At 69.9% G+C, this 56188-nt stretch carries 50 protein-coding genes and 2 tRNA genes (1 of these 52 cut by a window edge); 24 read left to right on the forward strand and 28 right to left on the reverse strand.

Annotation, left to right across the window (positions count from 1 at the left end; genetic code table 11):
- Positions 1-92: 92 nt before the first annotated feature.
- From rho to argS, 6 genes are all read right to left on the reverse strand, one after another.
- A complete protein-coding gene (gene rho / locus ABZ412_RS18275; RefSeq protein WP_357282057.1) occupies positions 93-2177 on the reverse strand; it encodes a transcription termination factor Rho in 2085 nt (694 codons plus the stop codon).
- A 300-nt stretch (positions 2178-2477) separates the two neighbouring features.
- Positions 2478-3431 (reverse strand): homoserine kinase, encoded by a 954-nt coding sequence (thrB, locus tag ABZ412_RS18280; protein ID WP_357282369.1) that lies wholly within the window; start codon positions 3429-3431, stop codon positions 2478-2480.
- A gap of 25 nt (positions 3432-3456) precedes the next feature.
- Positions 3457-4548 carry a threonine synthase gene (gene thrC, locus ABZ412_RS18285; RefSeq protein WP_357282059.1) on the reverse strand — a complete coding sequence of 364 codons (1092 nt, stop codon included), beginning with the start codon at positions 4546-4548 and terminating at the stop codon, positions 3457-3459.
- Positions 4545-5888 (reverse strand): homoserine dehydrogenase, encoded by a 1344-nt coding sequence (locus ABZ412_RS18290; protein ID WP_357282060.1) that lies wholly within the window; start codon positions 5886-5888, stop codon positions 4545-4547. Before ABZ412_RS18290 ends, thrC begins: the two co-directional genes overlap by 4 nt.
- Positions 5885-7306, reverse strand: coding sequence for a diaminopimelate decarboxylase (lysA, locus tag ABZ412_RS18295; protein WP_357097785.1), 1422 nt, complete (start codon positions 7304-7306; stop codon positions 5885-5887). Before lysA ends, ABZ412_RS18290 begins: the two co-directional genes overlap by 4 nt.
- Entirely contained in the window at positions 7307-8965 is a 1659-nt protein-coding gene (argS, locus tag ABZ412_RS18300) for an arginine--tRNA ligase (protein ID WP_357282062.1), read from the reverse strand. It lies immediately after the preceding gene.
- 122 nt (positions 8966-9087) lie between these two features.
- Between argS and ABZ412_RS18305 the strand changes: the two genes are divergently transcribed.
- The 4 genes from ABZ412_RS18305 (at position 9088) to ABZ412_RS18320 (ending at position 12585) form a co-directional block, all read left to right on the forward strand.
- Positions 9088-10047: a DUF3105 domain-containing protein gene (locus tag ABZ412_RS18305; protein WP_357282063.1), complete on the forward strand. Its 960-nt coding sequence runs from the start codon at positions 9088-9090 to the stop codon at positions 10045-10047.
- Positions 10048-10058: 11 nt separating this feature from the next.
- Entirely contained in the window at positions 10059-10772 is a 714-nt protein-coding gene (locus tag ABZ412_RS18310; RefSeq protein WP_357282065.1) for a DUF305 domain-containing protein, read from the forward strand.
- Positions 10773-10885: 113 nt separating this feature from the next.
- Positions 10886-10961 (forward strand) — tRNA-Arg (locus ABZ412_RS18315).
- A 346-nt stretch (positions 10962-11307) separates the two neighbouring features.
- On the forward strand, positions 11308-12585 hold the full coding sequence (locus ABZ412_RS18320) for a lipase family protein (protein WP_357282066.1): 1278 nt from the start codon (positions 11308-11310) through the stop codon (positions 12583-12585).
- A 2-nt stretch (positions 12586-12587) separates the two neighbouring features.
- Here ABZ412_RS18320 and ABZ412_RS18325 read toward each other — a convergent pair whose 3' ends face one another.
- The 6 genes from ABZ412_RS18325 to ABZ412_RS18350 all read right to left on the reverse strand — a co-directional run bounded on the left by ABZ412_RS18325 (position 12588) and on the right by ABZ412_RS18350 (position 18975).
- Entirely contained in the window at positions 12588-13187 is a 600-nt protein-coding gene (locus tag ABZ412_RS18325; RefSeq protein ID WP_357282068.1) for a TIGR03086 family metal-binding protein, read from the reverse strand.
- Positions 13188-13196: 9 nt separating this feature from the next.
- Complete coding sequence (locus ABZ412_RS18330) at positions 13197-14585, reverse strand: hypothetical protein (RefSeq protein WP_357282069.1); 1389 nt, start codon at positions 14583-14585, stop codon at positions 13197-13199.
- 176 nt (positions 14586-14761) lie between these two features.
- Positions 14762-15115 carry a hypothetical protein gene (locus ABZ412_RS18335; RefSeq protein ID WP_357282071.1) on the reverse strand — a complete coding sequence of 118 codons (354 nt, stop codon included), beginning with the start codon at positions 15113-15115 and terminating at the stop codon, positions 14762-14764.
- Positions 15116-15238: 123 nt separating this feature from the next.
- Positions 15239-16372, reverse strand: a complete 1134-nt coding sequence (locus tag ABZ412_RS18340; protein WP_357282072.1) for an ABC transporter ATP-binding protein — start codon at positions 16370-16372, stop codon at positions 15239-15241.
- Positions 16369-17847 carry an iron ABC transporter permease gene (locus ABZ412_RS18345; RefSeq protein ID WP_357282370.1) on the reverse strand — a complete coding sequence of 493 codons (1479 nt, stop codon included), beginning with the start codon at positions 17845-17847 and terminating at the stop codon, positions 16369-16371. Before ABZ412_RS18345 ends, ABZ412_RS18340 begins: the two co-directional genes overlap by 4 nt.
- 105 nt (positions 17848-17952) lie before the next feature.
- Positions 17953-18975: an iron ABC transporter substrate-binding protein gene (locus ABZ412_RS18350; protein ID WP_357282073.1), complete on the reverse strand. Its 1023-nt coding sequence runs from the start codon at positions 18973-18975 to the stop codon at positions 17953-17955.
- A 110-nt stretch (positions 18976-19085) separates the two neighbouring features.
- Between ABZ412_RS18350 and ABZ412_RS18355 the strand changes: the two genes are divergently transcribed.
- Together ABZ412_RS18355 and ABZ412_RS18360 are read left to right on the forward strand one after the other, a co-directional pair.
- A complete protein-coding gene (locus ABZ412_RS18355) occupies positions 19086-19529 on the forward strand; it encodes a hypothetical protein (RefSeq protein WP_357282075.1) in 444 nt (147 codons plus the stop codon).
- A gap of 7 nt (positions 19530-19536) precedes the next feature.
- Complete coding sequence (locus ABZ412_RS18360; RefSeq protein ID WP_357282077.1) at positions 19537-20931, forward strand: metallophosphoesterase; 1395 nt, start codon at positions 19537-19539, stop codon at positions 20929-20931.
- 65 nt (positions 20932-20996) lie between these two features.
- On the opposite strand, the gene ABZ412_RS18365 is transcribed toward ABZ412_RS18360, so the two are convergent.
- A tRNA-Cys gene (locus ABZ412_RS18365) sits at positions 20997-21070 on the reverse strand.
- A 107-nt stretch (positions 21071-21177) separates the two neighbouring features.
- On the opposite strand from ABZ412_RS18365, the gene ABZ412_RS18370 reads away from it, so the two are divergent.
- Together ABZ412_RS18370 and ABZ412_RS18375 are read left to right on the forward strand one after the other, a co-directional pair.
- Positions 21178-21720 (forward strand): MarR family transcriptional regulator, encoded by a 543-nt coding sequence (locus ABZ412_RS18370; protein ID WP_357097750.1) that lies wholly within the window; start codon positions 21178-21180, stop codon positions 21718-21720.
- A 76-nt stretch (positions 21721-21796) separates the two neighbouring features.
- Positions 21797-22849 carry a hypothetical protein gene (locus tag ABZ412_RS18375; RefSeq protein ID WP_357282078.1) on the forward strand — a complete coding sequence of 351 codons (1053 nt, stop codon included), beginning with the start codon at positions 21797-21799 and terminating at the stop codon, positions 22847-22849.
- Positions 22850-23108: 259 nt separating this feature from the next.
- Here the strand turns inward: ABZ412_RS18375 and ABZ412_RS18380 are convergent, their stop codons facing one another.
- The 5 genes from ABZ412_RS18380 to ABZ412_RS18400 are packed head-to-tail and all read right to left on the reverse strand — an operon-like array spanning position 23109 to position 28546.
- A complete protein-coding gene (locus tag ABZ412_RS18380; protein ID WP_357282080.1) occupies positions 23109-23885 on the reverse strand; it encodes an enoyl-CoA hydratase in 777 nt (258 codons plus the stop codon).
- Positions 23882-24787, reverse strand: a complete 906-nt coding sequence (gene mmsB / locus ABZ412_RS18385) for a 3-hydroxyisobutyrate dehydrogenase (RefSeq protein ID WP_357282081.1) — start codon at positions 24785-24787, stop codon at positions 23882-23884. Before mmsB ends, ABZ412_RS18380 begins: the two co-directional genes overlap by 4 nt.
- On the reverse strand, positions 24784-25881 hold the full coding sequence (locus ABZ412_RS18390) for an enoyl-CoA hydratase/isomerase family protein (RefSeq protein ID WP_357282082.1): 1098 nt from the start codon (positions 25879-25881) through the stop codon (positions 24784-24786). The genes mmsB and ABZ412_RS18390 overlap by 4 nt, the downstream gene beginning before the upstream one ends.
- On the reverse strand, positions 25878-27017 hold the full coding sequence (locus tag ABZ412_RS18395; protein ID WP_357282084.1) for an acyl-CoA dehydrogenase family protein: 1140 nt from the start codon (positions 27015-27017) through the stop codon (positions 25878-25880). The genes ABZ412_RS18390 and ABZ412_RS18395 overlap by 4 nt, the downstream gene beginning before the upstream one ends.
- Before the next feature lie 5 nt (positions 27018-27022).
- Complete coding sequence (locus ABZ412_RS18400) at positions 27023-28546, reverse strand: CoA-acylating methylmalonate-semialdehyde dehydrogenase (protein ID WP_357282085.1); 1524 nt, start codon at positions 28544-28546, stop codon at positions 27023-27025.
- 124 nt (positions 28547-28670) lie between these two features.
- Between ABZ412_RS18400 and icmF the strand changes: the two genes are divergently transcribed.
- From icmF to ABZ412_RS18420, 4 genes are all read left to right on the forward strand, one after another.
- Positions 28671-31880, forward strand: coding sequence for a fused isobutyryl-CoA mutase/GTPase IcmF (gene icmF / locus ABZ412_RS18405; RefSeq protein ID WP_357282086.1), 3210 nt, complete (start codon positions 28671-28673; stop codon positions 31878-31880).
- 192 nt (positions 31881-32072) lie between these two features.
- A complete protein-coding gene (locus tag ABZ412_RS18410; protein ID WP_357282087.1) occupies positions 32073-32450 on the forward strand; it encodes a hypothetical protein in 378 nt (125 codons plus the stop codon).
- 112 nt (positions 32451-32562) lie between these two features.
- A complete protein-coding gene (locus ABZ412_RS18415; protein ID WP_357282088.1) occupies positions 32563-33639 on the forward strand; it encodes an amidohydrolase family protein in 1077 nt (358 codons plus the stop codon).
- Between the two features lie 70 nt (positions 33640-33709).
- Positions 33710-34693 (forward strand): methyltransferase, encoded by a 984-nt coding sequence (locus ABZ412_RS18420; RefSeq protein WP_357282090.1) that lies wholly within the window; start codon positions 33710-33712, stop codon positions 34691-34693.
- An 18-nt stretch (positions 34694-34711) separates the two neighbouring features.
- On the opposite strand, the gene ABZ412_RS18425 is transcribed toward ABZ412_RS18420, so the two are convergent.
- Complete coding sequence (locus tag ABZ412_RS18425) at positions 34712-35380, reverse strand: TetR/AcrR family transcriptional regulator (protein WP_357282091.1); 669 nt, start codon at positions 35378-35380, stop codon at positions 34712-34714.
- 104 nt (positions 35381-35484) lie between these two features.
- On the opposite strand from ABZ412_RS18425, the gene ABZ412_RS18430 reads away from it, so the two are divergent.
- The 4 genes from ABZ412_RS18430 to ABZ412_RS18445 are packed head-to-tail and all read left to right on the forward strand — an operon-like array spanning position 35485 to position 39458.
- A complete protein-coding gene (locus tag ABZ412_RS18430) occupies positions 35485-36321 on the forward strand; it encodes an SDR family NAD(P)-dependent oxidoreductase (RefSeq protein ID WP_357282093.1) in 837 nt (278 codons plus the stop codon).
- 22 nt (positions 36322-36343) lie between these two features.
- Positions 36344-37270 (forward strand): ferritin-like domain-containing protein, encoded by a 927-nt coding sequence (locus ABZ412_RS18435; RefSeq protein WP_357282095.1) that lies wholly within the window; start codon positions 36344-36346, stop codon positions 37268-37270.
- Complete coding sequence (locus tag ABZ412_RS18440) at positions 37267-37926, forward strand: hypothetical protein (protein WP_357282096.1); 660 nt, start codon at positions 37267-37269, stop codon at positions 37924-37926. The genes ABZ412_RS18435 and ABZ412_RS18440 overlap by 4 nt, the downstream gene beginning before the upstream one ends.
- The gene (locus tag ABZ412_RS18445) at positions 37920-39458 is read left to right on the forward strand and encodes an NAD(P)/FAD-dependent oxidoreductase (protein WP_357282372.1); all 1539 of its coding nucleotides are present in this window, start codon (positions 37920-37922) and stop codon (positions 39456-39458) included. Before ABZ412_RS18440 ends, ABZ412_RS18445 begins: the two co-directional genes overlap by 7 nt.
- Positions 39459-39483: 25 nt before the next feature.
- Here the strand turns inward: ABZ412_RS18445 and ABZ412_RS18450 are convergent, their stop codons facing one another.
- The gene (locus ABZ412_RS18450) at positions 39484-40251 is read right to left on the reverse strand and encodes an SWIM zinc finger family protein (RefSeq protein WP_357282097.1); all 768 of its coding nucleotides are present in this window, start codon (positions 40249-40251) and stop codon (positions 39484-39486) included.
- Positions 40248-43082, reverse strand: coding sequence for a DEAD/DEAH box helicase (locus tag ABZ412_RS18455; protein WP_357282099.1), 2835 nt, complete (start codon positions 43080-43082; stop codon positions 40248-40250). Before ABZ412_RS18455 ends, ABZ412_RS18450 begins: the two co-directional genes overlap by 4 nt.
- Positions 43083-43280: 198 nt before the next feature.
- Between ABZ412_RS18455 and ABZ412_RS18460 the strand changes: the two genes are divergently transcribed.
- Both ABZ412_RS18460 and ABZ412_RS18465 read left to right on the forward strand, forming a co-directional pair.
- Entirely contained in the window at positions 43281-43643 is a 363-nt protein-coding gene (locus tag ABZ412_RS18460; protein WP_357282100.1) for a hypothetical protein, read from the forward strand.
- Positions 43644-43747: 104 nt separating this feature from the next.
- On the forward strand, positions 43748-44410 hold the full coding sequence (locus ABZ412_RS18465; protein WP_357282373.1) for an HNH endonuclease family protein: 663 nt from the start codon (positions 43748-43750) through the stop codon (positions 44408-44410).
- Here the strand turns inward: ABZ412_RS18465 and ABZ412_RS18470 are convergent.
- On the reverse strand, positions 44351-44986 hold the full coding sequence (locus ABZ412_RS18470) for a TetR/AcrR family transcriptional regulator (RefSeq protein WP_357282102.1): 636 nt from the start codon (positions 44984-44986) through the stop codon (positions 44351-44353). The genes ABZ412_RS18465 and ABZ412_RS18470 overlap by 60 nt on opposite strands.
- A 54-nt stretch (positions 44987-45040) precedes the next feature.
- On the opposite strand from ABZ412_RS18470, the gene ABZ412_RS18475 reads away from it, so the two are divergent.
- Entirely contained in the window at positions 45041-45781 is a 741-nt protein-coding gene (locus ABZ412_RS18475) for a class I SAM-dependent methyltransferase (RefSeq protein WP_357282103.1), read from the forward strand.
- A 120-nt stretch (positions 45782-45901) separates the two neighbouring features.
- On the opposite strand, the gene ABZ412_RS18480 is transcribed toward ABZ412_RS18475, so the two are convergent.
- From ABZ412_RS18480 to ABZ412_RS18490, 3 genes are all read right to left on the reverse strand, one after another.
- Entirely contained in the window at positions 45902-46723 is an 822-nt protein-coding gene (locus ABZ412_RS18480) for a sulfurtransferase (protein ID WP_357282375.1), read from the reverse strand.
- 125 nt (positions 46724-46848) lie between these two features.
- Positions 46849-48057: a benzoate/H(+) symporter BenE family transporter gene (locus tag ABZ412_RS18485; protein WP_357282104.1), complete on the reverse strand. Its 1209-nt coding sequence runs from the start codon at positions 48055-48057 to the stop codon at positions 46849-46851.
- 63 nt (positions 48058-48120) lie between these two features.
- Complete coding sequence (locus ABZ412_RS18490) at positions 48121-48621, reverse strand: Lrp/AsnC family transcriptional regulator (protein WP_357282105.1); 501 nt, start codon at positions 48619-48621, stop codon at positions 48121-48123.
- 179 nt (positions 48622-48800) lie between these two features.
- Between ABZ412_RS18490 and pdhA the strand changes: the two genes are divergently transcribed.
- From pdhA to ABZ412_RS18505, 3 genes are all read left to right on the forward strand, one after another.
- Complete coding sequence (gene pdhA, locus ABZ412_RS18495) at positions 48801-49880, forward strand: pyruvate dehydrogenase (acetyl-transferring) E1 component subunit alpha (protein WP_357282107.1); 1080 nt, start codon at positions 48801-48803, stop codon at positions 49878-49880.
- Positions 49877-50860, forward strand: coding sequence for an alpha-ketoacid dehydrogenase subunit beta (locus tag ABZ412_RS18500; RefSeq protein ID WP_357282108.1), 984 nt, complete (start codon positions 49877-49879; stop codon positions 50858-50860). Before pdhA ends, ABZ412_RS18500 begins: the two co-directional genes overlap by 4 nt.
- Before the next feature lie 62 nt (positions 50861-50922).
- On the forward strand, positions 50923-52314 hold the full coding sequence (locus tag ABZ412_RS18505; protein WP_357282376.1) for a dihydrolipoamide acetyltransferase family protein: 1392 nt from the start codon (positions 50923-50925) through the stop codon (positions 52312-52314).
- Here the strand turns inward: ABZ412_RS18505 and ABZ412_RS18510 are convergent.
- Both ABZ412_RS18510 and ABZ412_RS18515 read right to left on the reverse strand, forming a co-directional pair.
- Positions 52311-52745 carry a thioesterase family protein gene (locus tag ABZ412_RS18510; protein ID WP_357282109.1) on the reverse strand — a complete coding sequence of 145 codons (435 nt, stop codon included), beginning with the start codon at positions 52743-52745 and terminating at the stop codon, positions 52311-52313. The genes ABZ412_RS18505 and ABZ412_RS18510 overlap by 4 nt on opposite strands.
- A 192-nt stretch (positions 52746-52937) precedes the next feature.
- Entirely contained in the window at positions 52938-53894 is a 957-nt protein-coding gene (locus ABZ412_RS18515) for an AraC family transcriptional regulator (protein ID WP_357282110.1), read from the reverse strand.
- A gap of 74 nt (positions 53895-53968) precedes the next feature.
- Between ABZ412_RS18515 and ABZ412_RS18520 the strand changes: the two genes are divergently transcribed.
- The gene (locus tag ABZ412_RS18520; RefSeq protein WP_357282112.1) at positions 53969-54826 is read left to right on the forward strand and encodes an NAD(P)H-binding protein; all 858 of its coding nucleotides are present in this window, start codon (positions 53969-53971) and stop codon (positions 54824-54826) included.
- A gap of 2 nt (positions 54827-54828) precedes the next feature.
- Here the strand turns inward: ABZ412_RS18520 and ABZ412_RS18525 are convergent, their stop codons facing one another.
- Positions 54829-55101 (reverse strand): hypothetical protein, encoded by a 273-nt coding sequence (locus ABZ412_RS18525; protein WP_357282114.1) that lies wholly within the window; start codon positions 55099-55101, stop codon positions 54829-54831.
- A 219-nt stretch (positions 55102-55320) separates the two neighbouring features.
- Between ABZ412_RS18525 and ABZ412_RS18530 the strand changes: the two genes are divergently transcribed.
- Positions 55321-56188 carry the 5' portion of an MFS transporter gene (locus ABZ412_RS18530; protein WP_357282115.1) on the forward strand. It continues 380 nt past the right edge of the window, so only the first 868 of its 1248 coding nucleotides appear in the window; the start codon lies at positions 55321-55323; its stop codon lies beyond the right edge, outside the window.

The following is a 56188-nucleotide window of genomic DNA, read 5'->3' on the forward strand; positions in this document are numbered from 1 at the left end:
GTTGAAGAAGACCAAGTCCAACATCGAGTTCCTGATGACGGTCTCCAAGACCGCCCCGGGCGCGAGGCAATCGATTGCCTTGCGCCACAGGCTTATTCGTCGATCGCGCCCGGGGCGGTCTTGGAGACCGTCATCAGGAACTCGATGTTGGACTTGGTCTTCTTCAACCGGTCCACCATCAGGTCGATGGCCTGATGCGAGTCCAGGCCGGACAGCACGCGACGCAGCTTGTGCAGCACGGCCGCCTCGTCCGGGGACATCAGCAGGTCGTCGCGACGGGTGCTGGACAGGTTGACGTCGACCGCCGGGAACACGCGGCGCTCGGCGATCTTGCGATCGAGCTTGAGCTCGGCGTTACCCGTGCCCTTGAACTCCTCGAAGATGACCGTGTCACCGGTGGAACCGGTCTCCACCAGCGCGGTGGCGATGATGGTGAGCGAGCCGCCGTTCTCGATATTGCGGGCCGCGCCGAGGAACCGCTTGGGCGGGTACAGCGCGGTGGAATCCACACCACCGGAAAGGATTCGACCCGAAGCCGGGGACGAGTTGTTGTACGCGCGGCCGAGACGAGTGATCGAATCGAGCAGCACGACGACGTCCTGACCGGCCTCGACCAGCCGCTTGGCCCGCTCGATGGCGAGCTCGGCGACCGAGGTGTGGTCGCTCGGCGGGCGGTCGAAGGTGGAGGCGATGACCTCGCCGCGCACGGAGCGCTGCATATCGGTCACTTCCTCGGGACGCTCGTCCACCAGCACCACCATCAGGTAGCACTCGGGGTTGTTGGTCGCGATCGCGTTGGCGATGTCCTGGATGACCATCGTCTTACCCGCCTTGGGCGGGGACACGATCAGCGCACGCTGGCCCTTACCGATCGGCATGATCAGGTCGATGATGCGCGTGGTCAGCTTGTTCGCCTGGGTCTCCAGCCGCAGGCGCTGGTTCGGGTACAGCGGGGTGAGCTTGTTGAATTCCGGTCGGCGCCTGGCGCTTTCGACGTCGCCGCCGTTGACCGTGTCCAACCGCACCAGCGGATCGAACTTCTGACGCTGGTTGCTCTGGTCGCCGTCGCGCGGGGCGCGCACCGCACCGACGATGTGGTCACCGCGGCGCAGGCCGTTCTTGCGGACCAGGTTCATCGACACGTACACGTCGTTCGGGCCGGCCAGGTAGCCGGAGGTGCGGACGAACGCGTAGTTGTCGAGGACATCCAGGATGCCCGCGACCGGCTGCAGGATGTCGTCCTCGCGGATCTCCATCTCGCGGGCCTCGCCGCCGCCACCGGCACCGCCGTCGCGGTCCCGCCCACGGCGACGCTCACGGAAGCGGCGACCCCGACGGCCGCGGCCCTCTTCGTCGTCACCACCGCGGTCGTTGCGGTCATTGCGACCGGCACCGTTCTGCTGGCCGGCGTTCTGGTTGCGCTCGCCCTGGTCGCCGCGCTGACCGCGCTCGCCCTGGTTGCGCTCACCCTGGTCGCCGCGCTGGTTGCGCTCGCCCTGGTTGCGCTCGCGGCGACGCTCGCCACCGTCCTGCTCGCCCTTGTCGGCGGCGGGGGCCTCGGCATTGTCGGCCGCGCCGCGCTGCTCGCGGCCCCGGCGCTGGCGGCCGCGGCCACGCTGGCCGCCGTCGCGAGTGTCCTCGCCACCCTCGGCGCGGGCGGTCTCGCCCTCCTCGCGCTTGGCCTCACGGGACTCCGCGCCCTTGGATTCGCGCGTCTCCGAAGCGTTTTGGCGGGACTCGGCCTTCTCGGCGCGGTCGGTCTTCGCCTCGGTCTTCGCCTCGGCCGGCGCCGCATCGGCGGACCGGGCGGACTTCTTCACGGACTCGGTGTCGGCGGCCGACACGGACTCCCCGGCAATCGACGCGTCCTCGGCCTTCGCCTTGGCCTTCCCCGTGGTCTTGCCACCACTGGTCGCGGGCGCCTTGGTGGTGGCCCCGACCTGGTTCTCCTTGATAGCGGCGATGAGATCACCCTTACGCATCCCGGAAGTGCCTCGGATACCGAGCTCTCCCGCAAGCGCACGCAACTGCGGCAACAACATTCCAGTCAGCCCCGATCGTGCGACGTCAGTTTGTTCGCTCATCTTCGAAATCTGTCCGGAGTCACTTTCGCGGCTCCCCGAGGACGCTGGATCACTGTCCACCCCGGGTGTCGCGAGCAGGTCCGTATCTGTCACGGAAATCCTTTCCTTCCCTCGACCGCCGTGTGCCAGTTCGAGGGTTCCTCCTGCAGTCCGGACTCCTGCCGGACTCGGATGCCGTATCGCCTGTCCCGCCGGACCGGTGGGCTCGCCAAATGGTGGGAGAGATCATTCCAGTTGACTGGCTACCCCCAAGTTTCGAGCCTCAAGCCTCGAGCCCGAGCAAGGAGCCTCTGGAGCGATTTGCCCTGATGAAGCACCGGCGTCTGACGCGCACGATGTACGGACTCGCTCAGGATAGCTCCCACCTTTTGCATCGGCAAGGCAGGCGCGCTGTCAATCCACCAAGACGCCGTCGGCGATGCCGGGCTCGAGCACGCGCAGTCCGTCGGCGATCGCGAGTTCACGCAGTTCCTCGGGGAATTCGCTGGTCGCGAAGGCCAACACGGTCGGACCGGCGCCCGACACGGTCGCCGGGATGCCGGCCGCGCGCAGCCGTTCGATCCACTTCGTGGTGAGCGGCAGCGCCGAGGCGCGGTAGCCCTGATGTAGCCGGTCGGCCGTGGCGGGCATCAGCAGGTCAGGGCGCTGCGTCAAGGCGACTACCGCCAGCGCGGCCCGGCTGGCGTTGAACGCCGCGTCGGCGTGCGGCACCGTGTCCGGGAGCAGGCCGCGGGTGTGCGCGGTGGAGGAACGCTCCTCGGGGATGAGCACCACCGGGCGCAACGAGGCGTGCGGTTCCAGCCGCACCGCGCGGTAGGCGCGGCCATGAAGCTCGGCCGTGCCGTTTCCGTCTGCGGGACCGTCGGTTTCGGACCAGGACACCACGATCCCGCCCAGGATGCTGGCCGACGCGTTGTCCGGGTGGCCCTCGAATTCCGAGGCCAGCTGCACCATCACGTCATCGCCGTAGGCCAGTCCGGCGTCGAATTTCGCGGCCAGGCCGCGGCCGGCGGCCAAACCGCCGACCACCGCCGAAGCCGACGAGCCCATGCCCCGCGAATGCGGAATCACGTTGCGGCACACCACGTCCAGGCCGTCCGCCCACACGCCCGCGGCCTGCAGGCCGCGTTCGATGGCGCGCACCACCAGATGCGAAGGGCCCCAGGGCACGTCATCGGCGCCCTCCCCCTCGACCCGGATGGTCAGGCCGGTGCCGGTGGTGGACACCATGATCTCGTCGTAGAGACCCAGAGCGATTCCCAGGGAATCGAATCCCGGACCCAGATTCGCGCTGGACGCCGGAACCCGCACGGTGACGGAGATTCCGGCGGGCAGCGTCCGCGTCATGAGCTGTGCGTCGCGCGCGATCAACTCAGGCCAGCTCGAGCTCGTGGGCCACGGCGACCGGGTCCACCGCGATCGGCTTGACCTCGGGCATCCCCTTGAGCGCGTTGTCCGGGTCCTTGAGACCGTTGCCGGTCACGGTGCAGACCACGGTGAGGCCGGAATCCAGCCAGCCCTCGGCGCGCGCGGCCAGCAGACCGGCGACCGACGCGGCGGAGGCGGGCTCCACGAAAACGCCCTCGGTGGCCGCGACCAGGCGGTACGCGGCGAGGATCTCCTCGTCGGTGGCCGCGCGGAAGGCGCCGCCCGACTCCTCCTTGGCGTTCATCGCACCGTTCCAGGACGCGGGGGCGCCGATCCGGATGGCGGTGGCGATGGTCTCCGGGTTCGACACCGGAGCGCCGTTGACCAGCGGCGCGGCGCCCGCGGCCTGCACGCCCAGCATGCGCGGGCGCGAGGTGGTGACGCCGTCGGCGAAGTACTCGCTGTAGCCCTTCCAGTACGCGGTGATGTTGCCCGCGTTGCCGACCGGGAGCACGTGCACGTCGGGGGCCTTGCCCAGCGCGTCGGCGATCTCGAAGGCGGCGGTCTTCTGGCCCTCGATGCGGGCCGGGTTCACCGAGTTCACCAGGCCGACCTCGGGGAAGTCGGAGGTGACCTTGCGGGCCAGCTCCAGGCAGTCGTCGAAGTTGCCGTCCACCTGGATGATCTTCGCGCCCAGCATGACCGCCTGGGCCAGCTTGCCCATGGCGATCTTGCCCGACGGGATCAGCACCGCGCAGTGCAGTCCGGCGCGGGTGGCGTACGCCGCGGCCGAGGCCGAGGTGTTGCCGGTGGAGGCGCACAGCACGGCGGTCTTGCCGTTGTACTTGGCGTCGGTCATGGCCATGGTCATGCCACGGTCCTTGAACGAGCCGGTCGGGTTCGCGCCCTCGACCTTGAGGTACACCTCGCAGCCGGTCAGTTCCGACAGGTGGTGTGCGGGCACCAGCGGGGTGCCGCCCTCGAAGAGAGTGACGGCCTTCCAGTCGGCGGGAATCGCGAGACGATCGCGATACGCGTCGATCAAACCCGGCCACGGCGTGTGCACAGGTGCAGCAGCGCGTGCGGTTGCACTCATTCCTCGGTGCCTTCCAATCTCAGAACACTGGTCACGGACGTGACGGAGTCCAGTTCGGCCAATGCGGCAACGGTATCCGCCAGCGCGGACTCCAGCGCGTGGTGGGTCACCACAACCAGGCGCGCACCCTCGTCGTGTCCCTCCTGGCGGACCGTCGAGATGCTCACACTGTGCTTGGCGAATTCCCCGGCGACCGCTTCCAGCACACCAGTGCGGTCGGCGACCTGCATGTTCACGTGGTAGCGGGTCGGGGTGTCGCCGATCGAGGCGATCGGCAGCTCAGCATAGACCGATTCGCCCGGGGCGCGGCCACCGTAGAACTTGTTGCGCGCCGCCATCACCAGGTCACCCATCACGGCCGACGCGGTGGGAGCGCCGCCGGCGCCCTGCCCGTAGAACATCAGGCGGCCGGCGTTCTCGGCCTCCACGACCACGGCGTTGAACGCGCCGCTGACCGAGGCGAGGGGGTGCTTGCGCGGGATGAGAGCGGGGTAGACGCGCACGGAGATCTTCTCCTTTCCGCCCTCGTCGGTGACGCGCTCGGCCATGGCCAGCAGCTTCACCGTGCAGCCCACAGCCGCGGCCGTCTCCAGATCCTCGGAGGTGATCTTGGAGATGCCCTCGCGGTAGACATCGCCGGAGGTGACGCGGGTGTGGAAGGCGACCGAGGCCAGGATGGCGGCCTTGGCGGCGGCGTCGTAACCCTCGACGTCGGCGGTCGGGTCGGCCTCGGCGTAGCCCAGGCGGGTGGCCTCGGCCAGCACGTCGTCATAGTCGGCGCCGGTCTCGGCCATGGCCGAGAGGATGAAGTTGGTGGTGCCGTTCACGATGCCGACCACGCGGTTGACCCGGTCGCCGGACAGCGACTGGATGAGCGGGCGGACCACCGGGATGGCGCCGGCGACGGCGGCCTCGAAGTAGAGGTCGGCGCGGTGGTTCTCGGCCGCGGCGGCCAGCTCGCCGGTGTAGTCCGCGAGCAGCGCCTTGTTGGCGGTGACCACGGACTTGCCCGCGTTCAGGGCCGCGGAGATGAGGGCGCGGGCCGGGTCGATGCCGCCCATCACCTCGACGACGATATCGACGTCGTCGCGGGTGACCAGGGCCTCGGCGTCGGTGGTGAGCAGGTCGGCGGACAGGCCGCGGTCCTTGCTCAGATCGCGCACCGCGACCCCGCGCAGCACGACGGGGGCGCCGACACGGTTGCACAGGTCGTCGGCGTGGTCACGAATGATACGGACCACCTCGGTGCCGACCGTGCCCATGCCGAGGACCGCGACACCGATCGGGTGATCCGATCCCCACACGCCGTTCTTCGCAGCGTTGTTCGCCACCTCGGTCATGCCTTCACCTCCAAGCTGAGTAGGTCCTCCACCGTTTCACGGCGGAGGATCAAGCGCGCCTTGCCGTCTCGCACCGCGACCACCGGGGGCCGGGTGAGCATGTTGTAACGGCTCGACATCGAGTAGCAGTACGCGCCGGTCGCGGCCACCGCCACCAGGTCGCCCGGGCCCACATCGGCCGGGAGCCAGGTATCGCGGATGACGATATCCCCACTCTCGCAATGCTTTCCGACCACTCGGGCCACCACCGGACCGGCCTCGCTGGACCGCGAGACCAGACGGCAGTCGTACTCGGCCTGGTACAGGGCCGGACGAATGTTGTCGCTCATGCCGCCATCGACGCTCACATAGCGTCGGCGATTGCCGCCGTCGAGCACAACATCTTTGATGGTGCCCACCTCGTAGAGGGTGACGGTGCCGGGACCGGCGATGGCGCGGCCCGGCTCGACGGCGATGGTCGGCATCGGCAGTCCGGCGCGCTCGGCCTCCTCGGCCACGATGCGGCGCAGGTTGGCGGCGAAACCGTCCAGGGCGGGCGGGTCCTCGTGCGGCAGGTACGAGATGCCCAGGCCGCCACCGAGATCCAGGATCCGCATCTGCTCGGCGCGCTCCATGCCGAACTTGTCGGCGACCTCGCGCAGCAGGCCCAGCATGCGGCGGGTGGAGATCTCGAAGCCGTCGATCTCGAAGATCTGCGAGCCGATGTGCGAGTGCAGGCCGAGCAGGCGCAGGTTGTCGGATTCGAAGACCCGGGCGATGGCCTGCATGGCGTCGCCGCCCGCGATGGAGAAGCCGAACTTCTGGTCCTCGTGCGCGGTCGAGATGTACTCGTGGGTGTGGGCTTCCACGCCGACGGTGACGCGCACCAGCACGTCGACGACCTTGCCCGCGCGCTTGGCGACGGCTTCCAGGCGCTCGATCTCGATCAACGAGTCGACGACCACGTCGCCGACGCCCGCCTCGACCGCCATCTCCAGTTCGGGCACCGATTTGTTGTTGCCGTGCAGCGCGATTCGCTCGGCCGGGAACCCGGCGTGCAGCGCCACCGCGAGCTCGCCGCCGGAGCAGACGTCCAGGTGCAGGCCCTCGTCACGGATCCAGCGGGCGATCTCGCCGCACAGGAACGCCTTGGAGGCGTAGTGGACTCGCGCGCCGTCGCCGAAGGCGCGGACCATGTCGCGGCAGCGGGAACGGAAGTCGTCCTCGTCGATGACGAACAGCGGGGTGCCGTACTCGGCGGCCAGCTCGTGCACCGGCACACCGGCCAGCCGCACCACGCCGTCGGCGTCGCGGGAGGCGTTGCGCGGCCACACGTTCGCGGGCAGCTCGATCATCTGGGCGGGCGCGCTGGGGCGCTCGGCCAGGGTGGGCGCGTGCGGAATGTCCGCGTGGCGGGGACCGGCGGGGTGGGCACTCATCTACATACGCTCCGGAGCACTGACGCCTAGCAGGCCGAGGCCGTTGGCGAGAACCTGACGGGTGGCTTTGACCAGCTCGAGGCGAGCGGCATTGAGCGGGGTGACCTCGTCGTCGCCCTGCGGGATGACACGCAGCGTCTTGTCGGACTGGAAGGGGTGGTACGCGCCGGCCAGCTCCTCGAGGTAGCGGACGACGCGGTGCGGCTCGCGCATGTCGGCGGCGGTGGCCACCACGCGCGGGTACTCGCCGAGGGTGCGGATCAGCTCGCCCTCGCGGTCATCGGTGAGCAGCGCGAAATCCGGTGCGACCGAGGCGTAGTCGAACGCGGCGGCATTGCCGATGATCTGGTTGGTGCGGGCGTGCGCGTATTGCACGTAGTAGACCGGGTTCTCGCTGTCCTGGCGGGTCCACAGGTCCAGGTCGATGTCGATGCTGGAGTTCACCGAGGAGCGCACCAGCGAGTAGCGGGCGGCGTCGACGCCGATCTGCTCGACCAGGTCGTCGAGGGTGACGACGGTGCCCGCGCGCTTGGACATGCGGACGGCCGCACCGTCTTTCACCAGGTTCACCATCTGGCCGATGAGCACCTCGACGGTGTCGGGGTTGTCGCCGAACGCCGCGGCGGCGGCCTTCAGGCGGCCGATGTAGCCGTGGTGGTCGGCGCCCAGCATGTAGATGCACAGGTCGAAGCCGCGCGAACGCTTGTTCTGGAAGTAGGCGATGTCACCGCCGATGTAGGCGGACTTGCCGTCGCTCTTGATGACGACGCGGTCCTTGTCGTCGCCGTACTCGGTGGAGGCGATCCACCAGGCGCCGTCCTTCTCGTACAGATTGCCCGACGCCTTCAACTCGTCGAGGGCCTTCTCCACCGCGCCGGAGGCGAACAGCGAGCTCTCGTTGAAGTACACGTCGAAGTCGGTGCCGAATTCGTGCAGCGTCTTCTTGATGTGCGCGAACATCAGCTCGACGCCCTCGCGGCGGAACAGCTCGTGGCGCTCGGTCTCCGGGAGTTCCAGCACGCCCGGGTTGGCCTTGACCACGGTGTCGGCGATGTCGTCGATGTAGTCGCCCGCGTAGCCGTCCTCCGGGGTCGGCTGCCCGAGCGCGGCGGCGACGAGCGAGTTGGCGAAGCGGTCGATCTGCGCGCCGTGGTCGTTGAAGTAGTACTCGCGGGTGACGTCGGCGCCCTGCGCGGCCAGGATGCGGCCGAGCGCGTCGCCGACCGAGGCCCAGCGGGTGCCGCCCAGGTGGATGGGGCCGGTGGGATTGGCGGAGACGAACTCCAGGTTGATCCTGGTGCCGCCCATGGCGTCCGCGGTGCCGAACTTCGCGCCCGCTTCCAGGATCTTCTCCACGATCGCACCCTGCGCGGCCTTGGCCAGGCGGATGTTCAAAAAGCCAGGTCCCGCGACTTCGGCGGCGTCGATGCCCTCGGCGGCGGTCAGCGCCTCGGCGAGCAGCGTGGCGAAATCGCGCGGGTTCATTCCCGCCTTCTTACCTACCTGCATGGCCACATTCGTGGCATAGTCACCGTGCTCGGGGTTGCGGGGACGCTCCACCTTGACCTCGTCGGGCAGGACCGAAGGGTCGGATCCACGTTCGACAAGTACCTTCGCCGCGGTAGCACGAAGGAGATCTGCAAGGTCAGCTGGAGTCACGAGTCACTATCCTATGGTCTGAGCAGGTGAACGCCGCGAGCGGGCACCACCGGGCAGGTGCCCAGCAAACGATGCGGCCGCGTCGTTTGATTGTCCGACACGTCGAAAAGAGCACAACAAGCATGCCGAGCAAGACCAGTGCCAAATCGGCCAAGGCCATCAAGGCCGCGGGCAAGTCCGCCGGGCCGTCCCGCAGGGGCGGTGGCGGCGGACTGGGCGGAAAGCGCCAGATCCCGTGGCTCATGATCGGGGCCGTCGTCTGCGTTTTCGCCCTGATCGGCGGCATCGCCTGGGTGCTCGTGCCGAAGATCCAGGACAAGCAGGAGCAGAACAAGTACACGCCGTCCGCGCAGAAGAAGGATCCCTCGGATCAGATCTCCGGCGTGGTGAAGAAGGACTACGCGGCGGGCCTGCACATCGCCGCGACCCAGCGGGTGGCCTACGACCAGGCCCCGCCCTTCGGCGGCCCGCACGACAGCTCGTGGGCGGCGTGCACCGGCGTCGTGTACCCGACGGCGATCCGCACCGAGAACGCGGTGCACTCGCTCGAGCACGGCGCGGTCTGGATCGCCTACAACCCGGACAAGCTCGACAAGGCGGGCGTCGACACGTTGTCGGCCAAGGTCAAGGGCAAGCCGTACACCCTGATGTCGCCGTACCCGGGCCTGGATTCGGCCATCTCGATGCAGTCGTGGGGCCACCAGCTCAAGCTGGACAGCGCCGACGACAAGCGCGTCACCCAGTTCATCACCGCGCTGCGGCTGAACCAGTACGCCTACCCCGAGGTCGGCGCGGACTGCGCGAACCCGACCTTCAAGACCGACAACCCGCCCGCCTTCGACCCGAGCGCCCCCGGTCCCGACGCGGTCCCGATGGACGGCACCGGCGCGACCAAGGCGCAGAACGAGATCGGCGGCACCCCGGGCATGCCCAGCATCCCCGGCTTCCCCGCCGGTATCCCGAGCCTGCCCGAGGGCACCCCGGCGCTGCCGACCGACGCCAATCTGCCCGGCGGCATCCCGACCATCCCGGCCCCGACCGACGGCCCGACGCAGCCGGAGCAGCCGGCTCCGACCCAGTAGTGCCGCCGTTCATGGCCGACGTCCCCGATCGCAGCTCCGAGCCGGATCCCGCCGCCGAGCCCGCCCAGCAGCCGCGCCGCAATCAGCGGCAGCTGCTGGCGATCCTCGGCGTGGTCGGGGTGCTGCTCGTCGGTTTCCTGGCCGGGCTCCTGGTCGGCAATCCGCTGCGGCATCAGACCGAAACGCCCGGCGCCGTGGATGTCGGCTTCTCCCAGGACATGTCGGTGCACCACACGCAGGCGGTGCAGATGTCGAGTCTGGCGCTGTCCGGGTCGGCCGACCCGGCGGTGAAGCGCCTGGCCTACGACATCCTGACCACGCAGGCCAATCAGGCCGGGCGCATGCAGGGCTGGCTGCAGCTGTGGGACAAGCCGCTCATCGCCCCCGACGGCTACATGGGCTGGATGACCGACATGTCGGCGCACCAGCATTCGGGCACGTCCATGCACGCGGGCGCGGTGCAGACCATGCCCGGTATGGCCTCGGATCAGGAGATGGCCGCGCTCGGCCAGGCCACCGGTCCGGCCCAGGACGCGCTGTTCCTGCAGCTCATGCTGCGCCACCATCAGGGCGGCATGCCGATGATCGAGTACGCGGCCCAGCGCGCCGACACCGACGCGGTGCGGTCGCTGGCGGAGAGCATGGCCAAAACCCAGCAGGGTGAGGCCGATCTGATGACGCAGATGCTCGCCGAACGCAAGGTCGCACCGCTGCCGATGAATTGAGGACCGGCGGACCGGGTGGATAGAAACGCCCGGTCCGCATCGGTTTTTGGCGCAGCGCGGCCGATGCGATACGCTTTCCCCGCCCGACCGGGAGACCGGACGGGACCATCCCCGCCCTCGTAGCTCAGGGGATAGAGCGTCTGCCTCCGGAGCAGAAGGCCGCAGGTTCGATTCCTGCCGAGGGCACCACCAAAGGCCCCGACCGTGAATGACGGTCGGGGCCTTTGTCGTTCGCGCACTGCGATGCTGTCGTTCGCGCACTGCGATGCTGTCGTTCGCACACAGCGATGCTGTCGTTCGCACACAGCGATGCTGTCGTTCGCGCAGCACGGTGACGGCCGCGTCAGATGTCTGACTTATCGTGCCATCGTGACCGATCGGTATTCCGATTCACGGCCCTGGGCGGGAAGGTAGAGATGTGCATCGCGGTGTCCGGTTGTGCAGGAGGCAGCCGGACACCGCGAGCGCGTTCCGGGCAGACTGGTCGGCCCCGCCTTGCCGAGTGAAACACGTGCACGCCGGTATCTTCTGAGAGGTGCCGGAGAACGAGAGCGCCCGTCCAGGACAGCGGTCGCGGGGCGCTTCGCGCCCCGGAATCCGCCGCTTGTTCCCGCTGCTCGCGGCCACCATCACCGGCTCGATCCTGGCCACACCGGCCACCGCCACACCCGTCCGGCCGGAGGAGACGACCCTCGCGTCGTTCTACGAGCCGGCCGCCGACCAGATTCCCGGGACCCACGGTTCGGTGATCCAGATCCGGCCGCTCACAGGCGAACCCGCGCTCGCCGGGGCGCGCAACTATCTGCTGATGTACCGCTCGATCGATATGCAGGGCAATCCGGTCGCGGTCACCGGCACGCTCGCGGTGCCCGACAGCACGCCGCCACCCGGCGGCTGGCCGTTGATCTCCTGGGCGCACGGCACCACCGGTGTCGCCGACGCGTGCGCGCCCTCGCGCGACACCTCCCCCGACTTCCCCGCCCACGACTACACCTCGATGGTGCGGCGGGTGCAGGAGCGCTGGGTGGCGGCCGGGTACGCGGTCGCGCAGACCGACTATCAGGGGCTGGGCACGCCCGGGCCGCACGGCTATCTGATCGGCACCGCCGAGCAGCGCGCCGTCACCGACATGGCCAGGGCCGCACGGCAGATCGACCCCGATATCGGGACGCGCTGGGTGGCGGTCGGGCATTCCCAGGGCGGGCAGGCGGCCGTCTTCACCGACGCGCAAGCCCAGCAGTGGGCGCCCGACCTGGAGCTGCTGGGCGCGGTGGCGCTGGCCCCGGCCTCACACCAGGGCATCGGCTTGCAGGCCTCGCAGCTGGCTACCACCGCGGGCGTGGCGGGTACGCTGGCCCCGCTCACCGGCGGCGCGGTGTCGTTCCTGCCCTTGATCATTCGCGGCGCCCAGACGGTGGCCGAGGTGGATCCCGTCCGATTCCTCACGCCACGTGCGCAATCCATGCTGGATGAGGCCGACGATCGGTGCATCGGGCAACTGCGGCAGTCGGATTCGTGGGGCGGACTGACCGCCGACGATGTCTTCCGGCGCGACGGGGACACCGCCGCGCTGATCCGCGTGCTGAACGAGAACGACCCCACCGCCCTGTCCTTCACCCAGCCGCTGCTGGTGTTGCAGGGCCGCGCCGACACGACCGTGCCCGCACCGGGCACCGAGGCCATGGTGGTGCAGCAGCGCGCGAGCGGGCAGCCGGTGCAGTACCACGCCTATGCGGGGGTGGATCACCGCGGCGTGCTCGACGCGTCGTTCGACGACGCGCTGGCCTGGGTGAACCGGCGCTTCGGGCGCTGAGCTCAGGCCGACGGCGTCCAGGCCGGATCTCGGCCGAACCAGGCGGCGAGGCGGTCATAGACGGGGGCGTCCGCGGCGATCGGCATCTCGGCGCCGAAAGCCTTTCCCGGGCCCCGGAATTCGGGCTTCAGCACCCGATGTGACCAGGCCAGGCCGTATTCGGCGAGTTCGGGGTCCAGGGTCCGGTCCTGGCCGGTGGCGCGGGCGAGATCCCAGGTGTGCGTGGCGAATTCGGCGATCTGCTGGTCGGCGCGGCCGCGCAGCGGGGCCTCCCCGCCCAGGCTGGGCACCGGCCGTTCCAGGTCGGCGGTCCGCCACTGGTCGAGCAGGGCTCGCGCGCGGGTCTGGAATTCGGCGGACCAGTCCGCGCCGACCTGCTCGGGCGGCGCTCCCCACTCGGGCATGTCGCCGCGGGCGGCGATGCGGAAGTCGCGCAGGATCTGACCGATCAGGTGGGTCACCAGTTCCCGCACGGTCCAGTCCTCGCACGGGGTGGGCTGGTCGGCCTGATCCGGGGTGACGGCGGCGATGACCTCGCTGGTCTGGGTGATCGCCCGGGCCAGGAGATCGACGGTCGGGTCCACCGGTGACGTATCGGTCATGCGGCCAGACTAGCTCCGGGGCATGACATTCCGCGGTTCATCGGCGTGGCGCGCGGCGAGCAGGGCGGCGGGCGCGGCGCCAGCCGGCCGGATCCGCCACAGCAGGTACACCCCGGCCGCACAGCCGAGGGTGACGATCAGCGCCGACCAGCCCGGCAGCGCCGAGACCACGCCGGTCGGATCCCGGTACCAGCGCGGCGAATACGCGACCCGGCCGAAGTCGCTGCCGCGCAACGCCACCACCAGGCAGGGCACGATCAGCACCGCGATGGCCACCACCGCGCTGCCCGCGCCCTTCGGCACCGCCGCGCCGAAGCAGCAGCCGATGGCGAATCCGGTGCCGACCACGCCGAGCACCGGGATCACCGAGTACTGGTGGGCCAGGTCCGCGGTGCCCGCCGCGAAGACGGCCAACGCTCCGGTCACCGCCAGCGCGAGCCACGGTGAGCGCCGCGCGCGTCCGGCGGCCAGTCCGGCCAGCAGGGCCAGCACCGGGAACGGCGCGGTCCAATCCGGCCGCGGCACCGCGATGATCGCGCTGCCCGCATTGGCCACCGCGACCGCCAGCAGCACCAGCGTGCCCTCGCGGCCCGGCAGCAGCAGGGCGGCCAGTACGGCCGCGCCGACGGTGACGGCGATCGCCGCGCCGATCTGCACGAGGGTCCCGGCGTGGCGCACGAACCATTCCGTGGACAACACGGTCGCGGTGATCACCACGAGCGCGGACAGGATGGTGCCGATGGCCAGGTCGGTGGTCTCCTCCTCGATCGCCGGATCGGGCTGTTGCAGCATGATTCCCGCGGCCAGCAGCGCGGCGGTGAGCAGCAGCAGCCATACCGGCGGGGTGCCGACCGAGGCCAATTGGATGAGCGGGTTGCCCTGGCCGTCGGCGGGCGGCAGCGAGGTCTGGTCGCCGACCAGGATCGAGCCGAGCGCGCCGATGAGGAAGGCCGCGGTCGCGAGCGGCTTGCCGAAGACCGCGACGGCCAGTGCGCCGAGCAGGATGCCCGCGAACATGGAGTCGATGTAATTGGCGGTGGTGAGGCTGTCCATGGTCGGCGCGCCCCGGTTCCAGAACTGGTCGACCAGCAGCATGACCGCGCTGCCGCAGGCGGTGATCCACGCGCTGCGTCTGCCGAGCGCGACCACCAGGGCCGCCGACACCACGGCCAGCGCGGCTCCCGCCGCCGCGGCGCGCGGCATATTGAGGACGAGCAGATCCAATTGCAGGACCGGTCCGGCGGTGGCGCCGCCGAGATCGAGGGGGGCCATCAGCAGCAGTCCCGCCACTACCGCGCCGAGCAGGGCCGCGAGCGTCTCGATCGACACCGCGTAACGCCGGATCGACAGGGGCACGGCCATGCTGGGCTGGTGTGCCAACGCGAACCTCGCGCCCATGTGTCACCTACTCCCTCGGTGATGCGACGCCTTCCGCGTACGGCGATGTCGAGCAGCTATGTGTGACCGAGGCTAACAGCCCCGAGCAGTGTGCATTCCGGGATGTGGAGTCGGTCACACGGGATCACGATCACACGAGACGTGAGGGAGATGAGAATGCGGTCGCGGGCGCCGGTTCAGGCGCAGCGGAAGCGGAACGTCGCGAGCGGGGTTGCGCCGGGCACCGACGTGACCTCGAGCGCGGAATCGCCGTCGAGCATGCAGCCGATGGGCGCGGCGACCTGAACCCGATAGCAGCCCGGCGCGCCCGCGTAGACGGCTGACCCGTCGGCGCCGGTGGTGATGGTGGCCAGGCTCGCGCCGCCGCCGCAGGGCGCGATGTCGGCGGCCACGCCCGCCATGGGGAACTGTTCGGTTCCGAAGACCGCCTGCACCTTCAGCGCCGGATCGGCGGCCGGTTCGGCGCCGGCCTGCGGGGCGAGCGCGCACGCGGCGGCGAGGGCGGACATGACGATCAGCGTGCGGCGCACCGGGTCTCCTTCGGCCTCGAGCCGATGATTCGGCTTCCGCGCCAATATAGGTGCTTCCCAGACCATTCGGTCACATTCCGTCGACCCGGTGCACGGTGTGAGCCGACCGGGCGCACGGTGTGATCAGACCGCGGAGACGGCGTCCGGCACTGTGAACACGCCGGGCGCGGCGCCGTTGCGGGGTGCGCGACCTGCGGCGGCGCACTGCTCGGAGGTGAAAGCGACCGCCGCGCCGAGGACTTCGAGGTCGACCCGGTCGCCGACCGTGGGCGCGTCGACGCTGACCCGGCGCACCTGGATCGGTTCCGGGGAGCCGTCGAGGTCGAGGGTGAGCATGACGTCCGCGCCGCGGAATTCGAGGGCGCGCACGGTGGCGCTCCCGGCGTCGCCGGCGGCGGTGGCGTGGGCCAGCAGCTGTTCGGGGCGCAGCATGATCGCGCCCTGCCCGGTCGGGGCGTTGTCCTGCACGGGAATCCGGCCCAGCAGGGTCTCGGCGGTCACCGGGCCGATGCTGGCGTCGAGCAGCACGGTGTCGCCGAGGAATCCGGCGGTGAACAGGTCCGCGGGCTCGGCGTAGACCTGCTCCGGGGTGCCGACCTGGGTGAAGCGGCCGGAGCACATGACCGCCACCTGATCGGCGAAGGACAGCGCCTCCTCCTGGTCGTGGGTGACCAGGATGCTGGTCATGCCCGCGGCGCGCAGGGTTTCGGCGACGGCCTGGCGGGTGGCGGCGCGCAGTCCGGTGTCGAGGGCGCTGAAGGGCTCGTCGAGCAGCATGAGGGCGGGTTTGCGGGCCATGGCCCGGGCCAGGGCGACGCGCTGCTGCTGGCCGCCGGAAAGCTGGTGCGGCCGCCGGTCCGCGTACGACGGGTCGAGGGAGACCATGTCGAGGAGTTCGGCCACGTGCCGCCGGTGTTTGCGGCCGGCCCCGAACCCGCCGCCCAGACCGTAGGCGATGTTCTGTCCCACGGTCAGGTGCGGGAACAGCGCGCCGTCCTGCGCCACGTAGCCGATGCGGCGGCGGTGCGCGGGCAGCGAGAAGCCTTCGCGGGTGACGGTTTCCCCGCCGATGGTGACCGAGCCCGCGTCGGGGTGCTCGAACCCGGCGATCACCCGCAGCAGGGTGGTCTTGCCACAGCCGGAGGAGCCGACGACGGCGGTGGCGGTGCCGTCGGCGACGTCGAGGCCGATGCCGTCGAGGACCGGCGCTCCCGGCCCGAAGCTCTTGCGAACCTGGTCTACGACAAGCCGACTCACAATCCCGCCGCCTTCCTGGATTGGGTGAACAGCAGATAGGTGACCGGCACCGAGGCGATGATCATGATCAGCGCGTAGGGCGCGGCCGCGGCGTAGTCCAGTTCGCCCGACAGCTGCCAGAACTGCATGGCGAGGGTGTTGGTGCCGTTGGGGGCGAGCAGCAGGGTGGCGGTCAGTTCGGTGGCCACCGCCACGAACACCATGGCGGCGGCGGCCGCGGCGGCGGGCGCGGTCAGGCGCAGGGTGACGCGGAAGAACGTGGCGGCCGGGGACTTTCCGAGCGCCAGCGACGCCTCCTCCAGCCCGATCGGCACCTGCGCCAGCCCGGCGCGCACGCTGACCAGGGCGCGCGGCAGGAACATCAGGGTGTAGGCGGCCAGGATGGTGGCGGCGGTCTGATAGAAGACGGGCAGCCAGCGGATCGACACGGTCACCAGGGCCAGCGCGATCACGATGCCCGGCAGCGAACTGGTGATGTAGTTGGCGCCCTCGATGATTCGCGCGAACCGCGAGGTGGAGCGGACCGCGACCCAGGCCACCGGGAAGGCGCACAGGGTGGTGATCACCGCGGCGGTGGCGGCCAGACCGATGGTCTGGCCCAGGGATTCGCCGATGTCGACGGTGTTCCACACCGCCGAGCCGCCGATCTTCAGCCAGCGCCCGATGGTCCACAGCGGCACGCCCAGCGTGGCCGCCAGCGCCCCGAACAACACCAGGAGCATGGGAATCCGGCCCAGCCCCAAGCGGATCCGGTGGACACCGCGTTGCGCGCCGCCGCCGATCCGCGCGTAGCGGGCCCGCCCGCGCACGCCGGCCTCGGCGGCCAGCAGCACCAGGCACAGCACCACCAGCACGCCGGACAGGGTGCTGCCCGCGGCCCCGGCGAAGCTGGACTGGTACTGCTGGAAGATGGCGGTGGTGAAGGTGTCGAACCGGATCATGGCGAAGGCGCCGTACTCGGCGAGCAGGTGCAGCGAGATCAGCAGTCCGCCACCGAGAATCGCGAGTCGTAGCTGCGGCAGCACCACCCGCGCGAAGACGGCGAACGGTCCCGAGCCCAGTGCCCGGGCGGATTCCTCCACGGCCGGGTCGAGCCGGCGCAGGGTGGCCGCGGCGGGCAGGTACACCAGCGGGAAGTAGGAGACGGTGGCGACGAGCACGCCCGCCCACAGTCCGTGCAGCGAGGGGATGGCGCTGACCCAGCCGTAGCTGTTGACGAAGGCCGGAACCGCCAGGGGCGCGGCGAAGGCCGGTCCCCACCAGACCGCGCCCGGCACGTCGGTGCGTTCCACGATCCAGGCCAGTCCGACGCCGAGGGTGACGCTGATCGGCACGGTGAGGACCACCAATTCGGCGGTGTTGCGCAGCAATTCGGCCACGCGCGGCCGGAAGACGAGTTCGGCGGTCTCGTGCAGGCCGGTGGAGACCAGGGTGGACACGATGTAGCCCAGTGGTACGAGCGTCGCCGCCACCATGAGCAGGGCGGCGACGGTGACGAGCGACCCGGGCCGCCAGGCGAGTGCCTTGGCGACCCGGGTCGACCCGGTGTCCCGGGTGGGTACAGCGGTCCGAGCGGTCACTTAGAGCAGGCCCGCCTGGGTCATCAGCTGGGTGACCTTCTTGGAGTCCAGCTTCGAGGGATCGATCTTGGGCGCGTCCAGCGAGGCCAGTGGCGGCAGCGCCGCGTTGGCGGCGACGTCGGAGGCCACGGGGTACTCCATGGAGTCGCCGTCGCGCAGCACCTCCTGGCCCTTCTTGGAGGTGATGTAGTTCAGGAACTTCTGGGCGTCGTTCTGGCGCTTGCTCGACTTCAGCACGCCGCCACCGGAAATCGAGACGAAGGCGCCCGGGTCCTGGTTCTTGAAGTAGAACAGCTGGGTGTTCTTGCTGTTCTCCTTCGTCTTGGCCTGATCCTTGAACCAGTAGTAGTGGTAGATCACGCCACCGTCGAACTGGCCGGAGTTGACGCCCTTCATGACGGTGGTGTTGTTCTGCGAGATGACCGCGTTCTCCTTCATGCCCGCGAGCCAGGAGAGGGTCGCCTCCTCACCCTTCTGGGCGAGCAACGCGGCCACGATGGCCTGGAAGTCCGCGCCCGCGGCGGCGCCGCTCCAGCGGCCCTTCCACTGCGGCTGCGCCAGGTCCAGCAGCGACTTGGGCAGCTGGTCGGCGGGGAGCTTGCCGGTGTTGTAGACGAAAACGGTGGAGCGCGCGGCGATTCCGGTCCACTTGCCGGTGGAGGGGCGGAACTGCTCGGGTACCTGGCCGAGGGTGTCCTTGTCGACGTCGGCGAACAGGCCGGCGTTCTCGACCAGCGCCATGGCCGGGGAGTTCTCGGTGATGAAGACGTCGGCCTTGGAGTTCTTGCCCTCGGCGACGATCTGGTTGCCCAGGTCGGTGTCACCGCCGTTGCGGATGGTCACCTTGATGCCGGTGTCCTTGGTGAACGCGTCGATCCACTCCTTGGTGAGGGATTCGTGCTGTGCGTTGTAGACCAGGATCTCGTTGTCCTCGTCGGAGGAGCTGGAGCATGCCGTGGTCGCGCCGAGCACCGCGATCGCCGCCAATGCGCCGGACACCAGTTTCCATCGAGCCGCCGTCATGACCGTCCTTCCACTCGACGCTGAGGTTTGCCTAACCAACGTACCGTCCCACGTCACGGGTGGAAATGCCACCCCGCCGACGAAACCGAATCGCTGTAATCTGCCCCTCGATGACTCGGCACAGGCGCACCCCTCTCACCATCGGCATCGGCATCGCGGCCGCGGTTCTCGTCGGCGGCGGCATCGCTGCCGCGATGACGTTGAACGGCAAGGACTCCGCGCCGAGCGACGCCAAGCGGATCGAGACCACGCTGCGCGATTTCTACGCAACCCTCTCCACCGGCGGCGCGTCCCAGGCTGTCGGCCAGACCTGCGCGGGCGACCGCGCCCAGTACCAGGGCCTGCCCGAAGCCCAGCGCAAGGCCATGGACCAGGGCAAGGTCAGCATGAAGGTGGATTCGGTGGAGGGCGTCACCGTCACCGGCGACCGCGCCACCGCCGTCACCCTCGGCACCCTCTCGCTGCCCGGCGCCGCCGACAGCCAACGGTCCACCAACGAACACCTCCGCAAGGAAGACGGTGTATGGAAGGTCTGTTCCACCGACGCGAAGTAGGACCGGCATGAGCTGCTGCGGCCCGAATCGACGCCAGGCCCTGGGCCTGCTCGCGGCGGCCGCGGCGCTCCCGCTCGTCCACCCGGGTCCGGCCCGGGCCCACGCCGATTCGCCGATCGCGACCGATCTGGAGGTCGTCACGATCACCGAGCGGTCGGCGGTCCTGACCTGGACGACTTTCGGCGCGGACGGGCTGCCCGCGGAGACCGACGGCGAGGTCTGGCTCGGTCCGGCCGACGGTTCGGGCCTGCGGCAGGTCTTCGGCGACTCGCGGCCGACGGCCTACCACTACGCGGAGGTCACCGGCCTCGAGCCCGGCCGCGCGTATCGGTTCGAGGCCCGCTCGGCGGGCATTCCGGCCGCGCCCGCGCTGAATGTGGCCACCCGACTGCCGGATACGCCGGAATCGCGGGGCGTCTTCACCACGCTGGTGCCGCCACCCGGCCGGCTGCTGCGAACCCTGGCGCTGTCCAATGACATTCATCTGGGTGAGGAGGTCAGCGGGATCATCGCCGCGGGCCTGCCCCCGGGCCTGCGCCAAGAGCCCGGTCTCGCACCGTATCCCGAGGTCATGCTGACCGCGCTGCTCGACGATATGCACCGGCCCGATCGCGCGGTCGACCATCTGGTGCTGGCCGGTGACCTGACCGCGGAGGCCACGCCCGAGCAGGTGCGCGGCGTGCACGCCCACCTCGCGAAGTGGGGTGCGCCGGGCCGGGATTGGTTCGCGGCCCGCGGCAATCACGACCGCCCGCACGTCGGGTCCGATTACGCGGAGTGCGCCCCGTACGCCGACCACCACGACTGCTGGGCCGATTCCTTCGGGCCCCGGCAGCGATTGGCGGCCCACGAGGTCGGTGAACTGCGCCTGATCGCGCTGGACACCACGCAGCTCGACGGGTCCGGCGGCATCCTGGAGCGACCTCAGCTCGACGAGCTGCGCGACCGGCTCACCGCCGATCCCGACCGTCCCACCCTGGTTTTCGGCCACCACCCGGTCACCACCGAGTCCGGCTGGTCGAATCTGGCGGGCCCGGGTTTCATCCTCGACGCCGCGAATGCCGCCGAGCTGCAATCGATCTACCGCGACGCCCCCGGCGTGTTCCTGCACCACGCGGGCCACACCCACCGCAATCGCCGCACCCGCCCCGACCTGCCGATCCCGGTCGACTTCCTGGAAGTGGCCGCGACCAAGGAATACCCGGGCGGCTACACCCTGCTCCGGCTGTTCGAGGGCGGGTACATGGCCAATTTCCACAAGACGCGGACCGAGGACGCGCGCCGCTGGAGCAGCCGGTCCCGGGGCGAGTACTTCGGGCTGCTACCCGAGTACACGCTCGGTTCCACGGCCGACCGCAACTACACCGTGCTGCGCGATCTTTCGGGTCTCAGCCGTTCCTGAGCGTCCGGCGGCAGGAGGAAAAGGGAACGCCTCCCTGGGCTGATTGCCCGGGAGGCGTTCTCCGATGGAGCGAGCGGCGGGAGTCGAACCCGCGTACACGGCTTTGCAGACCGCCACCTGGCCACTCGGTCACACCCGCATCGGCGAGGTCCATAGTGCGCCGGTTCGGGTCCGGGACCGAGGGTTTGAATCACCGTGATTGCTATGGGGCGGCCCGAGCGCTTCGCGACATGCGATGATCAGGGCATGTCGCGTCCCCGTCCGCTGCCGCTCGATCCGATCGAGGAGGCGCACCGCCAGTGGACCGAGCACGGCTGGGGCGAGGTCGCGGACGGGATGGCGGCGGTCACCTCGCTGGTGCGGGCGCAGCAGATCGTGATGGCGCGGGTCGACGAAGCACTGAAGCCGTCCGGTTTGACCTTTTCGCGGTATGAGCTACTGATGTTGCTGAGTTTCAGCAAAACCGGTGCGCTGCCGATGGCGGTGGCGAGCGCTCGGCTGCAGGTGCATCCGACCTCGGTCACCAATACGGTGGACCGGCTGGAGGCGGCCCAGTTGGTGAAGCGTGTGCCACATCCCAGTGACCGGCGGGCAACGCTCATCGAAATCACCGGGGCCGGAAGAGAATTGGTGGCCAAGGCCACCACCGAACTGAACCGGCGGGTTTTCGCCGAGACCGGTTTGGCGCCGGAACGATTGCAGCTGCTGCTGCAATTGCTGGCGGAGTTCCGGCAGAGCGCGGGCGACTTCGACCCCGGTAGCTCGCCCACCCGATGGGCCGGTCAGTAACCACCCAGCGACCCAGCAGCCAATTTCCTGCGTCATAGTCTTGGCTTCGGCCCGCAAAGGGTTCACCATTGAGGCCATGGTGCTGGTCCTGGGGGTGTCGGCGGGCGCTGCTGGCGCACGCGCCATGCTCACCCATTCCGACCAGCCTCACCTGCCTCCCATCGATCGGTGCAAGGTCCTACGCCGGGCCGGCGGCGGGAGCATGGCGGAGGCGGTCTTCGAGGCCATCCGCCTGATGCGGAAGTCGGCGGCCGAGCGTGACGAGTTCATCACCGGTATCGCGGTCGCCTGCCGCAGCACCAACCATGCCGAGGCCGTCCGCACCGCCGCGGGCCGCAATCGCCTGACCGTCATCGACGAGCCGGTGGCTCAGCTCAGATATCTGCGCTTCACCAGGAAGCTCCCCACCGAGGGCTCGATCCTGCTGTACGACCTCGGCGCGTCCGGGCTGACCCTCACCCAGATCGACTGCCGAAACGATGCCGTCCTGGCCACCAGGCGCAGCACCGTCCTGGGCGGGGACGGCCACGACGCCCTGCTGCGCTGGCTGCTCACCCGCGGCGGCGTCACCCTGGACCTGGCCGATATCCGCCGTCAGAAGGAAGCCCTGGCCTCCGAACGCGTGCTGGCCGTCTGCGACCCGATCTCCGGGCAGCGCGCCGTGGTCACCCGCAGTGATTTCGCCGAGCTGGTCGAGGCGGGCATCCATCATTCGGCGTCGTTCGTCCGCCACATGATCGACGAGACCGGCATCCGGCCCGCGGGTCTGGCCCTGCTCGGCGGCTGCACCCGCAACAAGAGCATCCGCGACGAGCTGAAACTCCAGCTGGGCTACCCGATGATCTACGATCCGGAGCCCGATTTCGTGTCCACCCGCGGCGCGGTCCTGCTGGCCGCCGAACGCCCGTCGGCCCGCAGCATCCGCAGCGTGCACCTGGCCCCGGGCGCCACTCCCGTCGAGGCCCCCGTCGCCCCCGTCTCCCGCCGCAAACTCGTTGCGGCGGTGGCGGTGACCGCCACGCTCGGCGGCACCATCGTCGGCGGGCTGGCCATGAACCGGGACGGTGGCGGCCACACCGACGGCAAACCGCCGACCGTCGAGGTGGTCGGCCCGCCCAAACACGGCTGAGGCCACCGGAATTCCCCCACGCCCGTTACCCCGGCCTGCGCCTGATCCCCGCCCGCCGGCCAATCCCCGCCCGCTGGCCGATGGCGCACGGCACGAGGCACGCCAGGCAATCCCCACTCCCCCTCGACAACGTGCCCCGCTGCCGTATGCCGATGGGATACGGCACGAGGCACGCCAGGCAATCCCCACTCCCCCTCGACAACGTGCCCCGCTGCCGTGAGGCAGCGGGGCACGAGAGCTCCGAGAGTTGGTGCGGCGCTTACTTGTTGGTGAAGTTGGCCGGGCGCTTCTCGACGAAGGCGGTCATGCCTTCCTTCTGGTCGTCGGTCGCGAACAGCGAGTGGAAGACGCGACGCTCGAAGCGCAGGCCCTCGCCGAGGGTGGTCTCGAAGGAGCGGTCCACGGCTTCCTTGGCGATCATCACCGACGGCAGCGACATGGAGGCGATGGTCTCGGCGACCTCCATGGCGGTGGCGACCAGTTCGGCGGCCGGGACGATGCGCGAGACCAGGCCCGCGCGCTCGGCCTCCTCGGCGCCCATATTGCGGCCGGTGAGGATGAGGTCCATGGCCTTGGCCTTGCCGACGGCGCGGGTGAGGCGCTGCGAGCCGCCCATGCCGGGGATGACGCCGAGCTTGATCTCGGGCTGCCCGAACTTGGCGGTGTCGGCGGCGAGCAGCAGGTCGCACATCATGGCGAGTTCGCAGCCGCCGCCGAGGGCGTAGCCGGCGACCGCGGCGATCAGCGGCTTGCGGAAGGCGGCGACGCGGTCCCAGCCACCGAAGTGGTCGGTCACGAACATGTCCATGTAGGACTTGGTCTGCATCTCCTTGATGTCCGCGCCGGCCGCGAAGGCCTTCTCGGATCCGGTCAGCACGACCGCGCCGATCTCGTTGTCGTTCTCGAGCTCGTCGAGCGCCGCCGAGATGTCGGACAGGACCTGCGAGTTCAGCGCGTTCAGGGCCTTCGGCCGGTTGAGCGTGATGAGCGCGACGCGGCCCTTGCGCTCCAGCAGAATGGTCTCGAAGTCGGTCACGCCGTCTCCCCTTCAGATCGCTTACGGATATCGGTGACGATAGCCGAGAAGTCCTTGCCCGCTTCTTCCTGGTTGAAGCGGTTGTAGATCTCGGCCGCGAGCTGACCGATCTGCCCGTCCACGCCGTTGGCGCGCAGCGCGTTGGCCGCGAGCCCCAGGTCCTTGGACATGAGCGCGGTCGCGAAGCCCGGCTGGTAGTCGTTGTTGGCGGGGCTGGCCGGAACCGGTCCCGGCACCGGGCAATACGAGGTCAGCGCCCACGACTGGCCCGAGGCGGTGGACACCACGTCGAAGAACTTGTCGTGGGTCAGGCCCAGCTTCTCGCCCAGCACGATGGCCTCGGACAGCCCGATCATGGAGATACCCAGCAGCATGTTGTTGCAGATCTTGGCGGCCTGCCCGACGCCCGCGCCGCCGCAGTGCACGACCTTGCCGCCCATCACCTCGAGCAGCGGCAGCGCCGCGGCGAAGTCGGCGTCCGCGCCGCCCACCATGAAGGTGAGGGTGCCCGCCGCCGCGCCCGCCACGCCGCCGGAGACGGGGGCGTCGAGGGCCCGATGTCCCGCCGCCACAGCGAGTTCCGCGGCCTGCTTGGCGTCGCCGACGTCGATGGTGGAGCAGTCGACGAACAGGGTGCCCGGCTTGGCGGCCGGCAGGATGTCGCCGTAGAGGTCGAGCACGATGCGGCCGTTGGGCAGCATGGTGATCACGATGTCGGAGGCCGACACGGCTTCGACGGCGGTGGCGACCACGGTCGCGCCGTCGCGGCGGGCCTGGTCCTGCGCGGCGGGCACGGGGTCGAAGGCGAGGACGTCGTATCCGGCCTTGACCAGGTTGGCGGCCATCGGCCCGCCCATGTGGCCGAGTCCGAGGAACGCGACCTTGGTGTTGTTGCTCATCATTCGTCCTTAGCTGCGGCCACACCCAATTCGCGATCGCCGAGCGCGCCGAAGTAGGCGTCGACGTCGGCGTCGGTGACGTCCGCCAGGGTGGCGGGCGACCACTGCGGGTTGCGGTCCTTGTCGATGACCTGGGCGCGAATGCCTTCCACCAGGTCGTGGGTGTTCAGGGCGGCGACGGAGACCCGGTATTCCTGGTTCAGCGCCGTCTCGAGGTCGGCGGCCCGGCGCGCCTCGCGCAGGGAGCGCAGCGTGACCTTCAGGGCCACCGGGGATTTCGTCAGCACGTCGGCGGCGGCCTTGGCGGCCTCGGCGCGGCCGTCGATCTCGAGCCGGTGCACGATCTCTTCGACGGTGTCGGCGCCGTAGCAGGCATCGATCCAGTCCTGCTGGGCCACGAACTCCGAAACCGGTGCGGGCTGAGCGAATTTCGCGATGGCCACCTCGACCTCGGTGGTCGCCAGCGCCTCCAGCAGTGCGGGCAGGTGTTCCGAGGGCACGAAGTGGTCGGCGAAGCCGGCCGCGATGGCGTCACCGGCGGACATGCGCGCGGTGGTGAGCGCGATGTGGGTGCCGATCTCGCCGGGCGCGTGCGCCAGCAGCCAGGTGCCGCCCACGTCGGGGATGAAGCCGATGCCGGTCTCGGGCATGCCGACCATGGACCGCTCGGTCACGATGCGGTGCGAGGCATGGCCGGACAGGCCGACGCCGCCGCCCATGACGATGCCGTCCATGATCGCGACGTACGGCTTCGGGTAGCGCTTGATCAAGGCGTTGAGGATGTACTCGTCGCGCCAGAACTTGCCGCTGGGCGAGTCGGCCGCGACCTGCGGCGAATCACCCCCGGCCACAGTGGCCTTGGCGTCATTGTGGATGGCGACGATATCGCCGCCCGCGCACAGTCCACGCTCGCCCGCGCCTGTCAGCACGACCGCGCGCACCGCGTCGTCGTCCGCCCAGGCCCGCAGCGCGTCCAGGATGGTCAGCGCCATCGGGTGATTGAGCGCATTGATGGCCCGGGGCCGGTTGAGCGTGATCAGGCCGAGCCCATCACGCCGCTCGATCAGAACCTCGGGTTCCTTCACGCCTTCGCTCATGCTGCTCCTACCACCGAGCGGGCGACGACCACCCGCATGATTTCGTTCGTGCCCTCGAGGATCTGATGCACCCGCAGGTCGCGGACGATCTTCTCGATGCCGTATTCGGCCAGGTAACCGTAGCCACCGTGCAGTTGCAGGGCCTTGTTGGCCACCTCGAACCCGGCATCGGTGGCGAACCGCTTGGCCATGGCGCACAGCTCCACCTTGTCGGGGGCGTCGGCGTCCAGGGCGGCCGCGGCGCGCCACAGCAGGGTGCGGGCGGCCTCCAGGGAGGTCCGCATGTCGGCCAGCTCGAATTGCAGGGCGGTGTTGTCGAGTAGTCGCGAGCCGAAGGCCTTGCGCTGGGCCATATAGGCGACTGTCCGGTCCAGCGCGGCCTGCGCGCCGCCCATCGAGCAGGCGGCGATGTTCAGCCGCCCGCCGTTGAGCCCGTTCATGGCGATGCGGAAGCCGTCGCCCTCGGAGCCGAGCAGGTTGGCCACCGGCACCCGCGCGTCCTCGAGGATGACCTGCCGGGTGGGCTGGGCGTTCCAACCCATCTTCTTCTCGTTCGGCCCCACCGACAGACCCGGGGTGTCCGCGGGCACGATGAGCGCCGAGATCCCGCGCGCCCCTTCGGTTCCGGTGCGCACCATCATGACGTAGACGTCATTGGACCCGGCCCCGGAGATGAACTGCTTGGCGCCGTTGAGGATGTAGTCGTCGCCGTCGCGAACGGCCTTGGTGCTCAAGGCCGCCGCGTCGGATCCGACGCCCGGTTCGGTCAGCGCGTAGGACGCCAGCAGATCCATGGAGGTCAGGCCCGGTAGCCACCGATTGCGTTGCGTCTCATCGCCGTAGGTGTCGATCATCCACGTCGCCATGTTGTGGATGGAGATGTAGGCGGCGACCGACGGGCAGCCGGTGGCGAGCTGCTCGAAGATGCGCACGGCGTCCAGCCGCCGCAGCTGGGAGCCGCCCACGTCCTCGCGCACGTAGATGCCGCCCAGGCCGAGCGAGCCCGCCTTGCGCAGCACGTCCACCGGGAAGTGCTTGCGCTCGTCCCATTCCAGGGCATTGGGCGCGAGCAGCTCGTCGGCGAAGGAGCGGGCGGTCTCGACGATCGCCTTCTCGTCCTCGTCCAGTACGAACATCAGCGTCAGTCCATGGTCGGGATGACGAAGGCGTTGGCGGCGGAGCCGCCCGAGGACGCGGTCTCCTTTCCGCCTGCCGGCCAGCGCTGCGTCACCGTCTTGGTCTTGGTGTAGAAGCGGATCGAGTCCGGGCCGTGCTGGTTGAGATCGCCGAAGCCGGACCGCTTCCAGCCGCCGAAGGTGTGGTACGCGATCGGCACCGGGATCGGGACGTTGATGCCGACCATGCCGACCTGCACGCGGGCCGCGAAGTCGCGGGCGGTGTCGCCGTCGCGGGTGAAGATGGCGACGCCGTTGCCGTACTCGTGCTCGTTGGGCAGGCGCAGCGCCTCTTCGTAGTCCTTGGCGCGGACCAGGGCCAGCACGGGGCCGAAGATCTCTTCCTGGTAGATCCGCATCTCGGGGGTGACATTGTCGAACAGCGAAGCGCCCGCGAAGAATCCGTCCTCGCCGCCCTCGACCACCAGGCCGCGGCCGTCGATGACCAGCTCCGCGCCCTCGTCGACGCCGATCTGCACGTAGTTGTTCACGCGGTCCACGCCGTCACGGCCGACCAGCGGGCCGAAGTCGGCGCCCGGGTCGTCGGAGAGGCCGACGTTCAGCTTGCCGATGCGCTCGACGAGCTTGGCGCGCAGGCGATCCGCGGTCTCCTCGCCGACCGGCACCGCCACCGAGATGGCCATGCAGCGCTCGCCCGCGGAGCCGTAGCCCGCGCCGATGAGCTGGTCGGCCACATCGTCGAGGTCGGCGTCGGGCATCACGATGGCGTGGTTCTTGGCACCGCCGAAGCACTGGGCGCGCTTGCCGTTGGCGGTGGCGGTCTCGTAGATGTACTGCGCGATCGGGGTGGAGCCGACGAAGCCGACGGCCTTGATCCGCTCGTCGTTCAGCAGCGTGTCGACGGCTTCCTTGTCGCCGTTGACGACATTGAAGATGCCCGCGGGCAGTCCGGCCTCGAGGAACAGCTCGGCCAGGCGCAGCGGCACCGAGGGGTCACGCTCGGAAGGCTTGAGTACGAAGGCGTTTCCGCAGGCGAGGGCGGGTCCGGCCTTCCACAGCGGGATCATGGCCGGGAAGTTGAACGGGGTGATGCCGGCGACCACGCCGAGCGGCTGGCGCATGGAGTAGACGTCGATGCCGGTGCCGGCGCTCTCGGTGTACTCGCCCTTGAGCAGGTGCGGGATGCCGACGGCGAATTCGATCACCTCGAGGCCGCGCTGGATGTCGCCCTTGGCGTCGGCGATGGTCTTGCCGTGCTCGGCGGAGAGCAGGGCGGCCAGCGAGTCCATCTCGTCCTGCACCAGGGTCAGGAACTTCATGAGCACGCGGGCCCGCTTCTGCGGATTGGTGGCGGCCCAGGCGGGCTGTGCGGCGGCCGCGTTCGCGATGACCGCCTCGACCTCACTCTTGCTCGCCAGCGGTACCCGCGCCTGGACCTGCCCGGTGCTCGGGTTGAAGACATCCCCGAATTTGCCGGAGGTTCCCGGTACGTGCTTGCCGTCGATGAAGTGAGTCAGTTCGCGAACCATGCCAGTCCTGTCTCGAAGCTTGCGCGCCATTTGCGCGGTATGTGGCGATCCTATAGTTGGACATCCAAGTATTGGCTGTGGGATAATTCACAGCACCTACAGGCTCTCCGTGCGGAGGATTGGCATGCCAGATCTGCATGTCCCGGTAAATCCAGTGCGGTTCGTCACCGCCGCTGCGCTCTTCGATGGCCATGACGCGGCCATCAACATCATGCGAAGAATCCTCCAGGCGCAGGGGGCGGAGGTGATTCATCTGGGGCATAACCGGGCCGTGCGCGAGGTCGTGGACGCGGCCGTCACCGAGGACGTGCAGGGGGTGGCCGTCAGCTCGTATCAAGGCGGGCACATCGAGTACTTCGAGTACCTGGCGCAGGCTTTGACAGAGGCCGGGGCCGGGCACGTGAAGATCTTCGGCGGGGGCGGCGGGGTGATCATTCCCGAGGAGATCTCCCGGCTGCGGGAGTCGGGGGTGACCATCTTCTCCCCCGAGGACGGGCAGCGGCTCGGGCTGCCGGGCATGATCAATCAGCTGATTTCGGCGTGCGACGTGGATCTCTCACAGACACCCGCCCCCGTCGACGCAGTGCTGAGCGGCGATCGGGCGGCCTTGGCCCGCACGCTCACCTGCCTGCAACAGGGGACGCTGCCGCCGGACGACCTGGCCGCCCTGACGGCCGCGGCGGCGGCGCGGCAGGTGCCGGTGCTCGGCATCACCGGGACCGGCGGCTCCGGAAAGTCCTCCCTCACGGACGAACTCGTGCGGCGGCTGCGCACCGACCAGCAGGACAAGCTGCGGGTCGCGATCCTGGCGGTGGACCCCACCCGGCGACGCGGCGGCGGCGCGCTGCTCGGCGACCGGATCCGGATGAACGCCCTGGACGGGGAACGCGTCTACTTCCGGTCCCTGGCCACCCGGGGCGAGCGGGAGGTGCCGAACAATATCGACGCCATGCTGATCGCCTGCAAGGCAGCGGGATTCGACCTGGTGATCCTGGAGACCCCCGGCATCGGGCAGGGTGACGCGGCCATCGCCGAGCACGTGGACGTGTCGCTGTACGTGATGACGCCGGAGTTCGGGGCGGCCTCCCAGCTCGAGAAGATCGACATGCTCGACTTCGCGGATGTGGTGGCCATCAACAAGTTCGAGCGGCGCGGGGCCGAGGACGCGCTCCGGGACGTATCGCGGCAGCTGGTGCGCAATCGCGAGGACTTCCACGCCCTGCCCGAGGACATGCCGGTGTTCGGCACCAGCGCGGCCACGTTCAACGACGACGGCGTGACGGCGCTCTACCACCATCTGACCGGGCTGCTCGCCGAGCGCGGGCTGCCGCTCCAGGAGGGCGTGCTGCCGCGGGTGGAAACCCGCGCCTCGACGCGGTTCGCGCAGATCATTCCGCCCGCGCGGGTGCGCTACCTGGCCGAGATCGCCGAGACGGTCCGGGATTACCACGCGGCGACCGCCCGGCAGCTCGAGGCGGCGCAGCGGGTGCAGCGCGTCGAGCAGGTGCTCGCCGAACTGCCGGACGACGAATCCGTGAGCGATCTGCTCGCCCGGGCCGAGCGGGAGCTGGCGCCCGAGAACGCCGCCCTGCTGGCGGAATGGCCCGCCGTCGCGGAGTCCTATCGCGGCGAAGAGCAGGTGGTGCGGGTCCGGGACCGGGAACTGCGGACCACGCTGCGCCGGGAGACCCTGTCCGGCAGCTCGATTCCGCGGGTGGCGCTCCCCCGCTTCACCGATCACGGTGAACTGCTGCGGTTCCTGCGGTCGGAGAATCTGCCCGGGCGGTTCCCGTTCACGGCCGGGGTGTTCCCGTTCAAACGAGACAACGAGGATCCGGCGCGCATGTTCGCGGGCGAGGGCGACGCGTTCCGCACCAATCGGCGGTTCCGGGTGCTGTCCGAACACGCCGACGCCAAACGGCTTTCGACGGCGTTCGACTCGGTGACCCTGTACGGGCACGATCCGGCCGAGCGGCCCGATATCTACGGCAAGGTCGGCACGTCCGGGGTCTCCATCGCCACGCTCGACGATATGAAGGCGCTGTACGCCGGGTTCGATCTGGACGCGCCCAGCACCTCGGTGTCCATGACCATCAACGGGCCCGCGCCGACCATCCTGGCCTACTACCTCAATGCCGCCATCGATCAAGCGCGCGAGGAGTTCTCGGCCGAGCAGGGCCGCGAACCCACCGACGCGGAGGCCGCGGACCTGCGCGCCCGCACCCTGGCCACCGTGCGCGGCACCGTGCAGGCCGACATCCTCAAGGAGGATCAGGGCCAGAACACCTGCATCTTCTCCACCGAGTTCAGCCTGCGCATGATGGCCGATATCCAGGAGTGGTTCGTGCGCAACGGTGTTCGCAACTTCTACTCGGTGTCCATCTCCGGCTATCACATCGCCGAGGCCGGGGCGAACCCGATCAGCCAGCTGGCCTTCACCCTCGCCAACGGCTTCACCTATGTGGAGGCGTATCTGGCGCGCGGCATGGACATCGACGATTTCGCGCCCAACCTGTCGTTCTTCTTCTCCAACGGGATGGACGCCGAATACTCGGTGATCGGCCGGGTGGCGCGGCGCATCTGGGCGATCGCCATGCGCGACGAGTACGGGGCCGGCGAACGATCGCAGAAGCTCAAGTACCACGTGCAGACCTCCGGGCGGTCGCTGCACGCACAGGAGATGAGCTTCAACGACATTCGCACCACCCTGCAGGCGCTGATCGCGATCTACGACAACTGCAACAGCCTGCACACCAATGCCTACGACGAGGCGGTCACCACGCCCACCGAGGAATCGGTGCGCCGGGCGCTGGCCATCCAGCTCATCATCAACCGGGAGTGGGGGCTGGCGATGAACGAGAACCCGTTGCAGGGCAGCTTCGTCATCGACGAGCTCACCGATCTGGTGGAGGAGGCGGTGCTGCGGGAGTTCGAGCGGATCAGCGAACGCGGCGGGGTGCTGGGCGCGATGGAGACCGGGTATCAGCGCGGCCGGATCCAGGACGAGTCCATGCTCTACGAGCGCCGCAAGCACGACGGGAGCCTGCCGCTGATCGGAGTCAACACCTTCCGCAATACGCACGAGGAAGAACACCGGGTACTGGAATTGGCGCGTGGCACGGAGGCCGAGAAACAGTCTCAGCTGCAACGAGTCAGCGAATTCACCGAGCGACATCGCGACGAGGCCCCGGCCGCGCTGGCCCGGCTCGCGGCGGCCGCGGCGAGCGACGAGAACGCCTTCGAGGTATTGATGGACGCCGCGCGGGTGTGCACGCTGCAGCAGGTCACCGACACCTTCTTCACCGTGGGTGGCCAGTATCGCCGCAACGTTTGATCACTCCCGGGCCCGCTGACCGACAGCGCCCCGCTATATCTCGAAATATAGCGGGGCGCTATTGCTTTCATCCGCGATCCCACACTGGCGAGTGCTAACACCGTCCAGGGTGTATGGCAATTTCCGATCGGCAGCAATTTCTCGGCTATACCGGAACTGTTCGGTTCGATTGCGGCTGACAGGAAGACGATCATGCGTAGAACGACCATGAGAACCACCGCCAAGCTCGCCACCATCACCATGTCGCTCGCCGCGGCAGCCACCCTGTTCGCCGGCGCGGCCAACGCCGAGGCCCCCGACAGCGCGCCGATCCAGGTCACCCCGGTCTCCGAGGGCATTCCGCTGGATCCGGTGGCCACCAACCCGAACGCGATGTTCCCGGACCCGGCCCTGAACGGCGCGGCCGCGGGCGCCCTCACCGGCAGCGCGGGCGGCGCGGCACTCGGCTCGGTCGTCGGCTCCATCCCCGGCGCGCTGGGCGGCTCCGCCCTGGGCGCCCTGATCGGCGGCGGCATCGGCGCGCTGGTCGGCCTGCTCGACCCCAACGCCATCCCGCAGGTGCTGCCGTAACGCACCGCCACACCTCCCCGGGCAAACTCCGTGCCGCGTTCGCTCAGGCGAGCGCGGCACGGGCGTCTCTGTGGAACAATCCGGACAGGCTGACCCCGACGGAAGGCACCCCATGGAGTTTGCGGGAATGACCGTGGTGGACGCGCACATTCACCAGTGGGATCCGATGACCACGCCGCGCGAGTTCAGCGGCCTGGCGAAGCTGTTCCGATACGTACCGGTGCCGGTCGACTGGGCCAAACGGCTCGCGCCGCGCCGTGATCGCGAGTTCGTGGGGGACCCCACGCCGTTCATGCGCCCCTATCTGCCACGCGACTACGACTCCGATGCGGGCGAGGTGCCGGTCGAGGCGATCGTGCACATCGAGGTGGAATGGGTCGGCAACGGCCCGCTCGGGCCCGTCGACGAGACCCGGTGGGTGGCAAGCCTGCCGTGGGGCGTGGACACCCCCGCCCTGGGCGCGATCATGGGCGCGGCCGACCCCGTCACACCCGAATTCGCCGAGTTGCTGGACGCGCATCAGGCCGCGTCCCCACTGTTCCGGGGCGTGCGCACCCGCGTCGAATACCACCCGGATCCGGATGTGCGGGCGACCTGCGAGGCGCCGGGCAAACTCACCTCCACCGCCTTCCTCAACGGGTTCGGCGCACTGGCCGACCGCGGGCTCGCGTTCGAGGCATGGGTGTACTCCGGCCAGCTGCCCGAGGTGACGGCGCTGGCCGAGCGGTATCCGGACACCACCATCGTGCTCAACCATCTCGGCACGCCCGCGGGCGTTTTCGGGCCGGTCGGGCGAGAGACCGGCAGGAATCCGGGCCGGCGGCGCGAGCTGTTCCTGCGCTGGCGCGACGACCTCACCGCGCTGGCCGCGCACCCCAATGTGGTGGCCAAGGTGAGCGGGCTGATGATGCCCATCCTCGGCCACCCGGTGCCCAAACGCGGCGAGCCGACGCCGGTTCCGGTACTGGTGGAACGGATTTCGCCGATGCTGGAGCACGCGCTGGACGTCTTCGGCTCCGACCGGCTGATCTGGGGCTCGAATTTCCCGGTGGACAAGCCGATTACGAGCATCCCGAACGCCGCGAACGCGGTGGCCACCGCGCTGGCCGGGCACGGGGCCGACGACAAGGCCATCGAGCAGGTGTTCCGCCGCAATGCCGAACGGATCTACGGGCTCGACATGCTCTGATCCGGTCGGGTGCTCCGAATTTGCCGGGTCCGGCCGTGGCGGAGCGTCACGCTGGCTATCGTGATGCGCCATGGAGCGGATCCTGCGGATCGGAATGGGTTTCTGGGAGTCCCGGACCTTGCTCAGCGCCGTCGAACTCGGGGTGTTCACGGTGCTCGGGCATCGCCAGCTGACCGCCGAGCAGCTGCGGCGCGAACTCGGCCTGCACCCGCGGTCCGCCCGTGACTTCTTCGACGCGCTCGTCGCCATGGAGATGCTGCGGCGCACCGACGGCCGGTACGCCAACACCGCCGACACCGCCACCTATCTGGACAGCACCGGCAGCGAGTACATCGGCGGCTTCCTGGAGATGGCGGCGGCACGGCTGTATCCCTTCTGGGGCCATCTGACCGAGGGCCTGCGCACCGGGCTACCCCAGAACGAGGCCCGCGAGGGCCGTGACTTCACCGAGCTGTACCAGGATCCCGAGCGGCTCTACGACTTCCAGCGCGCCATGACCGGGCTGTCACTGCCCGGCGCGCACGTCATCGCCGAGGTCTTCCCGTGGCAGCGCTGGAAGACCGTCGCCGATATCGGCACCGCCCAGGGCGCGCTGCTGCGCACCGTCCTGGAGACCAATCCGCACCTGCACGGCATCGGCTACGACCTGGCCCCCGTCGAGCCGATCTTCACCGAATACATTGCCCCGGTGGCGGATCGGAGCAGCTTCCGGGCCGGGGACTTCTTCGCGGAGGAGCTGCCCGAGGCCGATGTCCTGGTCTTCGGCCACATCCTGCACGACTGGGATCTCGACACCAAGCGCATGCTGCTGGAGAAGGCCTACCGCGCGCTGCCCGAGGGCGGCGCGATCCTGATCTACGAATCCCTCATCGACGATGATCGCCGCACCAATCTGCCCGGCCTGCTGATGAGCCTCAACATGCTGATCGAGACGCCCGGCGGCTTCGACTACACCGCGACCGACCTGCGCGGCTGGCTCGCCGACGCCGGGTTCCACGACCCGCAGACCGAGCACCTCGCCGGGCCGGAATCGATGGTGTGGGCCGTCAAGTAGCGGCCGCCGGGGTTTCGGTCAGGGCAGGGCCAGGTATTCCGCGCCGAGCAGATCGGCCGCGTGGCTGACGTGATCGACGATGCGGGCGGCGTCGGCCTCGATGATCCCGGCCCGCCAGGCGGTCAGCAGTTCGATGAAGCCGCCGATGCTCATCAGCACGCCCATGCGCAGGTCGGATTCGTCGACGCCCGGGCGCAGGTACGGGCGGGCGGTGGCGATGAGCAGGTCGGTGGCCTCGGTGAGCAGGGCGGTGCGGCGCTGCTCGAGCACGCGGCTGCCCGAGTGATCACCGAACAGGATGCGGGCCGGGCCCTGGGATTGCAGTTCCACGGCGCGGGCGATGGCCAGGTGCAGGATGCCCAGCGCCGGGTGCGCGAGATTGTCGGCGACCACGGCCGAGAGTTCGCCCAGCACCTGGAATCCGACCTCGTCCCAGACCGCGCCCAGCAGGTCGTCGCGGTCGGCGAAGTGCTCGTAGAAGTAGCGGTCGTTGAGGCCCGCGCGGGTGCACACGCCGCGCATGGTGACCGCGGCCCAGCCGTGCTCGAGCCAGATGTCCAGGGCCGCCGTGATCAGCCGCTCGCGGCGTTCGGCCCGGCGCTGCTCCTGCGTGCGGCCACCCCAGGTGCCGCCGCGCCGCCCGGGTGTCGCGGTCAGGTCGGTCGTCGCCGTCGCGGGCACGTCCATAGTTGACAAAATAGCGCATCCGGAGCCTAATTGGTGGCAGGTGCGGCCAGTGGTGGCACACGCCACCACTTGACTGCCCGGATGGCACGCTCCCGGGAGTTCCCATGCGACTCAATCCTTTCGGCGGAACCCACCGCACTCGGCAGGCGGACGCGGTGGTGACCGGTGCGGGCAGCGGCATCGGCCGCGCCTTCGCCCTCGAGATCGGCACACGGGGTGGACGCGTCGTCTGCTCCGACCTCGACCCCAACCGCGCCCGTGAGACCGCCGAACTGGTCGGCGACATCGGGGGCAAGGCCTTCGACACCGGCTGCGACGTGAGCAGCCTGGCGCAGGTCACCGCGCTCGCGAACACCGCCGAGGAATGGTTCGGCAAGAGCCCGGACCTGGTGGTCAACAATGCGGGCATCGGCCGCGGCGGCACCGTCATCGGCGAGACCCCACCCGAGGAATGGCATCAGGTGCTGGACGTGAACCTGTGGGGCGTCATCCACGGCTGCCACGTCTTCGCGCCCCGGCTGCGCGCCGCCGGACACGGGTCCATCGTGAATGTCGCCTCCGCCGCCGCCTTCGGGTCCGCGCCGCGCATGGCCGCCTACAACGTGTCCAAGGCCGGGGTGCTGGCGCTGTCGGAGACGCTCGCCGCGGAGCTGTCCGGGACCGGCGTCACCGTCACCGTGCTCTGCCCGACCGGGGTGAGAACCAATATCCTGGAAGGCGTTTCGATCGGCGACGAGACCGTGCAGCTGTGGGGCGACCGCCTGCTGCGCTGGACCGGACGCCCGCCCGCGGCCATCGCCCGCGCCACCCTCGACGCCGTCGACCACGGTCAGCTCTACGTGGTCCCGCAGCTCGAGGCCAAGGCGATCTGGCAGTCCAAGCGACTGCTGCCCGAAACCTACACCCGCGCCGCCGGATTACTGGAGCGGCTGGTGCGGTAGCCATGCAGCGAGGAGCAGAACAATGGCGTTCGCGTATTCCGACATGCTCACCGTGGTCCGGGACCGGCAGTGGGCGCTGGCCGACATCGACTGGGACGCACCGGGAGCCGAGCTCATCACCGATGAGCAACGCCCGGCGCTGGCCACCTTCATGGCCGACCTGGTGTGGATCGAACACGTGGGCGCGCGCGGCTTCGCCGCCCTCACGCTGCACGCGCCGGACGGCCCGCTCAAGGAGATCTACCGGCACTTCCACGCCGAGGAACAGAAGCACGCCAATGCCGAACTGGCGTTGATGCGCCGCTGGGGCATGCTCGACGGGGACGCGATGCCGCTGCCCAACAAGAACATTCAGCTCGTCATCCAATGGCTGGACCGGTACGGCGACCAGCTGTCGCTGCCGGTGCTCGGTACCGTGATCCCCTCGCTCGAGTGCGCGCTCGACGGCGCACTGGTGAAGTTCCTGCTCGATGAGGTGCGAGACCCCCTGTGCCACGAGGTGTTCCGGCACATCAACAGCGACGAGTCCCGGCATCTGGCGGTCGGCTTCCAGGTGCTCGAGCAACTCGGCGCGGGACCGATGCGGCGCATCGCCATCGAGACGGCCGGTTTCGCGCTGCGCCCCACCCTGCTGATGGGGGCCCTGCTGTACACGCCGCTGCTGTCGCGCATGTCCACCAACATCATGGCCATGGGGCTCGACGAGGAGAAGCTGTGGAATGCCGTGCGGCGCTACGAGAAAGCCGGTGAACGCGGCCCCGATATCCAACGCCTGCCGCTCTACCATGTGGTCCGCCTGCACGGGAAGGCCACCATCAACCGCCTGCAGCCGATCCAGGGCATCAACGACGCGTTGAACAAGGCCATCGACCGCCTGCCCGAACGGCTGCTGCGCCGCCATACCCCGTCCTGGTCCAAGGCACTGACCTATGAGCCGGTGGCGAAATGAGCGCCCCGATCCGGGGCGGCGCGGGCGGCGGGGCCCGGGACGCCTACACCGGGCCCACCATCCATTGCGCGCATTGGAAGGATCAATACGCGCTGGACCGTCTGCACGTCGCGGTGGTCGGTGGCGGGGCCGCGCTCGCGACCGTCGTTCCCCCGGTGGCCGCGCGGGCGCGCAGAGTGACCGTCTTCCAGCATGATCCGGTGTGGATCCTGCCCACGCCGCCGCTGCCCGGCCTCCGGCTGCTGCTCGGCCGGGTGCCCGCCGGCGCGCTCGGAACGCTCCCCGCGGACTCGGCGCCACCGCTTCCCGGTGACCCCGTCACCCCCGCCGCCGCTGCGTCACGGGCGGCGCCCGGGCCCGGCGCGCCGGGGCGATTCGGCCTCGACGCCCTGCGCTGGGGCGGGCGACAGGTGCTGCGGCGGGTGGCCGCGGCGAATCTGCGTGCGCAGGTCGGGGATTCGTGGGTGCGGCGGCAATTGACGCCGGACCAACGGGCGGCGGTGCGGGTGCACGGCCGCTACTACCGGGCCCTGCGGCAGCCGAACTGCACGCTCGTCAGCTGGCCCATCGCCCGGCTCGCACCGCTCGGGATTCGCACCGTGGACGGGATCGAGCATCGAGTGGACTGCATCATCTACGCGGAGGACCCATCGTGACAAGAACCGTCGTCGACCATCAGATCATCATCGTAGGGGCCGGTTTCTCGGGGATCGGGACCGCGATCGCCCTGCGCAAGGCCGGATTCGACGACTTCGTCATGATCGACGAGGCCGACGGGCCGGGCGGGACCTGGCATTGGAACACCTATCCCGGTATCGCGGTGGACATTCCGTCGTTCAGCTACCAGTACTCGTTCGAGAAGCAGAACTCGTGGTCGCGGGTGTACGCCCCGGGCCGGGAGCTGAAGGCCTACGCCGAGCGGTGCGTGCAGAAGTACGGGCTGCGGCCACGGATCCGGTTCGGCACCACCATCGAACGCGCCGACTTCGACGACGACCTGCACCTGTGGCGGCTGCACACCAGCGACGGCGACGAGCTGACCTGCCGATTCCTCATCGGCGCGACCGGGGTGCTGACCCGCCCGAAACTGCCGGACATCGCGGGGGCGGAACGGTTCCGGGGCGTCACCATGCACACCGCGCGCTGGGATCACGACATCGACCTGCGCGGCAAACGGGTCGGGATCATCGGGACCGGGGCCTCGGCCATCCAGATCATCCCCGAGATCGCGCCGCGGGTGTCGGAACTGGTGGTCTTCCAGCGCACCCCGATCTGGTGCCTGCCGCGGCCCGACGCGCCCATGCCGCCGGTGGCCCGCGCACTCATGCGGCTGCCCGGCGGGCAGTTCGTCACCCGCTGGATCAGCCAGGCGTTCGTGGAACTGACCTTCCCGCTGTCGGCGCACTACTACAAGGTGCTGCCGATCGTGAAGCTCGGCGAGCGCACCGGGCTCGCGCACCTGCGGGATCAGGTGCGGGACCCCGAGATTCGCGCGAAGCTCACGCCCGACTACGCGCTGGGCTGCAAGCGGCCGTCGTTCTCCAACGACTACCTGAAGACCTTCAACCGCGAGAACGTCACCCTCGAAACCGATCCCATCACCGAGATCACCGCGAGCGGTCTGCGCACCACCGGCCGCCACCACCAGGTCGACGTGCTCATCATGGCCACCGGCTTCAAGGTGATGGAGTCGGGCAATATGCCCACCTTCGACCTGCACGGCAGCGGCGGACTGCGGCTGGAAGATTGGTGGGACACCCACCGGCTGCAGGCCTACGAGGGTGTCAGCGTGCCCGGATTCCCGAACTTCTTCACCATCATCGGGCCCTACGGGTACAACGGGGCGTCCTACTTCACGCTCATCGAGATGCAGACCACCCACATCCTGCGGCTGCTCCGCCAGGCCCGTCGCCACGCCGCCACCCGGGTGGAGGTCACCGCCGCCGCCAACGAGCGGTACTTCCAGGAGATGATGTCGCGGCGCGGCACCCAGGTGTTCTGGCAGGACAGCTGCACACTGGCCAACTCCTACTACTTCGACAAGAACGGGGATGTCCCGTTGCGGGCCATGAGCACGCCCGAAGCCGCCTGGCGGGCAGCCCATTTCGACCTGACCGACTACACCTTCGAAGCACCCGGCGGACGCCGCACCGACGATCGGCCCGCCACCCGGACCGCCACGGCCTGACCCGCGGCGGGCCGGGGAACAGCCCTCAGCGGTCCAAGGAGCGGTAGAGGTCGCGCAGTTGCCGCAGCCCGGCGGCGACGGACTGCTCGTCCTCGGAGGTCATGCGCAGGGCCTGGCGCAACAGCACCGGGTCCAGATCGTCGGGAGCCGGATGGAATTCGGGATCCGGCAGCGTGGGCAGCGCCGCGTGCTCGCCGTACAGGTCGCCGCAGTCGAGGGTCTCGCTCTGCAACAGGCCGCCGATGAGGTCGTCGAGCCGGATCCCGCGCAGGGTGAGCAGGTCGGTCGGGTGCTCGTCGAGCCGTTCCGCCACCACGTAGCAGATGGCGGCCGCGTGCTTGCAGGGCCAGCCGTGATCCGGGCAGCTGCAGGAGAAGTCGAGTTCGGACACCGTCGTCGGCAGCAGCAGCGGGCCCAGCGCCCGGGGCAGCGTGCCCGCCGCGATCTCGCCCAGCATGCCCGGCGACTCGCGCACCGCGTCCGCGAGTTCCTCCAGGTGGTGACGGTCGAAGGTGCGCATGGTCAGCACGGAGACGAAGGGGCGGGGCTGACTGCCCTGCACCTCCGCGGTCACCATGCCCTCCTCGAGCCGGTAGTTGATCACCTGGCCGGTGCGGGCGTAGGAGCGGCCGCGCGAGAGCCGCCCGGCGTCGGCGACCTGCTCCACGGCGTCCAGAAAGGCACGGCCCCACCAAGTCCGGGCGAAGGCGGCGCCGCGGCGGCTGCGCGCCGGCACCCCGCCGCGCACCGGGCGGCGCTTGCCGTACCCGCCGAAGTCGATGACATCGTTCATTCGCCGACCGCCTCCGCTCCCAGCGCGAACAGTTCCCGCAGCTCCTCGTCGCCGAGTTCGGTGATCCAGTGCTCGCCGGCGCCGACGGTGAGATCGGCCAGCCGGCTCTTGCCCTTCAGCATGTCGTCCACGCGCTCCTCGATGGTGTCGACGCAGACCAGCTTGCGCACCTGCACATCCCGGCGCTGGCCGATCCGGAAGGCACGGTCGGTGGCCTGGTTCTCCACCGCCGGATTCCACCAGCGGTCCAGGTGCACCACGTGATTGGCGGCGGTGAGATTGAGGCCGGTGCCGCCGGCCTTGAGCGACAGCAGCATCAGCGGCGGGCCGTCGCCGCCCTGGAAGTCCCGCACCATGGCGTCGCGCGCCTGCTTGCTCACCCCGCCGTGCAGGAACGGGACCTCGGCCCCGAAACGCTCGGACAGGAAGGGGGCCAGCAGCTTTCCGAACTCCGCGAACTGGGTGAACATCAGGGCGCGTTCCCCGTCGGCGATCACCGATTCCAGGATGTCCTCGACCAGCGCCAGCTTCCCGGACCGGTGCTGACCGCGGCGCAGCACCGGCGAACCGTCGTTCAGGTAGTGGGCCGGGTGGTTGCAGACCTGCTTGAGCCGGGTCAGCGCGGCCAGTACCGCGCCCTTGCGTTCCATGCCCTCGGCGGCCTTCAGTTTGGCCGACATATCGTCCAGGACAGCCTGATACAGCGCGGCCTGCTCCACGGTCAGGTTGGCCCGCACCGTCATCTCGATCTTCTCCGGCAGATCCGAGATCACCGCCGGATCGGTCTTGACCCGGCGCAGCACGAACGGCGAGGTGATGGCACGCAGGCGGGTGACGGCGTTCTCGTCGTGCTCACGCTCGATCGGGACCGCGAACCGGGCGTGGAACTCCGACGCCTTGCCCAGCAGCTTGGGATTGGCGAAATCCAGGATCGACCGCAACTCCTCCAGGCGATTCTCCACCGGGGTTCCGGTGAGCGCCAGGCGATGTCGCGCCGGGACCAGCCGGGCCGCGCGCGCCTGCCGGGTCCCGGCGTTCTTGATGTGCTGCGCCTCGTCCAGCACCACCCGCTGCCAGTCCTGCCGCTTCAGCTCCTCCACATCGCGGGCCAGCAGGGCGTAGGTGGTGACCACCAGATCCGAATCCGTCACCGCCGCATCCAGTTCCGCGCCCGAGCGGCGGGCGGGGCCGTGGTGCACCAGCACGCGCAGATCCGGGGCGAAGCGCTCGGCCTCCCGCTGCCAGTTGCCCACCACCGACATCGGGCACACCAGCAGGGTGGGGTCGGGCGACTCGGCGGCCGTCTCCCGCTCGTGCGCCAGCAGGGCCAGCACCTGCACGGTCTTGCCCAGGCCCATGTCGTCGGCGAGGATCGCACCGCAGCCCAGGCGGCTCATCGTCGCCAGCCAGGCCAGGCCGCGCTGCTGATAGGGCCGCAGCTGGGCCTTCAGGCCGACCGGGTCGGGCACCGGCTCGGTGGCGCGCTCGCCGTCGAAAAGCTCTGCCGCCCAGCCGGTCGCGGTGACCTCGTCCAGCGGCACGCCGATCACCGGGTGGGCGGACAGCTCCGCGAACAGGCCGCCGATGGTGGTCTCGGTGCCGTCGGTGCGGCCCGAGACGTAGTCGGCGGCCGCGGCGAGCATGCGATGGTCGGCCTGCACCCAGTCGCCGCGCAGGCGCACCAGATCCGATTTCGCGTCCACCAGCCGCGCCATCTCCGCGGGCGTCAGCACGGTGTCGCCCAGCGCCAGCTCCCACCGGAACGTCACCAAACCCTCGAGCCCCACGGCGGTTTCGGTGGCCGCCGGGCTCTGCACTCGCAGTTTCATGGTCGGCGCGGCGACCCGCCAGGCGCGGGGCAGCATGAGACGCACCCCGGCGGCGGCCAGCGCGTTCGCGCCGTGCGCCACCAGGTCCATCACCACCTCGGTGGGCAGGAACAGGTCCATGCTGCGCGGATCGCCGGGCAGGTCCCGCAGGCGCGGATACACCTCCTTGGCGGCGCTCAGCTTCTCCCCCGCCAGCCGGGTCAGCACCGGATCACCGGGCAGCAGCACCGGTTGCGGCGCTTCACCTTCGACGCGCAGGCAGACCTCGAGCCGCCACAGTTCACCCGGCTCGTCGCCGTCGGGTTCCAGCAGTCGCAGCACCAGATCGGGTTCGCCCGCGGTGAGACTGGTACGCCAGTCCTCGAGCACCGCCGCCACCCGATGCGAGCCGGTCTCCAGCGGTGTGGCGTCCAGCAGGGCCCGCAGCAGCGGATGCGACACCGAATCCGTCGGCGCGGAACCGATCCCGGGATCGCGTTCGGAAATCCATTTCCTGGCAATGGGATCGGTCAGCTCGGCGACCAGGTTCTCCAGGATGTCGGCGGGTCTGCCGTGGTCCTTCAGCGCCGACGGCATGGCCACGGCCAACTCGGCCAGCCAGGCCCGCTGCCGCTGCCCGCCGACCAGCCGCCACCGCACCCACCACTCGCCGTCGTCGCGGCGGATCTCCGGCACGATCCGCCCCGCCCGCACCCAGCGCTCGATCCCGCGCGCCACATGCCCCAGATAGCGCAGATCACCCGCTACCGGCCAGTGCGGCGGCAACTCCCCCAGCAGCACCCGGGCCGCCGCCTCCGGGGCCAGCGCGTGCGCCCGCACCCGGGCCCGTTCCTTGCCGTACTCCCCCGCCAGCGTGACCTCGGCCCAGTGCCGCCACTTGGCCGCCCGCACCACCGACCGCAGCGGCTCGGGCAGCTTCTCCGTCTCGTCGGCGAGCACGAAGCCGTCCGGGTCGTGCCACAGCACCAACCCGGACCCGGGCGTCCATAGTCCGTGCAGCATCCGACCATCCAAGCAGCCCGCCCCGACAGGGCCCGCGCTACCCGCGAGTCAGGTCCCTCTTTATTTCTGATCGGATACGGCACATACTGGATAAATCCGCAGGTCACCGCAGGTCGGTGACACCTGTGTGCGCACCCGACATCACCGCGACCCAATCCGGGGCCGTGGCACTTTCGAGACCGTAGGGAGGCCGTGAAGATGACGATTCTGCTCCAAGTGCTCGAGCAGGCCTTCACGCCCACGACTTCGTGGGAACGGCGGAAATTCACCTTCGTGGATACAGCGAAGATCGTGGGGATGCGCCTGGACGGGCAGTCCGGGGTGTGGCTGGATCTGTCCCGGCCCGGTGAGTCGCAGCGACTCGCCCGGACCCCGGATCCGCGCGACTCCATCACATTCCTGCTCACCATCTTCGCCAAGATCGCCGAGTGCGAGGACCGGGGCGGCTCGTGGCTCATCGGGCACGACGGCGCGCACGTGGATTCCATTGCGGCCACGCGCTTTCCGCCACAACTGTCGGAGACGGCGGCCGACGACATCCTGGCGCACGCCTGGCTGTAACCCGCCGCGGGGGTGCGAAGTTCGTATGACGGCCCGCCGCGGCGGGCGGTAGCGATACACCTGATGCCGTGTGGCTCAGAGGCGCGACTTCGCTACTCGGCACGGTGGTCATCCTGTTCGCGGCCCTGGGGTGCGGGGCCGTCGGGCAGGTGACTCCCGCGCCGGGCAGTCCTACCCGCGTCCAGCTCGAACGCCTGCTCACCGCCGTGGTCACCGTGCCCGCGCGGCCGCGACCCGGCGGCTACCAGCGCGGATGCGGCGACGGGCAGGGGTGTGTGTTCGGTCCGGCCTGGACCGATGATCACGACGGGCCCGGCGGCCACGACGGGTGCGACAGTCGCAACAGCGTGCTGGCCCGCCAGCTCGCCGAGGTGGTCCTGCGGCCGGGCGATGCCTGCGTGGTGGTCGCGGGCGCGTTGAACGATCCGTACACCGGGCGGCGCATCGCGTTCGAGCGGGCGGCGGCCAAGACCGTGCAGATCGACCACGTGTACCCGCTGGCGGCCGCCTGGGATCTGGGCGCGGCCGGCTGGCCGGTCGCGCGGCGGGTGCGGTTCGCCAACGACGTCGACTACAACCTGCTCGCGGTGGACGGAAAGACCAACCAGGACAAGGGCGATCGCACGCCCGGCGACTGGCTCCCGCCCGCGCGGGCGAACCGCTGCTTCTACGCGGGCAAGTATCTGACCGCCGCCAACCGGTACGGACTACCTGTCACCGCCGCCGACCGCGCCGCCCTCGCGGGCGTCGCCCGCGGCTGCCCATAGCGCCGCGAAATGCCGGTACGCCTGTTCGGCGGTGAGCTCCTGGGCCGGATCCATGACCGATTCGAGCAATCCGTAAAGCCCCCAGGAAAGAAAGGTGATCGCGACGGACGCCGCGGTGGGGTCGGGGCCCAGCAGCGGGGCCAGATGCTCGGTGAGCAGTTCGGCGTACATCTGCCGGATCGACCGCAGCACTGTGGCGTTGGCGCGCGGACCGACCAGCGGCCGGTACACCTCGGGGTGGGCGTCGATCAGACGGAACAGGATCTCGATCGGCAGCAGCGGCGGCGGGGGGCCCGGAGAGCGGGACAGCTGCGCCGAAATCTCGGCCCGCACATACTCGATACAGCTGACCAGCAGCAGATCGTCCTTGTCGCGGTAGTGCGCGTAGAAGGTGGAGCGGCCGACATCGGCGCGATCGATGATGTCCCGCACGGTGATTCGCGCGTACGGGCGGGACAGCATGAGTTCGATGAGCGCCCGGTGCAGGGCCGCACGGGTGCGGCGCACCCGGCGGTCGGCAACCGGGTCCGGATCCGTTCCGGGACGGATCCCGACGGGATGTCCCGAAACGTACACATCCGGGGAAACTGCTTCTGGCCTGGCATTTCCCATTCTTCGATGATGGAACACATGACTGAGAACAAGCAAGTGTCCGATAGCGACGCCCGGTCCGTCGGAGGCCTGATCACCTGGCCGCGCGGGTACACCCTGCTCACCGACGTCTTCTTTCTGGGCCGCGGCGGCAGCCTGGTGCGGCACTTCGCCACCACCGCGGGCATCCGGCCCGGAGATCACGCCATCGACGTGGGCTGCGGTCCGGGGCGGCTGGCCAATGAGCTGGCCCGCCAGGCCGGGCCGCACGGGCGGGTCGTCGGCGTCGATCCGTCGGCGCCGATGATCGAGTACGCCACCGCCCACGCGGCCCCGAACTGTGTCTTCGAACTGGGCGCGGCCCAAGCCCTGCCCCACCCCGACGCGTCCTTCGACGTGGTGACGTGCACGTTCGCCATGCACCACATCGCCGAGGCGGATCGGAACACCGCGCTCGAGGGCTTCTTCCGAGTGCTGCGACCCGGCGGCCGCCTGCTGCTGGCGGACACCCACCCGGCGACCAAGGGCATGCGCGGACTGGCGATTCGCGCCATGGCCGGTCTGGCCGCGCATCGCGGCGGCCGTGATCACGGGCACGGCGACAGCCGTCCGGGCGGAACCGACGATCATGGGCACACTCACGAGGGCCCCGGCGACTCGCTGGCCGCGGTGGACGTCCGCCGCTACCGCGCCGCGCTGGCCGAGATCGGTTTCACGGCACTCGAATTCCGCACCGGTCCGTTCGCGACCGGCGTCCTCACCGCCACCAAACCCGGTTGAGCACCGGCACGGCCGGGCGCGGTGGGGCGGCTGCCGCCGGGTCCGGCGTCCGGTCCGTCGGCGCCGGCCGGGTTCACGCGGACCCGCCGGAGCCGATCCGGTCCGGCGGGTCGGCGTCGATCAGGCCGGGTCGGGTCCGGTGGCCGCCGGGCGCTTGGGATCGTTGGACCACTGCGACCACGAGCCCGGATAGAGCGCGGCGTCGATGCCGGCGACGGCCAGTGCCGCGACCTGGTGGGCCGCGGTGACCCCGGAGCCGCAGTACACCGCGACCGGGCCGGAGCCGAAACCCTCGAAGCGGGCGGCCAATTCGGCCAGCGGCCGGAAATGCCCGGCAGCGGTGAGGTTGTCGGCGGTCGGCGCGCTCACCGCGCCCGGAATGTGGCCCGCGCGCGGGTCGACGGGCTCCACCTCGCCGCGGTAGCGCTCGCCCGCCCGGGCATCCATCAGCACGCCCTGCCAGTCGGCCGCGCCATCGGCGTCGACGGTCGGCATGTGCCCCGAGGACAGCACCACCGTGCCGGGTTCGGGGTCGGGTTCGTCACCGGCGGAGATCTTCCCACCGGCCGCCTCCCACGCGGGCAGCCCGCCATCCAGGATGCGGACATCGGCGAGGCCGGCCCAGCGCAGCAGCCACCAGGCGCGGGCCGCGGCCATGCCGCCGGTGGCGTCGTACACGATCACGGTGTCGCCGTCGGAGACGCCCCAGCTGCGCGCACACTTCTGCAAATGCGGCAAATCCGGCATGGGGTGGCGGCCGTGCGCGGCCGACGGCGGATCGGCGAGTTCGGTTTCCAGATCGACGAAGACCGCGCCCGGAATATGCCCGTCCAGATAGTGCTGCGGCCCGTCCGGATCCCCGAGCGCCCAACGCACATCCAGCAATCGCACCCGGCCCCCGCTCGCTCCCAGCAGGTCCGCGAGCTCCGCAACCGAAATCAGCACCGAACTCAAGTCAACTCCTCTTCGCCGATTCACCGCATCATGAAGTCGATTCCGCTCCACCCTAACCAGCCCGGGCCGCACTCCGCAGCCGCCCGCCGTTCCGGCCGGGGGCCCGGCGGCCGTCAGCCCGCGGCTGGCGGCAGGAACCAGCGCACCACCAGACCCGCGACCAGCGCCCAGAAGGCCGCGCCGATCCCGAGCATCGAGATGCCCGAGGCCGCCACCAGGAAGGTGAGGGCGGCCGCGGACCGATGCGCGGCGGGGGTGAGCGCGGCGGTCAGCGCACTCGCGAGGGTGGCGATGAGGGCAAGTCCCGCAACGGTTTCCAGTACGCCCTTCGGAGCGGCGGCCACCAGGGCGACCAGCGCGCCCGAGGCCAGCGCGAGCAGCAGGTAGGTGCAGCCCGCGGTGTACGCCGCGACCCAGCGGCGCTTCGGATCCGGGTGCGCGGACGGGGCCGCCGAGAGCGCGGCGCTGATGGCCGCCAGATTGATGGCGTGCCCTCCCGCGGGCGCGCCCAGCACGGTGCCCAACCCGGTGACGGTCATGGCCGCGCGCCACGGCACCCGATAGTCGAAGGTGCGCATGACCGCCGTGCCCGGAATGTTCTGCGCTGCCATGGTCACCACGTACAGCGGCACCGCGACGCCGATCATGGCCTGCCAACTCCAGTGCGGCACAGTCCATTCCACCCGGGGCACCATGGCGGACAGCTCCAGACTCCGGTGCCGCACGGCGATGTCGATGCCGGACCCGGCCGCCGCGACCGCGAAGGCCGCCAGCACCGACCAGCGCGGCGCGAAGCGTTGCAGCACAAGCCAGGTCACGATGACCGGCACCACCACGGCCGGGCTCACCGGCAACGCCTTGACCGGCGCGAGGCACAGCGGAAGCAGTACTCCGGCCAGCATGGCCTGCGCGATCTCCACCGGAATGGCGGCGATGAGCGCGCCCAGCCGGTCCCAGAATCCGGTCAGCACAATGAGTCCGCCCGCCACCGCGAACGCGCCGACCGCCGCGGCCCAGCCGCCCGCCACCGCCCCGGTGCTCGCCAGCAGAGCCGCGCCGGGTGTGGACCAGGCCAGTGTGATCGGCATCCGATAGCGGCGGCTCAGCACGAGCATGCCGACCGCCTGGGTCACGCACACCGCCAGCAGACCCGACGCCGCCTGCGCCGACGTGGCTCCCATGGCGGTGAGACCCGCCAGCACCACCGCGAACGAACTGGTGAAACCGACCAGCGCGGTGACGATTCCGGCTCCGATCGGCTGCCCGGGACCTGCCTCCGGTGGGCTCTCGACCTCGGCGGCGGGAGTGACGCTGGTGCTCATGGGGCTATCGTCGCGGTCCAGTCACCTGCTGGTCTGCGGCCAATCAGCCGAAACTGGACTGAATTACGCGCTGCCGCCGGCGGCCAGCCGTTCCAGCAGCGGCGTGATGCGCGGCCCGACCAGCGACTGCATGACCAGTGCCATATTGGTGCGCTCCACCCCCGGGATCTTCAGGATGCTGCCCGCCACCCGGTACAGATCCTCCGCGTCGGCGGCCACCACCCGGACCGTCAGATCCGTCGGCCCGGTCATGCCGCACACCTCGGTGACCTCCGGGATCTCGGCGAGTTCGGCCGCCACCGCGTCGAGCCGATGCTGGTCCACCACCACCGCGACGAAGGCGGCCAAGGAATAGCCGAGCGCGCGCGGGTCCACCCGGCGCTCGAAACTGGCCAGTACCCCGCTCGCCTCCCAGCGAGCCAGTCTGGCCTGCACGGTATTGCGGGAAAGCCCCAGGCGGGCGGCCAGGTCGACACCGGTCGCACGCGGGTTCGCGACCAACTCCAGCAACAATCGGGCATCGGTGGCGTCCAGCGGCGCCGGATTGGGCTCCCTGCTGCTCATGGGGATCAGTATGACACCGATGAAGGCGAATTGACCGTGCATTCTGCTCAGTTCTGCGCGTCAGACTTGCGCAGATCGCCATGCGGAGGATGCTTGTGGTACAGGACACACATTGGTTTGCCACACGGACACAATCCCGCGGCCGAAGCGATGTCACCCGGTGTCAGGAGGCGATACCCATGCCCGACAAGAACACCTACCCGGTCCAGCTCATCCAGCCCGACGGACAGCGCGTCCATGATCGCGTGCACGCCCCGCTGATCGCCGATATCGACGGTTCGCGGCTGCGCGCCCTCTACACGGACATGGTCGTGGCCCGGCGCATCGACACCGAGGCCACCGCCCTGCAACGGCAGGGCCAGCTCGGACTGTGGCCCCCGCTGCTCGGTCAGGAGGCCGCGCAGATCGGCTCGGCCCACGCCCTCGAATCCGACGACTACGTGTTCTGCAGCTACCGCGAGGCGGGTGTCGCCTACTGCCGCGGCGTCGCGCCCGAGGACCTCACCCGGCTCTGGCGTGGCGCCGCACACTCCTGCTGGGACGCCGACCAGGTCAAGATGACCAATCCCGCCATCGTGGTCGGCGCGCAGGGCCTGCACGCCACCGGCTACGCCTACGCCGCGCACCTCGAGGGCGCGGAGATCGCCACCATCGCCTACTTCGGCGACGGCGCGACCAGTCAGGGCGATATCGCCGAGGCGCTCGGCTTCGCCGCCACCTGGTCGGCCCCGGTGGTGTTCTTCTGCCAGAACAACCACTGGGCGATCAGCGCGCCGGTCCGGGTGCAGAGCGCGACCCCGATCGCGAATCGCGCCCTCGGCTACGGCATCCCCGGCGTCCAGGTCGACGGCAACGACGCCCTCGCCGTGCTGGCCGTGACCCGGCAGGCGCTGCGGCACGCGCGGGCGGGCGGCGGACCCAGCTTCGTCGAGGCCATCACCTACCGGATGGGCCCGCACACCACCGCCGACGACCCCACCCGCTACCGCACCGCCGCCGAACTCGAACTCTGGCAGCGCCGCGACCCCATCGACCGGATGCGGCGGCTGCTGGAACGAGAGCACCTGTGGGACAGCGACTTCGAGGCGGCGGTGGCAGAGCGCGCCGACGACGTCGCCGCCCGGCTGCGCACCGCCACCCTCACCATGCCCGACCCGGACCCCGACCAGCTCTTCGACCACGTGTACGCCACCCCGCATCGGCTGATCGAGGAAGAACGCCGCGAGTACGCGGCCTACCTGGAGGGAGTCGGACGATGAAGACCACGTTCACCGGAGCGATCAACCACGGGCTGCGCCGCAGCCTGGAGGACGATCCGAAGGTCGTGCTCATGGGTGAGGACATCGGTCGCCTCGGCGGCGTCTTCCGGGTCACCGACACGCTGCAGAAGGATTTCGGCAACAACCGCGTCATCGATACTCCACTGGCCGAATCCGGAATCATCGGAACCGCTTTCGGAATGGCTTTACGAGGATTGCGGCCGGTCTGTGAAATCCAGTTCGACGGATTCGTGTATCCGGCGTTCGACCAGATCGTCTCGCAGGTGGCGAAAATCCACGCCCGGACCCGCGGAAAAGTGGTCGCGCCCATCACCATTCGCATTCCGTTCGGCGGCGGCATCGGGTCGGTGGAGCACCACTCGGAATCGCCGGAGGCTTATTTCGCGCACACCGCGGGCCTGCGGGTGGTGTCGCCGAGCAATCCCGCGGACGCCTATCTGATGATCCGGCAGGCCATCGCCCTCGACGATCCGGTGATCTTCTTCGAGCCGAAACGCCGGTACTGGGACAAGGCCGAGGTGGATTTCGAACGGCTCGACCACGACGGCGGAATCGCGCTGGACCAGGCGCGGATCTGCGCGTCCGGGAAGGACGCCACCATCGTGGCCTACGGCGGCACCGTGGCCACCGCGCTCACCGCCGCCGATATCGCGGCGTCGGAAGGACATTCGATCGAGGTGATCGATCTGCGCAGCCTCTCGCCCATCGATTTCGACACCGTCGAGACCTCGGTGCGGAAGACCGGGCGGCTGATCGTGGTGCACGAGGCGCCCGTATTCGCCGGACTGGGAGCCGAAATCGCGGCCCGGATCACCGAACGCTGTTTCTACCATCTGGAATCACCCGTATTGCGCGTCGGTGGCTTCGACATCCCCTATCCCCCGGCTAAGCTCGAGCGGCACCACCTGCCCGACCCCGATCGCATTCTCGCCGCGGTCGACCGCACGCTCGCCGCTTAACCCGCTCACCGCACGAATGGTTACCGCACGGAGGAAGCCCGGTGGACAGTCAGCAGCAGGTCATGGAATTCCGTTTGCCCGATCTCGGCGAGGGCCTGGCCGACGCGGAATTGGTGTCGTGGGCGGTCGCGCCCGGCGACAGCGTCACGCTCAACCAGGTCATCGCGGAGGTCGAGACGGCCAAGGCCCAGGTGGCGCTGCCCAGCCCGTACACGGGCACGGTGCTGGAACTGCTGGCCGAGCCCGGCGACACCGTGCCGGTCGGAGCGCCGCTGATCCGCATCGGCGTGGCCGCGCCCGCCGGGACGAACGGCGCCACGGAAGCCACGGACGCCGCGGCCAAAACCCCGGAGGCTCCGGCCGAACGGAAATCCGTGCTGGTCGGCTACGGCCCCGAGGCCGAGCCGGTCTCCCGCCGCGCGGCCCGCGCGGCGACCGCGCGCGGCATGGGCTACGACGGTGCGGAGGGACTCGGCAGTTCCGCACCCGCCGGGCGCCCCGCCGCCACGCCGGCCGCCCGGAAGCTGGCCCGCGAGATCGGGATCGACCTGAGCACCGTCATCGGCACCGGACCGCAGGGCGCGGTCACCGTCGAGGATCTGCACGGCATGCGGCCGGAATCCATGAGCACGGGCCACATTCCGATCCACACCCCGCCGCCCGCCACCCTCACCGCGCTGCCCGCCACCCAGGCCGCGCCCGAGGTGACGCCCATGCATCCGGCGCTCGGCGGCGGGCGCGCCGTCCCCGCCGAACGCGAGACCCGCACGCCGATCAGCGGCATCCGCAAGCGCACCGCCGCCGCCATGGTGGCCAGCGCCCAGCACATTCCGCAGGCCAGCACCTTCGTGACCACCGACTTCACCGCGTCCATGGAACTGCTCGAGCATCTGCGCACCACGCCCAGCTTCACCGGGCTCACCCTCACCCCGCTGGCCCTGGTGGCCCGGGCCGCGCTGGCGGCGCTCACCGAGTTCCCGGAGATCAATGCCCGCTGGGACGAGGCGAATCAGGAGATCGTCACCAAGCACTATGTGAACCTGGGCTTCGCGGTCGCCACCGAACGCGGGCTGCTGGTGCCCAATCTCAAGGACGCGCAAGGGTTCACGCTGCGCGACCTGTGCCTGGAGATCGCCGGGGTCGCGGCCAAGGCGCGCAGCGGCACCGCCACCCCCACCGACCTGACCGGCGGCACCTTCACCATCACCAATGTGGGCGTGTTCGGCGTGGACACCGGTGTGCCGCTGGTGAATCCGGGCGAGGCGGCGATCCTGTGCCTGGGCTCCATCCGCAAGCGGCCGTGGGTGCATCGCGACGAACTGGCCGTGCGCTGGGTGACCAGCCTGGGCCTGAGCTTCGACCACCGGATGATCGACGGCGAGCAGGGGTCGCGGTTCCTGGCGAGCGTGGCCGCCCTGCTGGAGGATCCGCTGACCCTGCTGAGCCGGGTCTAGCCCTCGGCGGGCCCGGCGACCACCAGCGGCTCGGCGGCCGCCCGGATGACCGCCGGGATCGGCACCGGCTTGCGGGTCTGCTCGTCCACGTAGACGTGCGTGAAGGTGCCGGTGGCGGCCAGCTCCAGATGGTCGCCGCCGTCGCGGAAGATGGCCAGCTCGTAGTTGATGCTCGAATTGCCCAGTCGCGCAACCCGGATGCCCACCCGCAGCATGTCCGGGAAGCTGATCGACCCCAGGAACTTGCAGGAGGTCTGGGCCACCACGCCGATCGCGTGCAGGTCCCGGATATCGGTTCCGGTCGCGCTGATCAGCCAGGCGTTCACGGCCGTGTCGAAGTACGAGTAGTACGTCACGTTGTTCACGTGCCCGTAGTGGTCGTTGTCCGCCCAGCGCGTCGGCACGGGCCACAACACCGGGTACTCAGTCATCTTGCCCTCCGCTTCGCTCCGGGCGGGTTCACGGCCCTGGTCCCGATTCTTCCCTCCTCCGCTTCGCTCCCCGCTCCAAGGCGGAGGTCTATCGAGCCGCAGTCCAGAATCGGGACGGCCGCGAACCTTCACGTTGAGGCTTTCCGACCACGAACCTTAGCCGCTCCGGCCGAGGCGCGGTCCGCCGTGTTTTCAGGCGGAGCGTTCGTCGGGTGTCGCGCGATGGTCGCGGGGGCTGATGCCGTAGTGGCGTTTGAAGGCGGTGGACAGGGCGAAGGCGCTGCCGTAGCCGACGCGGCGGGCAATGGCCTCGAGGGTGGCGTCGGAATCGTGCAGCAGGTCGGCGGCCAGGGCCAGCCGCCAGTCGGTGAGAAAGGCCATGGGCGGTTCGCCGACCAGTTCGGTGAAGCGGCGGGCCAGCGCGGCCCGGGAGACGCCGACCTCCGCGGCCAGCGAGGCGACCGTCCACGGGTGGGCGGGATTGTGCTGCATGAGCCGCAGGGCCTTGCCGACCAGCGGATCACCGTAGGCGTGATACCAGGCGGGGGCGTCGGCGCGGGAGAACCACGCGCGCAGGGCGGCGATGAGCAGCAGATCCAATAGTCGGTCCAGCATGGCCCCCTGCGCCGGCAGATCCTTGGCGGACTCGTCGACCAGCAGATCCAGCACCCGGGAGTCGATCTCGCCGCGGCCCAGCACCGCGATCGGCGGCAGCGCGCGCAGCAGCCGGCGACTGGCCGCCGACTCGTGCTCGTAGGTGCCGGTGACCAGCACGGTCTGGGCGTCGGCGCTGGTGCCCCAGCTGCGCACGCCCAGACTCAGTGCCTCGCAGAGGACTTCACCGTCCATGGTGGTGGTGATGTTGCCGGGTTCGATGAGCACCTGCGGCGCGGTGCCCGGATCGTCGGCGACGACGTAATGGTCGGGGCCGCGGAAGATGGCGATATCGCCGGTGCGCAGCTGCCGCGGCGGACCCGGCTTGCCGTTCGCGGGTTCCGGCAGCACCCAGCCGCCGCCCCGCACCACCGCCACCACGGTCAGCGGGGCCTCGTCCCGAATTCGCAGGGACCACGGCGGATCGAACGACGAGCGCATCACGAATGCCGCTCGGGCCCGTGGTCCTTCGAGCAGACTGGCCAACGCATCCATGACAAAGACGATGGCAAATGCCCGGGCGCTTCTCAACCATGTTCGCGCTCGCCGAATCCCGGTGTACTCGTTACATGATCAACGAAACCACCTCGAGCAGCGCGAACACCGTCCTCGTCCTCGGCGCGACCGGCAAGACCGGACGCCGGGTGGCCGCCCTGCTGACCGAGCACGGTGTGCCCGTGCGGGCCGGTTCGCGCACCGGCGCAATCCCGTTCGACTGGACCGACCGCGAAACCTGGACGGCCGCTCTGGACGGCGTCGACGCCGTATACCTGTCCTACCAACCGGATCTCGCGGTGCCGGGCGCGCCCGCCGACATCAAGGCGTTCTGCGACCGGGCCGCGGCGGCCGGGGTGCGCACCGTGGTGCTGCTGTCGGGCCGCGGCGAACCCGAGGCCCTGGAATGCGAAGGCATCGTGCGGGATTCGGGAATGTCGTGGACCGTGGTGCGGTGCGCCTGGTTCGCGCAGAACTTCGACGAGGGCTCGTTCGCCGACTTCATCCTGGCCGGCGAGGTGGCCCTGCCCGCCGGTGACGTGCCGGAGCCGTTCGTGCACGCCGACGACATCGCCGAGGTGGCGGTGGCGGCGCTGCTCGACGATCGGCACGCCGGGCAGGTGTACGAGCTGACCGGCCCGCGCGCGATCAGCTTCGCCACGGCGGTGGCCGAGATCGGTGCGGCGTCGGGACGGGAGATCGCCTACATCCCGCTCACCCGAACCGAATTCGTAGCGGCACTGACCTCCTACGGGGTCCCCGCCGACGAGGTCAGCCTGCTGGACTACCTGTTCGGCACGGTGCTCGACGGACGCAACTCGCCCGTCACCGACGGGGTGCGGCGGGCGCTGGGCCGGGAGCCGCGCGACTTCGCCGATTATGTGCGCGCGGCGGCCGCGACCGGGGTCTGGTCGGTCACCGCGGACGCGTGACCCTAGGACCCGGAGGATCCGAGGGTTCGGGACGATCCGGTGAGCAGGGCGGATCCGGAGGCGGGGTCGAGCTGCGCCAGGGTGTTCTGCCAGTACTCGGCCCGGGTGTGACACTTGGCGTCGCCACCGCTGATGGAGTTGAAGAACGAGGCCGGGTAGCACTCGACCGGTTGGGGGCTGGGCGTCGGCGTGACCGGGGCCGCGGTCGCGGTCGCCGTGGCGAGCGGGGCGAGCCCCGCGACCAGCAGAGCGAAAAGTCCGTGTCTGAACCTCATGCAGGCACTGTGTATCCGCGGGCGTGATCGCGGTAGACCCGGAATCAAGGGCTACCGCGGCACACACCGGGCCGCGAAACTGGTCGGCCCCTTGGACTGGACTCGAAAGCAAACCGCCTGTACCGCACCCGATTCGGATCGCGATCCCGAACGTCGACGCCGCCGCGACGGACCGCGAAAACCGGGGAGACGCCGGGCGCACCCGGTAGCGTCGTACCGATGGCCGCCGCGACGCCCCCTCCCCGCCTGCGCAAGGCGCGCCTGGCGCTGTTCGCGGTGTTCGGGCTCAACGGGATGCTCTCGGCCGTGTGGATCGTGCACATCCCCGCCGTCACCGCGCGCGCCGGCGTCTCACCGACCGTGCTGGGCATGCTGATCCTGCTCATGGCGGGCTGCGCCATCGTGGGCATGCAGACCGCGGGGCCGCCGGCGGACCGGCTGGGCAGCCGCACGCTCACCGCGGCGGCCGTCACGCTGCTGGCCCTGACACTGCTCGGCCCGGCCCACGCCGCCTCCCCCGTCGCCCTCGGACTGTTCCTGTGCGCCTTCGGTTTCGCCAACGGCGCGCTGGACGTGTCCATGAACGCGCAAGCGGTCCACATCGAGCGGGCCTACGCCCGGCCGATCATGTCCGCGTTCCACGCCTTCTTCTCCTGCGGCGGATTCCTCGGCTCGGCCTTCGGCGCGGCCGCTCAGCACGCGCACTGGTCGCTACCCGCCACGTTCACCCTCACCACGGTGGTCGGCCTCGCCGTCACGGCTGTGGCGATTCCGGCCCTGCTCCCGCACACCACCCCGGCGGCGGGCGACGTGCCGGGCACCTATGTCGATCCGGCGGCGGCACAGCATCTTCCGGCGACTGAGGCCTCGACTCCGGTGCCGGAAGGCAAGCCCTCCGGGCGGATCGGACGGAAGGTCGTAGCCCTGGGCCTGATCGCTTTCGCGCTGCTGATGGCCGAGGGTGTCGCCGCGGACTGGAGCGCGCTGCAGGTCCGAGATCGGCTCGGGGTCGACGCGGGCGCCGCCGCGCTGGCCTTCACCGCGTTCTCCCTGACCATGACCATCGGCCGATTCGGCGCCGACCGGG

The organism is Nocardia sp. NPDC005746 (genome assembly GCF_040630785.1).
Classification (GTDB): Bacteria; Actinomycetota; Actinomycetes; order Mycobacteriales; family Mycobacteriaceae; genus Nocardia.

Excerpts from the sequence above, each read along its gene's own strand:
- thrB (WP_357282369.1), bottom strand. The coding sequence starts at position 3,431 with ATGACGCGGACGCTGCCCGCCGGAATCTCCGTCACCGTGCGGGTTCCG.
- thrC (WP_357282059.1), bottom strand. The coding sequence starts at position 4,548 with ATGAGTGCAACCGCACGCGCTGCTGCACCTGTGCACACGCCGTGGCCG.
- ABZ412_RS18290 (WP_357282060.1), bottom strand. The coding sequence starts at position 5,888 with ATGACCGAGGTGGCGAACAACGCTGCGAAGAACGGCGTGTGGGGATCG.
- lysA (WP_357097785.1), bottom strand. The coding sequence starts at position 7,306 with ATGAGTGCCCACCCCGCCGGTCCCCGCCACGCGGACATTCCGCACGCG.
- ABZ412_RS18305 (WP_357282063.1), top strand. The coding sequence starts at position 9,088 with ATGCCGAGCAAGACCAGTGCCAAATCGGCCAAGGCCATCAAGGCCGCG.
- ABZ412_RS18310 (WP_357282065.1), top strand. The coding sequence starts at position 10,059 with ATGGCCGACGTCCCCGATCGCAGCTCCGAGCCGGATCCCGCCGCCGAG.
- ABZ412_RS18325 (WP_357282068.1), bottom strand. The coding sequence starts at position 13,187 with ATGACCGATACGTCACCGGTGGACCCGACCGTCGATCTCCTGGCCCGG.
- ABZ412_RS18330 (WP_357282069.1), bottom strand. The coding sequence starts at position 14,585 with ATGGGCGCGAGGTTCGCGTTGGCACACCAGCCCAGCATGGCCGTGCCC.
- ABZ412_RS18345 (WP_357282370.1), bottom strand. The coding sequence starts at position 17,847 with ATGGTGGCGGCGACGCTCGTACCACTGGGCTACATCGTGTCCACCCTG.
- ABZ412_RS18350 (WP_357282073.1), bottom strand. The coding sequence starts at position 18,975 with ATGACGGCGGCTCGATGGAAACTGGTGTCCGGCGCATTGGCGGCGATC.
- ABZ412_RS18355 (WP_357282075.1), top strand. The coding sequence starts at position 19,086 with ATGACTCGGCACAGGCGCACCCCTCTCACCATCGGCATCGGCATCGCG.
- ABZ412_RS18360 (WP_357282077.1), top strand. The coding sequence starts at position 19,537 with ATGAGCTGCTGCGGCCCGAATCGACGCCAGGCCCTGGGCCTGCTCGCG.
- ABZ412_RS18370 (WP_357097750.1), top strand. The coding sequence starts at position 21,178 with ATGTCGCGTCCCCGTCCGCTGCCGCTCGATCCGATCGAGGAGGCGCAC.
- ABZ412_RS18375 (WP_357282078.1), top strand. The coding sequence starts at position 21,797 with ATGGTGCTGGTCCTGGGGGTGTCGGCGGGCGCTGCTGGCGCACGCGCC.
- mmsB (WP_357282081.1), bottom strand. The coding sequence starts at position 24,787 with ATGATGAGCAACAACACCAAGGTCGCGTTCCTCGGACTCGGCCACATG.
- ABZ412_RS18390 (WP_357282082.1), bottom strand. The coding sequence starts at position 25,881 with ATGAGCGAAGGCGTGAAGGAACCCGAGGTTCTGATCGAGCGGCGTGAT.
- ABZ412_RS18395 (WP_357282084.1), bottom strand. The coding sequence starts at position 27,017 with ATGTTCGTACTGGACGAGGACGAGAAGGCGATCGTCGAGACCGCCCGC.
- ABZ412_RS18400 (WP_357282085.1), bottom strand. The coding sequence starts at position 28,546 with ATGGTTCGCGAACTGACTCACTTCATCGACGGCAAGCACGTACCGGGA.
- icmF (WP_357282086.1), top strand. The coding sequence starts at position 28,671 with ATGCCAGATCTGCATGTCCCGGTAAATCCAGTGCGGTTCGTCACCGCC.
- ABZ412_RS18410 (WP_357282087.1), top strand. The coding sequence starts at position 32,073 with ATGCGTAGAACGACCATGAGAACCACCGCCAAGCTCGCCACCATCACC.
- ABZ412_RS18415 (WP_357282088.1), top strand. The coding sequence starts at position 32,563 with ATGGAGTTTGCGGGAATGACCGTGGTGGACGCGCACATTCACCAGTGG.
- ABZ412_RS18420 (WP_357282090.1), top strand. The coding sequence starts at position 33,710 with ATGGAGCGGATCCTGCGGATCGGAATGGGTTTCTGGGAGTCCCGGACC.
- ABZ412_RS18425 (WP_357282091.1), bottom strand. The coding sequence starts at position 35,380 with ATGGACGTGCCCGCGACGGCGACGACCGACCTGACCGCGACACCCGGG.
- ABZ412_RS18430 (WP_357282093.1), top strand. The coding sequence starts at position 35,485 with ATGCGACTCAATCCTTTCGGCGGAACCCACCGCACTCGGCAGGCGGAC.
- ABZ412_RS18435 (WP_357282095.1), top strand. The coding sequence starts at position 36,344 with ATGGCGTTCGCGTATTCCGACATGCTCACCGTGGTCCGGGACCGGCAG.
- ABZ412_RS18440 (WP_357282096.1), top strand. The coding sequence starts at position 37,267 with ATGAGCGCCCCGATCCGGGGCGGCGCGGGCGGCGGGGCCCGGGACGCC.
- ABZ412_RS18450 (WP_357282097.1), bottom strand. The coding sequence starts at position 40,251 with ATGAACGATGTCATCGACTTCGGCGGGTACGGCAAGCGCCGCCCGGTG.
- ABZ412_RS18455 (WP_357282099.1), bottom strand. The coding sequence starts at position 43,082 with ATGCTGCACGGACTATGGACGCCCGGGTCCGGGTTGGTGCTGTGGCAC.
- ABZ412_RS18460 (WP_357282100.1), top strand. The coding sequence starts at position 43,281 with ATGACGATTCTGCTCCAAGTGCTCGAGCAGGCCTTCACGCCCACGACT.
- ABZ412_RS18475 (WP_357282103.1), top strand. The coding sequence starts at position 45,041 with ATGACTGAGAACAAGCAAGTGTCCGATAGCGACGCCCGGTCCGTCGGA.
- ABZ412_RS18485 (WP_357282104.1), bottom strand. The coding sequence starts at position 48,057 with ATGAGCACCAGCGTCACTCCCGCCGCCGAGGTCGAGAGCCCACCGGAG.
- ABZ412_RS18490 (WP_357282105.1), bottom strand. The coding sequence starts at position 48,621 with ATGAGCAGCAGGGAGCCCAATCCGGCGCCGCTGGACGCCACCGATGCC.
- pdhA (WP_357282107.1), top strand. The coding sequence starts at position 48,801 with ATGCCCGACAAGAACACCTACCCGGTCCAGCTCATCCAGCCCGACGGA.
- ABZ412_RS18500 (WP_357282108.1), top strand. The coding sequence starts at position 49,877 with ATGAAGACCACGTTCACCGGAGCGATCAACCACGGGCTGCGCCGCAGC.
- ABZ412_RS18505 (WP_357282376.1), top strand. The coding sequence starts at position 50,923 with ATGGAATTCCGTTTGCCCGATCTCGGCGAGGGCCTGGCCGACGCGGAA.
- ABZ412_RS18510 (WP_357282109.1), bottom strand. The coding sequence starts at position 52,745 with ATGACTGAGTACCCGGTGTTGTGGCCCGTGCCGACGCGCTGGGCGGAC.
- ABZ412_RS18515 (WP_357282110.1), bottom strand. The coding sequence starts at position 53,894 with ATGGATGCGTTGGCCAGTCTGCTCGAAGGACCACGGGCCCGAGCGGCA.
- ABZ412_RS18520 (WP_357282112.1), top strand. The coding sequence starts at position 53,969 with ATGATCAACGAAACCACCTCGAGCAGCGCGAACACCGTCCTCGTCCTC.
- ABZ412_RS18525 (WP_357282114.1), bottom strand. The coding sequence starts at position 55,101 with ATGAGGTTCAGACACGGACTTTTCGCTCTGCTGGTCGCGGGGCTCGCC.